The 57,671-nt window shown below is 51.1% G+C and carries 51 protein-coding genes and 1 pseudogene (2 of these 52 running past the window's edge); 34 read left to right on the top strand and 18 right to left on the bottom strand.

Features of this window, described 5'->3' with window-relative positions; all coding sequences use genetic code 11:
- Window positions 1-334 carry the beginning of a LysR family transcriptional regulator gene (locus GFB57_RS16370; protein WP_003032431.1) on the bottom strand. The gene continues 542 nt to the left of window position 1, outside the view, so only the first 334 of its 876 coding nucleotides appear in the window; it begins with the start codon at window positions 332-334; the stop codon falls past the left edge of the window.
- A gap of 103 nt (window positions 335-437) precedes the next feature.
- Between GFB57_RS16370 and sad the strand changes: the two genes are divergently transcribed.
- From sad to GFB57_RS16335, 7 genes are all read left to right on the top strand, one after another.
- Window positions 438-1,826 (top strand): succinate-semialdehyde dehydrogenase, encoded by a 1,389-nt coding sequence (gene sad, locus GFB57_RS16365; RefSeq protein WP_003032433.1) that lies wholly within the window; start codon window positions 438-440, stop codon window positions 1,824-1,826.
- 103 nt (window positions 1,827-1,929) lie between these two features.
- Window positions 1,930-3,507 (top strand): methyl-accepting chemotaxis protein, encoded by a 1,578-nt coding sequence (locus tag GFB57_RS16360; protein ID WP_003032435.1) that lies wholly within the window; start codon window positions 1,930-1,932, stop codon window positions 3,505-3,507.
- 62 nt (window positions 3,508-3,569) lie between these two features.
- Window positions 3,570-4,496 carry a glutaminase B gene (gene glsB, locus GFB57_RS16355; protein ID WP_003032436.1) on the top strand — a complete coding sequence of 309 codons (927 nt, stop codon included), beginning with the start codon at window positions 3,570-3,572 and terminating at the stop codon, window positions 4,494-4,496.
- Window positions 4,496-4,855, top strand: coding sequence for a DUF4186 domain-containing protein (locus tag GFB57_RS16350; RefSeq protein ID WP_003032437.1), 360 nt, complete (start codon window positions 4,496-4,498; stop codon window positions 4,853-4,855). The genes glsB and GFB57_RS16350 overlap by 1 nt, the downstream gene beginning before the upstream one ends.
- A gap of 80 nt (window positions 4,856-4,935) precedes the next feature.
- A complete protein-coding gene (locus GFB57_RS16345) occupies window positions 4,936-5,463 on the top strand; it encodes a GNAT family N-acetyltransferase (RefSeq protein ID WP_003032438.1) in 528 nt (175 codons plus the stop codon).
- 106 nt (window positions 5,464-5,569) lie between these two features.
- The gene (locus GFB57_RS16340; RefSeq protein ID WP_003032439.1) at window positions 5,570-7,021 is read left to right on the top strand and encodes a tagaturonate reductase; all 1,452 of its coding nucleotides are present in this window, start codon (window positions 5,570-5,572) and stop codon (window positions 7,019-7,021) included.
- A gap of 215 nt (window positions 7,022-7,236) precedes the next feature.
- The gene (locus tag GFB57_RS16335) at window positions 7,237-8,151 is read left to right on the top strand and encodes a bestrophin family protein (RefSeq protein ID WP_003032440.1); all 915 of its coding nucleotides are present in this window, start codon (window positions 7,237-7,239) and stop codon (window positions 8,149-8,151) included.
- Here the strand turns inward: GFB57_RS16335 and GFB57_RS16330 are convergent.
- Together GFB57_RS16330 and tam are read right to left on the bottom strand one after the other, a co-directional pair.
- On the bottom strand, window positions 8,148-8,525 hold the full coding sequence (locus GFB57_RS16330; protein ID WP_003032441.1) for a GFA family protein: 378 nt from the start codon (window positions 8,523-8,525) through the stop codon (window positions 8,148-8,150). The two genes, GFB57_RS16335 and GFB57_RS16330, sit on opposite strands and share 4 nt — an antisense overlap.
- Window positions 8,526-8,657: 132 nt before the next feature.
- Complete coding sequence (gene tam / locus GFB57_RS16325; protein WP_003032442.1) at window positions 8,658-9,416, bottom strand: trans-aconitate 2-methyltransferase; 759 nt, start codon at window positions 9,414-9,416, stop codon at window positions 8,658-8,660.
- Window positions 9,417-9,526: 110 nt separating this feature from the next.
- Here tam and GFB57_RS16320 point away from each other — a divergent pair, with 110 nt between their 5' ends.
- Window positions 9,527-10,048 carry a GNAT family N-acetyltransferase gene (locus tag GFB57_RS16320; protein ID WP_003032443.1) on the top strand — a complete coding sequence of 174 codons (522 nt, stop codon included), beginning with the start codon at window positions 9,527-9,529 and terminating at the stop codon, window positions 10,046-10,048.
- 35 nt (window positions 10,049-10,083) lie between these two features.
- On the opposite strand, the gene GFB57_RS16315 is transcribed toward GFB57_RS16320, so the two are convergent.
- Complete coding sequence (locus tag GFB57_RS16315; protein ID WP_003032444.1) at window positions 10,084-10,383, bottom strand: hypothetical protein; 300 nt, start codon at window positions 10,381-10,383, stop codon at window positions 10,084-10,086.
- A gap of 280 nt (window positions 10,384-10,663) precedes the next feature.
- Between GFB57_RS16315 and GFB57_RS16310 the strand changes: the two are divergent.
- Window positions 10,664-12,290, top strand: a pseudogene (locus tag GFB57_RS16310) (mechanosensitive ion channel domain-containing protein).
- 299 nt (window positions 12,291-12,589) lie between these two features.
- On the opposite strand, the gene GFB57_RS16305 reads toward GFB57_RS16310, so the two are convergent.
- Genes GFB57_RS16305 through GFB57_RS16275 form a run of 7 tightly spaced genes read right to left on the bottom strand, consistent with a single transcriptional unit; the run spans window position 12,590 to window position 19,617 of the window.
- Window positions 12,590-13,060 (bottom strand): hypothetical protein, encoded by a 471-nt coding sequence (locus GFB57_RS16305; RefSeq protein WP_016150237.1) that lies wholly within the window; start codon window positions 13,058-13,060, stop codon window positions 12,590-12,592.
- A complete protein-coding gene (locus GFB57_RS16300; protein ID WP_003019930.1) occupies window positions 13,047-13,811 on the bottom strand; it encodes a winged helix-turn-helix domain-containing protein in 765 nt (254 codons plus the stop codon). Before GFB57_RS16300 ends, GFB57_RS16305 begins: the two co-directional genes overlap by 14 nt.
- Window positions 13,812-13,866: 55 nt before the next feature.
- Window positions 13,867-14,523 (bottom strand): molecular chaperone, encoded by a 657-nt coding sequence (locus GFB57_RS16295; RefSeq protein ID WP_003019933.1) that lies wholly within the window; start codon window positions 14,521-14,523, stop codon window positions 13,867-13,869.
- 7 nt (window positions 14,524-14,530) lie between these two features.
- Window positions 14,531-15,874 (bottom strand): fimbrial protein, encoded by a 1,344-nt coding sequence (locus GFB57_RS16290; protein ID WP_003019937.1) that lies wholly within the window; start codon window positions 15,872-15,874, stop codon window positions 14,531-14,533.
- A complete protein-coding gene (locus GFB57_RS16285; RefSeq protein WP_003019940.1) occupies window positions 15,871-18,348 on the bottom strand; it encodes a fimbria/pilus outer membrane usher protein in 2,478 nt (825 codons plus the stop codon). The genes GFB57_RS16290 and GFB57_RS16285 overlap by 4 nt, the downstream gene beginning before the upstream one ends.
- The gene (locus GFB57_RS16280; RefSeq protein WP_230472374.1) at window positions 18,335-19,048 is read right to left on the bottom strand and encodes a molecular chaperone; all 714 of its coding nucleotides are present in this window, start codon (window positions 19,046-19,048) and stop codon (window positions 18,335-18,337) included. The genes GFB57_RS16285 and GFB57_RS16280 overlap by 14 nt, the downstream gene beginning before the upstream one ends.
- A gap of 14 nt (window positions 19,049-19,062) precedes the next feature.
- Window positions 19,063-19,617: a fimbrial protein gene (locus tag GFB57_RS16275; protein WP_003019947.1), complete on the bottom strand. Its 555-nt coding sequence runs from the start codon at window positions 19,615-19,617 to the stop codon at window positions 19,063-19,065.
- 462 nt (window positions 19,618-20,079) lie between these two features.
- Here GFB57_RS16275 and GFB57_RS16270 point away from each other — a divergent pair, with 462 nt between their 5' ends.
- The 9 genes from GFB57_RS16270 (at window position 20,080) to GFB57_RS16230 (ending at window position 35,118) form a co-directional block, all read left to right on the top strand.
- The gene (locus GFB57_RS16270) at window positions 20,080-20,466 is read left to right on the top strand and encodes a hypothetical protein (RefSeq protein ID WP_003019950.1); all 387 of its coding nucleotides are present in this window, start codon (window positions 20,080-20,082) and stop codon (window positions 20,464-20,466) included.
- A 9-nt stretch (window positions 20,467-20,475) separates the two neighbouring features.
- Complete coding sequence (locus GFB57_RS16265; protein ID WP_003019952.1) at window positions 20,476-21,309, top strand: helix-turn-helix transcriptional regulator; 834 nt, start codon at window positions 20,476-20,478, stop codon at window positions 21,307-21,309.
- A gap of 157 nt (window positions 21,310-21,466) precedes the next feature.
- A complete protein-coding gene (locus GFB57_RS16260) occupies window positions 21,467-22,933 on the top strand; it encodes an amidohydrolase family protein (RefSeq protein ID WP_003019956.1) in 1,467 nt (488 codons plus the stop codon).
- 86 nt (window positions 22,934-23,019) lie between these two features.
- Window positions 23,020-24,282 (top strand): MFS transporter, encoded by a 1,263-nt coding sequence (locus tag GFB57_RS16255; RefSeq protein WP_230472372.1) that lies wholly within the window; start codon window positions 23,020-23,022, stop codon window positions 24,280-24,282.
- A 625-nt stretch (window positions 24,283-24,907) separates the two neighbouring features.
- Window positions 24,908-30,238, top strand: coding sequence for a peroxidase family protein (locus tag GFB57_RS16250; RefSeq protein ID WP_290366834.1), 5,331 nt, complete (start codon window positions 24,908-24,910; stop codon window positions 30,236-30,238).
- A gap of 10 nt (window positions 30,239-30,248) precedes the next feature.
- A complete protein-coding gene (locus GFB57_RS16245; protein WP_003019965.1) occupies window positions 30,249-31,988 on the top strand; it encodes a type I secretion system permease/ATPase in 1,740 nt (579 codons plus the stop codon).
- Window positions 31,988-33,316, top strand: coding sequence for an HlyD family type I secretion periplasmic adaptor subunit (locus tag GFB57_RS16240; RefSeq protein ID WP_003019968.1), 1,329 nt, complete (start codon window positions 31,988-31,990; stop codon window positions 33,314-33,316). Before GFB57_RS16245 ends, GFB57_RS16240 begins: the two co-directional genes overlap by 1 nt.
- Before the next feature lie 134 nt (window positions 33,317-33,450).
- On the top strand, window positions 33,451-33,738 hold the full coding sequence (locus tag GFB57_RS16235) for a VF530 family protein (RefSeq protein ID WP_003019974.1): 288 nt from the start codon (window positions 33,451-33,453) through the stop codon (window positions 33,736-33,738).
- Between the two features lie 12 nt (window positions 33,739-33,750).
- Complete coding sequence (locus tag GFB57_RS16230; RefSeq protein WP_003019978.1) at window positions 33,751-35,118, top strand: glycoside hydrolase family 10 protein; 1,368 nt, start codon at window positions 33,751-33,753, stop codon at window positions 35,116-35,118.
- Here GFB57_RS16230 and GFB57_RS16225 read toward each other — a convergent pair.
- From GFB57_RS16225 to hdeB, 5 genes are all read right to left on the bottom strand, one after another.
- The gene (locus GFB57_RS16225) at window positions 35,115-35,633 is read right to left on the bottom strand and encodes a hypothetical protein (protein ID WP_003019982.1); all 519 of its coding nucleotides are present in this window, start codon (window positions 35,631-35,633) and stop codon (window positions 35,115-35,117) included. The two genes, GFB57_RS16230 and GFB57_RS16225, sit on opposite strands and share 4 nt — an antisense overlap.
- Before the next feature lie 54 nt (window positions 35,634-35,687).
- The gene (locus GFB57_RS16220) at window positions 35,688-36,959 is read right to left on the bottom strand and encodes a type II toxin-antitoxin system HipA family toxin (protein ID WP_003019985.1); all 1,272 of its coding nucleotides are present in this window, start codon (window positions 36,957-36,959) and stop codon (window positions 35,688-35,690) included.
- Window positions 36,952-37,266 (bottom strand): helix-turn-helix transcriptional regulator, encoded by a 315-nt coding sequence (locus GFB57_RS16215; protein WP_003836258.1) that lies wholly within the window; start codon window positions 37,264-37,266, stop codon window positions 36,952-36,954. The genes GFB57_RS16220 and GFB57_RS16215 overlap by 8 nt, the downstream gene beginning before the upstream one ends.
- A gap of 179 nt (window positions 37,267-37,445) precedes the next feature.
- Window positions 37,446-39,389 carry a methyl-accepting chemotaxis protein gene (locus GFB57_RS16210; RefSeq protein WP_003019994.1) on the bottom strand — a complete coding sequence of 648 codons (1,944 nt, stop codon included), beginning with the start codon at window positions 39,387-39,389 and terminating at the stop codon, window positions 37,446-37,448.
- Window positions 39,390-39,544: 155 nt separating this feature from the next.
- Window positions 39,545-39,874, bottom strand: a complete 330-nt coding sequence (gene hdeB, locus GFB57_RS16205; protein ID WP_003019999.1) for an acid-activated periplasmic chaperone HdeB — start codon at window positions 39,872-39,874, stop codon at window positions 39,545-39,547.
- 400 nt (window positions 39,875-40,274) lie between these two features.
- On the opposite strand from hdeB, the gene GFB57_RS16200 reads away from it, so the two are divergent.
- From GFB57_RS16200 to GFB57_RS16170, 7 genes are read left to right on the top strand one after another with little or no spacing between them, the layout of a single operon-like run.
- Window positions 40,275-41,141 (top strand): MurR/RpiR family transcriptional regulator, encoded by an 867-nt coding sequence (locus GFB57_RS16200; RefSeq protein ID WP_003020002.1) that lies wholly within the window; start codon window positions 40,275-40,277, stop codon window positions 41,139-41,141.
- Between the two features lie 14 nt (window positions 41,142-41,155).
- Window positions 41,156-41,743, top strand: a complete 588-nt coding sequence (gene ddpX / locus GFB57_RS16195) for a D-alanyl-D-alanine dipeptidase (RefSeq protein WP_003020004.1) — start codon at window positions 41,156-41,158, stop codon at window positions 41,741-41,743.
- A 15-nt stretch (window positions 41,744-41,758) separates the two neighbouring features.
- Complete coding sequence (locus GFB57_RS16190; RefSeq protein ID WP_003020006.1) at window positions 41,759-43,321, top strand: ABC transporter substrate-binding protein; 1,563 nt, start codon at window positions 41,759-41,761, stop codon at window positions 43,319-43,321.
- Window positions 43,322-43,365: 44 nt separating this feature from the next.
- Window positions 43,366-44,388 (top strand): ABC transporter permease, encoded by a 1,023-nt coding sequence (locus GFB57_RS16185; protein ID WP_003020008.1) that lies wholly within the window; start codon window positions 43,366-43,368, stop codon window positions 44,386-44,388.
- Complete coding sequence (gene ddpC, locus GFB57_RS16180) at window positions 44,385-45,281, top strand: D,D-dipeptide ABC transporter permease (protein ID WP_003020010.1); 897 nt, start codon at window positions 44,385-44,387, stop codon at window positions 45,279-45,281. Before GFB57_RS16185 ends, ddpC begins: the two co-directional genes overlap by 4 nt.
- Window positions 45,278-46,264 (top strand): ABC transporter ATP-binding protein, encoded by a 987-nt coding sequence (locus GFB57_RS16175; protein WP_003020012.1) that lies wholly within the window; start codon window positions 45,278-45,280, stop codon window positions 46,262-46,264. The genes ddpC and GFB57_RS16175 overlap by 4 nt, the downstream gene beginning before the upstream one ends.
- A complete protein-coding gene (locus GFB57_RS16170) occupies window positions 46,257-47,192 on the top strand; it encodes an ABC transporter ATP-binding protein (RefSeq protein WP_008322292.1) in 936 nt (311 codons plus the stop codon). The genes GFB57_RS16175 and GFB57_RS16170 overlap by 8 nt, the downstream gene beginning before the upstream one ends.
- Before the next feature lie 19 nt (window positions 47,193-47,211).
- On the opposite strand, the gene GFB57_RS16165 is transcribed toward GFB57_RS16170, so the two are convergent.
- Window positions 47,212-48,102 (bottom strand): LysR family transcriptional regulator, encoded by an 891-nt coding sequence (locus GFB57_RS16165; RefSeq protein ID WP_003020016.1) that lies wholly within the window; start codon window positions 48,100-48,102, stop codon window positions 47,212-47,214.
- A gap of 142 nt (window positions 48,103-48,244) precedes the next feature.
- On the opposite strand from GFB57_RS16165, the gene GFB57_RS16160 reads away from it, so the two are divergent.
- From GFB57_RS16160 to GFB57_RS16135, 6 genes are read left to right on the top strand one after another with little or no spacing between them, the layout of a single operon-like run.
- Window positions 48,245-48,952, top strand: a complete 708-nt coding sequence (locus GFB57_RS16160) for a CoA transferase subunit A (RefSeq protein ID WP_003020020.1) — start codon at window positions 48,245-48,247, stop codon at window positions 48,950-48,952.
- A gap of 2 nt (window positions 48,953-48,954) precedes the next feature.
- A complete protein-coding gene (locus GFB57_RS16155; RefSeq protein ID WP_003020022.1) occupies window positions 48,955-49,611 on the top strand; it encodes a CoA transferase subunit B in 657 nt (218 codons plus the stop codon).
- 10 nt (window positions 49,612-49,621) lie between these two features.
- A complete protein-coding gene (locus tag GFB57_RS16150) occupies window positions 49,622-50,827 on the top strand; it encodes an acetyl-CoA C-acetyltransferase (protein ID WP_003020025.1) in 1,206 nt (401 codons plus the stop codon).
- Window positions 50,817-51,740, top strand: coding sequence for a 3-hydroxyacyl-CoA dehydrogenase family protein (locus tag GFB57_RS16145; RefSeq protein WP_003020028.1), 924 nt, complete (start codon window positions 50,817-50,819; stop codon window positions 51,738-51,740). Before GFB57_RS16150 ends, GFB57_RS16145 begins: the two co-directional genes overlap by 11 nt.
- Window positions 51,741-51,777: 37 nt before the next feature.
- On the top strand, window positions 51,778-53,172 hold the full coding sequence (locus tag GFB57_RS16140; protein ID WP_196491835.1) for a GntP family permease: 1,395 nt from the start codon (window positions 51,778-51,780) through the stop codon (window positions 53,170-53,172).
- Between the two features lie 11 nt (window positions 53,173-53,183).
- Window positions 53,184-53,954 carry a 3-hydroxybutyrate dehydrogenase gene (locus GFB57_RS16135; protein WP_003020034.1) on the top strand — a complete coding sequence of 257 codons (771 nt, stop codon included), beginning with the start codon at window positions 53,184-53,186 and terminating at the stop codon, window positions 53,952-53,954.
- A 47-nt stretch (window positions 53,955-54,001) separates the two neighbouring features.
- Here GFB57_RS16135 and osmC read toward each other — a convergent pair whose 3' ends face one another.
- Entirely contained in the window at window positions 54,002-54,433 is a 432-nt protein-coding gene (osmC, locus tag GFB57_RS16130) for a peroxiredoxin OsmC (protein WP_003020036.1), read from the bottom strand.
- A 227-nt stretch (window positions 54,434-54,660) separates the two neighbouring features.
- Between osmC and sra the strand changes: the two genes are divergently transcribed.
- From sra to GFB57_RS16115, 3 genes are all read left to right on the top strand, one after another.
- Window positions 54,661-54,801, top strand: a complete 141-nt coding sequence (gene sra / locus GFB57_RS16125) for a stationary-phase-induced ribosome-associated protein (protein ID WP_003020039.1) — start codon at window positions 54,661-54,663, stop codon at window positions 54,799-54,801.
- 179 nt (window positions 54,802-54,980) lie between these two features.
- Window positions 54,981-56,678, top strand: a complete 1,698-nt coding sequence (maeA, locus tag GFB57_RS16120; protein ID WP_003020042.1) for a malate dehydrogenase — start codon at window positions 54,981-54,983, stop codon at window positions 56,676-56,678.
- A 309-nt stretch (window positions 56,679-56,987) separates the two neighbouring features.
- Window positions 56,988-57,671, top strand: the beginning of a protein-coding gene (locus GFB57_RS16115) for an ABC-F family ATP-binding cassette domain-containing protein (protein ID WP_290366833.1). 1,032 nt of this gene lie beyond the right edge of the window; 684 of the gene's 1,716 nt are visible here — the first part of the coding sequence; the start codon lies at window positions 56,988-56,990; the stop codon falls past the right edge of the window.

The raw sequence follows: 57,671 nt of genomic DNA, 5'->3' as shown, positions 1-57,671 counted from the left end.
TATATTCAGCCAGCGTTGCGGGGATGCGTACTGCTGCTGTACTTTCAAGCGAGCCGAGAGAGAAGAGTCCTTGCGGCTCATCCCCGGCGACGACCATCCTGGCTTCCTCAACCAGCGCTAGGATCCGCTGGCTGTAGCGCAAAAAGTTGTGCCCGGATGGGGAAAGCCGCAGACGCTGGTTTTCACGAATAAACAGATCAACGCCCAGGTCGGCTTCAAGCTGACGTATACGGGTGGTGAGATTAGATGGCACGCGATGAACCTTCGCAGCGGCCTGCGTAATACTGCCAGTCTCCGCGACGGCATTAAACATTTCCAGCTGCGTCAGATCCATAATTTTCTCTATTCGTGAATGGTATGGTTAATATTATTCATTTTTCAGAAAGAGTAAATATGCTCATGATATAACCATACCCTGCGATAAAGAGAGGCACTTAATGACTATCACAGCAGCAACACATGCGATTTCCATTGACCCTACCAGCGGTGAAAGACTGACGGCGACGCCGTGGGCCAGCGTGGAAGAGATTGATCATGCGCTGAACCTTGCAGCGAATGGCTATAGCGAATGGAAACACACTTCCGTTGAGCACCGTGCGCAAATGCTGCGCCATATTGGGCAAGCTCTGCGCCATCGTGCGGAAGAGATGGCGCAGTGTATCTCACGTGAAATGGGTAAACCCATTAAGCAGGCGCGTGCTGAAGTCGCTAAGTCAGCTGCGTTGTGTGACTGGTACGCCGAGCATGGACCGGCGATGCTCAGTCCGGAACCCACGCTGGTGGAGAACAACCAGGCGGTGATTGAGTATCGTCCGGTAGGAACTATTCTGGCGATCATGCCGTGGAACTTCCCACTCTGGCAGGTAATGCGAGGTGCCGTCCCGATTCTGTTGGCCGGAAATGGTTACCTGTTAAAGCATGCGCCTAACGTAACCGGCTGTGCTGCAATTATTGCGCAGGTTTTCGCTGATGCGAGTGTACCCGCGGGGGTTTATGGTTGGGTGAATGCCGATAACGCAGGGGTCAGTCAGATGATCAATGACCCGCGTATCACGGCGGTAACGGTGACGGGTAGTGTTCGTGCTGGTGCGGCGATTGGCGCCCAGGCGGGGGCCGCGTTGAAAAAATGCGTTCTTGAACTGGGGGGCTCCGATCCGTTTATTGTCCTTAATGATGCAGACCTCGATCTGGCCGTTAAGGCGGCGGTCACCGGGCGTTATCAGAACACCGGGCAGGTTTGTGCGGCAGCCAAACGCTTTATTATCGAAGAAGGGATAGCGGCAGAATTTACTTCACGCTTTGTGGCCGCTGCGAGCGCGCTCAAAATGGGCGATCCGCTGAACGAAGAAAACGATCTGGGGCCGATGGCGCGATTTGATCTGCGTGAAGAGCTGCACCAGCAGGTTGAAGCCACCCTTGCCGAAGGGGCGCGGTTACTTCTCGGCGGGGAAAAAATTGCGGGACATGGTAATTACTATGCCGTGACGGTACTGGGCGATGTTACTCCAGAGATGACGGCGTTCCGCCAGGAGCTGTTTGGTCCGGTTGCGGCAATTACTGTGGCGAAGAATGCGGAACATGCCTTAGCGCTGGCGAATGACAGTGATTTCGGCTTATCTGCCACGGTGTTTACTGCGGATGAAGTGCTGGCGCAGAAGATGGCGTCGCGCCTGGAGTGTGGTGGCGTATTCATCAATGGTTACAGTGCCAGCGATGCCCGCGTTGCCTTTGGCGGTGTGAAGAAAAGTGGTTTTGGCCGAGAGCTTTCGCACTTTGGTCTGCATGAGTTTTGTAACGTGCAGACCGTCTGGAAAAACCGCCTTTGATGGTGTAGGTGTCTCCGCTGGAGGCACCTGTCTTATTTCTGCAATTTTTCTGTCATTTACTCTCCGTACACTCGCGTCTAACGCTTTGATACAGAAGAGTAATATGAACATAACGCAAATTTTCCGTCGTCTTATTCCCCGTCAGTTTGGTCTGTTAACCGGCATTTTTTGCATTATTGCGCTGTTCTCTGTTTTGCAGGTCGCGTCCTCCTTAATGCTTTCGGCCTCAGTCAGCGGCGCACAGCATAATGAAGGACGTAATCAACTCGCGCTTATACAGCAGGCGAAGGTTGATGAAGCGCGGGTGGCGTTATTATCTGCCAGCGATTTAATTAACCGTGCGGGAGTTTATTTTATGCAGGATGCCGCCACCGGTTCGGACGGGAGTTGGCATCCGTTAATGGAAGAGGCGTACCGGGCGCTGGCGCAGTCAAAAAGTGCATGGGATGCCTGGCGGGATATGAAACCGCAGCCGGATCCGGATCTAACGGAGAGCTATCAGCGTTTTTATAGCGGTATTCAGGAGCAGGCGGATGGGCTGATGCAGTCAGGTTCCATTGATGCTTTTTTTGCCGTACCCGTGCAGGCCTTTCAGACGGACTTTAACGCTAATTACGCGCGCTTTCAGCAGAACAGTGGGCGACATGCGGAAGCTGGGCGTCAGCAGCTGTTGACCAGTCTTGAGCGTTTACAGAATCTATTTTTGTTTATTCCTCTCGTGCTGGTGGTTATCGCCTTTCTGGTCTGGCGTAGTATGTCCCGTTGGGTGATTATGCCACTGCGACGGCTGATCGATCATATCGATATTTTAGCAGCGGGTGACCTGTCTCGCCCGGCCCCGCAGGTGAGTCAGTTTAATCGGGAAGTGACGCAATTAAGTTCGCGTATTGCTGCAATGCAGCAAGGTCTCTGCGCGCTGGTGCAGCAGGTAAACGACGCCACCACTGCAATGGTAGGAAATATCAACGAACTTGCGCAGAACAATAAACAGCTATATCAGCAGTCGGCGAAACAAAGTGAAGAGTTAAGCAGCGTGACATCGCATATTTCGTTGCTGGAAATGCATGTTGAGGATAACAGTGGCTTTGCTGAACTGGCGAATCAACGCGCTGTGCAGGCGCGAGATGTTGCGGCAGGCGGGGACCGAATGATGGCGACGGTAAATACGTCAATGCAGGCGATTGTGACACGTTCGTCTGAAATGCGAGGTATTACAACGCTTATCGATAATATTGCATTTCAGACAAATATCCTGGCTCTTAACGCGGCAATCGAGGCAGCACATGCCGGGGAGCAAGGGCGCGGGTTTGCCGTGGTTGCGAAAGAAGTTGGGCTGCTGGCGCGAAAAAGCGGTCAGTCTACGCAAAACATTCAGACACTGATTAAACACTCGTTACAGGGCATTGAAGTGGGCTTTCACGCGGTTAACGGGCTGGATAAGAATTTGCAGCAGGTTATCGCACTGGTTGAGAATCTTGGCGCGTTGCTGAACGACATTTCGACTGCAACCTTAAATCAAGGGAACAATATTCACCAGTTGACTCGAAAGCTGCATGTCCTGAACGGCGAAGCCCGGCAAACCAGCGAACTGGTGAATGCTGCATCTGACTCTTCCTTGCAGCTACACCATGAATCCCGCCAGCTTATGCAGGCCGTGGCCAGATTCCGCCTTCCGGCCTGACGCTGCGTATTCAGCTCTGTTATACTCGCAGGCCTTTCATACCTGCGAGCAAGGAGCATGTTGTGGCCAGGGCCATGGACAATTCAATTTTAGAGACCATTGTGCAGCAGGTTCGTCCGCTGATTGGTCAGGGTAAAGTCGCTGATTATATTCCGGCATTAGCCTCTGTCGACGGTTCAAAACTGGGTATTGCTATCTGTACCGTTGATGGACAGCACTATCAGGCGGGAGATGCGCAAGAACGTTTTTCTATTCAGTCGATTTCAAAGGTGCTCAGCCTGGTCGTGGCAATGCGTCACTATCAGGAAGAGGAGATTTGGCAGCGTGTCGGCAAAGATCCTTCTGGCCATCCTTTTAACTCCCTGGTGCAGCTGGAAATGGAGCAGGGTATCCCTCGCAATCCCTTTATTAACGCCGGGGCGCTGGTGGTTTGCGATATGTTGCAAGGGCGTCTAAGCGCACCGCGTCAACGGATGCTGGAAGTGGTACGTGCGTTAAGCGGTGTTTCGGATATCGCTTATGATGCGACGGTCGCGCGATCAGAGTTTGAACACTCGGCGCGTAATGCCGCAATTGCCTGGCTGATGAAATCCTTCGGCAATTTTCACCATGACGTGACCACCGTTTTGCAAAATTACTTTCACTACTGCGCGCTAAAAATGAGCTGTGTGGAGTTGGCGCGAACCTTTGTCTTTTTGGCAAATCAAGGGCATGCCTTTCATCTTGCGGAACCCGTGGTGACGCCGATGCAGGCCAGGCAGATCAATGCGCTAATGGCGACCAGCGGCATGTATCAGAACGCAGGGGAGTTTGCCTGGCGGGTCGGGCTTCCGGCGAAATCTGGTGTGGGTGGCGGCATCGTGGCGATCGTGCCTCACGAGATGGCGATTGCTGTCTGGAGTCCGGAACTGGACCCGGCGGGAAATTCACTGGCCGGTATCGCCGTGCTGGAGCAATTAACACAACAGCTGGGGCGTTCGGTTTACTGATGAATACGCTCGATCCTCTTTTTGCCCGGCTGGCGAAATCAACGTTTCGCTCGCGGTTTCGTCTTGGTCAGAAAGAAAGGCAGTATTGTCTGGATAAAGGGGCGCCGGTTATCGAACAACATGCTGCGGATTTTATTGCTAAACGACTGGCACCTGCGTTTCCCGCCAATGATGGTAAACAGACTCCCATGCGTGGTCACCCGGTATTTATCGCTCAACATGCTACGGCAACGTGCTGTCGAGGGTGTCTGGCGAAATGGCATGATATACCTAAGGGCGTAGCGCTAAACGATGAACAAAAACGTTACGTTGTCACGGTTATTTATCACTGGTTAGTACTTCAGATGAACAAGCCATAGATAACATTATCCTATGATATGACCCCTTGTGTTGTGTAATTGTTAAAAGCAGTATGAAGGGGTCAATCTAAGGAGAAACCATGGCTTCCGGTAAACCCTGCTTTGTGCTGAGCGCGGCACAGATTCTGTCGCGAATCGACGAGCTCAGCGATGTTCTTGAACGGTGCGTCAATGACGGTGCCTCCATCAGTTTTATGCTGCCCTTTAATCGCGAAAAATCAGAGCCTTTCTGGATGAACGTCGCGCAAAGTGTTTCTCGCGGAGAACGGATCGTTCTTGGTACGCAAAACGCGCAGGGGGCGCTTGTCGGTACCGTCCAACTCATTATCGATCAACCTGAAAATCAACCTCATCGTGCTGATGTTGCCAAACTGCTGGTTCACCCCTCAGCGCGACGCGGTGGCCTGGCTCGTGAATTGATGAACGAACTGGAAAGTTGCGCGCGTCAACAAGGTAAAACGCTGCTGGTGCTTGATACGGCGACGGGCAGTGGCGCGGAGTTGTTCTACCACAATTGCGGGTGGAAAAAGGTAGGGGTGATACCTGACTATGCCCAAATGCCCGATGGGACGCTGACCGGGACCACACTTTTCTATAAAACGCTCTAATTTGTCGCCGGGGATTGATCAAAACAGGGTTTCAATGTATTAAAGTTTGCTAACCTATTGGACCAATTCAATCAGGTTGTATGACTAATCATAAAGGGAACCCATTGTGCAAACACTAAATCGTCGCGATTTCCCCGGTGCTCAGTATCCTGAACGCATTATTCAGTTTGGTGAAGGAAACTTCCTGCGCGCCTTTGTAGACTGGCAGGTTGATCTGCTGAACGAACATACCGATCTGAACGCTGGTGTGGTCATTGTTCGTCCTATCGAAAGTACCTTCCCGCCATCGCTGAGTACGCAGGATGGCCTCTATACTACTATCATTCGTGGTTTGAATGAGAAGGGCGAGGCTGTCAGCGATGCTCGTCTAATTCGTTCAGTTAACCGTGAAATCAGCGTCTATAGCGAATACGATGAGTTCCTGAAGCTGGCACATAATCCTGATATGCGTTTTGTGTTCTCTAACACCACGGAAGCAGGTATCAGTTACCACGCGGGCGATAAGTTTGACGACGCGCCAGCGGTAAGTTATCCGGCTAAACTGACGCGTCTGCTGTTCGAACGCTTCGGCTATTTTAACGGCGCATTGGATAAAGGCTGGATTATCATCCCTTGCGAACTGATTGATTATAACGGTGATGCGCTGCGTGAACTGGTTCTGCGCTACGCTCAGGAATGGACGCTGCCGGAAGCGTTTATTCAGTGGCTGGATCAGGCCAATGCATTTTGCTCTACGCTGGTGGACCGTATTGTTACCGGCTATCCGCGTGATGAGGTAGCTAAGCTCGAAGCTGAACTGGGCTATCATGATGCGTTCCTCGACACGGCAGAACATTTCTATCTGTTTGTCATTCAGGGGCCGAAGTCATTAGCCGCAGAACTACGTCTGGATAAGTATCCGCTGAATGTCCTGATTGTGGATGACATCAAACCGTACAAAGAGCGCAAAGTGGCGATTCTCAACGGTGCTCACACTGCGCTGGTTCCTGTTGCCTGGCAGGCAGGGTTGGACACCGTAGGCGAGGCGATGAATGACGCAGAAATTTGCGCCTTCGTTGAAAAAGCTATTTATGAAGAGATCATTCCGGTACTGGATTTACCTCGTGATGAGCTGGCGTCTTTTGCCAGCGCGGTAACCGGTCGATTCTGCAACCCCTATATAAAACATCAGCTGTTGTCTATTGCCCTGAATGGCATGACCAAATTCCGCACCCGTATATTGCCGCAACTGCTGGCAGGGCAACAGGCCAGCGGTAAACTGCCAGCGCGTTTGACGTTTGCGCTTGCCGCATTGATTGCTTTCTATCGTGGAGAGCGTCACGGTGAGTCTTATCCGGTTCAGGATGATGCGCACTGGATAGAACGTTTTCAACAGCTGTGGTCCCAGCATCGCGATCGCCAGATAAGCACCGAAGCGTTGGTCAAATCTGTACTGGGTGTTAAAGAACACTGGGAGCAAGACCTGACACAAGTTTCTGGACTGGTGGAACAGGTTTCTACCGATCTGGATACCATTCTGGCAAAAGGTATGCGGGAAGCCGTTAAGCCACTGTGCTAAAACGACTACCGACAACCCGGCTCAGGCCGGGTTTTTTCTGGATATAAGTTAGTTACAACATACTGTGTTATTTATGTCATAAACCCAGTCTGTGACTTCCGTGCGGCTTCGTTTTAAGCAGGGCAAAAGTTGTTTGGATAATGTTGCGATTAACTTGCAACATTGATCGCTATCGCGTCTAATGTGACGGATTTCACATTTTCCCGAAGATAACCATGATCGTTCGTCCCCAACAACACTGGATGCGCCTGATATTCGTCTGGCACGGTTCCGTATTATCCAAGATTTTTTCACGTCTGCTGCTGAACTTCCTGCTTTCCATCGCCGTTATTATCATGTTGCCCTGGTATACGATGCTGGGCATTAAGTTTACCCTTGCGCCGTTCAGCATTCTCGGCGTGGCGATAGCGATCTTTTTAGGTTTTCGCAATAACGCCTGCTACTCACGTTACGTTGAAGCCCGACACCTGTGGGGGCAGTTGATGATTGCTTCCCGATCGCTTCTGCGTGAGGTAAAAACCACGTTACCTGACGATGCAGAACTGGGACAGTTTGTGCGTCTGCAAATTGCATTTGCTCACTGTTTACGCATGACGTTACGTCGAAACCCACAGGCGAAGCCGTTAGCGAAATATCTTAGCGAGAAAGATTTGCAAACGGTATTTGCCGCACAATCCCCGGCAAACCGTATTTTGTTGCTGATGGGGGAGTGGTTGGCCGTGCGCAGACGTGATGGGCAGCTGTCCGATATATTATTTCATAGTTTAAACAACAGATTAAATGATATGTCGGCAGTATTGGCAGGTTGCGAGCGGATTGCGAATACTCCGGTCCCGTTTGCTTATACTTTGATCCTTCATCGCACGGTGTACCTGTTCTGTATCATGCTGCCATTCGCCCTGGTGGTGGATCTGCACTACATGACACCGTTTATTTCAGTGCTTATTTCCTATACTTTTATCTCGCTCGATACGCTTGCGGAAGAACTTGAAGATCCGTTTGGTACTGAGAACAATGACCTGCCGCTGGATGCGATTTGCAATGCAATCGAAATCGATTTACTGCAAATGAATGATGAAACAAATGTGCCAGCAAAACATATGCCGGATAAGCACTATCAACTCACTTAGCGACGTTCGTTTTGCCACCACGCGGGCTGCATATCGGAAAACGAATGAAACTCCGGTGCAAGGTCTTCATCGTTAGGATCGTCAAAAGCACCGGCTAAAAGCGCAATGACCGGGGCGTCATCGATAGCGCCCACGGAACTGCCGCACTGAGGACAAAAGGCCCGACTGGTCGTTTCTGATGAGCGCCAGGTTGTCGGTTTTCCGGCTTTTCCCGTCCATTCTACATTTTCTGCATCAAACTCAATCCAGACGACGGTAGGGGCGCCCGTATGTTTCCGGCATATATCGCAGGAGCAGGTATGGGAATTATTAGGACTGCTGGCTGTGAAACGGATCGAGCCACACAGACACCCACCAATGTAGACTTTAGACATAACAACCCCCCGTCAGAAACATGTTGCAAGACACTAGCAGAAGCCAGACATAGCCACTAGATCCTAATGATAAAAAGGCGAGGGTACGCATGGCTGATAGTTTATTCCTGTGATCTGCCAGATGATAAACGCTTAACTATTGCGTCTGGCAACAATAAATAATCGTGGAAATGCCAGTAAAATTTTGCCGTTCTCCTGCAACGGATATTGTTCCTGGAGCAGTTCATGGTAGCGCGCCAGGTAATGACGTTGCTCGCTTTCGCTCAAATCCTGCAACCAGGGGCGCAAGCCCGTTGAGCTTACCCAGTCGATAATTGCCTGATGCGAATCCATAATGTGATAATACGTTGTACGCCAGATATCTACATCACAACCTGCTTCGGTCAAAATATCATAGTAGGCGTGAACGCCAGGAAGCGGAGCACGGCCACGGTCTGGGTAATCTTGTTCATAAGCTACTTCGCGCATCAATACATGCGTTGGCTCCAGCCAGTTATCTGGCATTTGCACGGCCAGAACGCCATTGTGACTCAGTTGTGAGACCAGGTGCGGGAATAATTCATAGTGATCGGGTACCCACTGTAACGACGCATTTGCATAAAGCAGATCCACGGGATGCTCGGGGTGAAACAGGCTAATATCCGCTTCGATAAAATGACAGTCAGGTAACGTGTTGCGCGCTTCATTCAGCATAGCAGGAGAGGAATCGACTCCTGTTGTCTTTGCCGTGGGCCAGCGCTGATGCAGCAATGCCGTACTGTTACCAGGGCCACAACCAAGATCAACAACTGAGCGGACATTTGCTAACGCCACACGGCTGAGTAATTCCGCTGCGGGTCTTGAACGTTCAGTTTCATATTGCAGATAAAGCGAAGGGTTCCAGTCGGCCATGTATAAATCTCCAGTATGAGAGGAAAAGTCGGAAAAGGACGATATAAACCCTTGCCGATGATCCACTTATTTTAGAAGATTATACGAAAATGAATGATAAGGGCAGGAATATGCTGGAAACACCAAGGTTGATATTACGACAGTGGGAAGCTAAAGACCGAGCCCCTTTTGCTGCACTCAATGCCGATTCTGACGTGATGCGCTTTTTCCCGGCACCGCTACAGAAGGCTGAAAGCGATAACCTGGTCGATAGGTTTAGTGAAGGTATTGCAGCGCGCGGCTGGGGATTTTGGGCCGTAGAGTTAAAAGAAACACACCAGTTTGTGGGCTGTGTGGGGTTGCATCCACAACCTGATAAATTTCATTTTTCACCCTGTACTGAAATAGGCTGGCGTCTTGCTAAAGCATACTGGCACCAGGGAGTGGCATTGGAAGCCGCCGAAGCATGCCTGACGTTTGCTTTCGAAGAGCTGGCGTTAAGTGAGGTGGTTTCATTCACTTCAGTGCTGAACACACCGTCAGAGAAACTGATGATACGACTTGGTATGAATAAAGCAGAAGAGTTTGTTCATCCCGCGCTGCCGTCAGATCATCGGTTAGCACAACATGTCCTGTATCGTCTTTGTCGATAATTAACCAGATTATTAGTGCAGATACCTGTTAGTCTTTAAAAGCATGTGTGTTGATCGATGTATTTACCCACCTCAATGACGGTATTCGTTTTAGGATCGATATTAAGCACCACAAAACGCATTTGCGGACAAAACATCTCTGCGCTCTTCTTGCTGCACTCAGTTTGCAGCCATCGATGTTCACCATCGTCAGTTACAACCGTATTCAGGTTGCTATATTCGCTGCATTCAAAACCTTTTTCGGTTGCTCTTTTTCTTGCGGCATCCAGACTCAGACCAACAACATTCAAACTGTCGACCTCTTTGGCATGTGCGCTGTCGGAAACGCGTGTCAATATGCAACCCGTTAGCGTACAGGTAAAGAGTAGTAAGCACACAAAGCGCAGGATGATCTTGTCGTTTTTGTTAGGCATTGTCTGATGATTTAAATTGTGCGTTCTGAAGCATAGCATCATTCAGCACAAGTTAGTGTTAATCAGGCCACTGCGACCACTATGTCATCGATATTCGTGCCTTTATTGCGTAAGTGAAAGGCTGGTCTATGCTAAAACGATGCTCCGTCTTGCTTTGGCTTTTTGAATAATAACGAGAATTCTCATATTTCCGGTGGTGAATATGAACAGGATTACGCTCGCTTTTTTAACGTGTTTTCTCTCATCTTTGGTTTTTAACGCAAATGCAGCGGAACCTCGTCAGGAGCCGAACGAGAAAGAACGTGCCCGCACGGTCTATATATTCCACCAACCGATTGTCATGTTACAGGCAAAATTTGGCCTTACTACACCGGAAGAGCGGGTGCTACGCATCCGCAATACATTACGCAATTTCACCGAAGCCGATGTGCGTGAGCCTCTACAAATCGAGTCAGTCACCCGCTATAACCAGTCGGGAAGGCTTATCGTAATGAATCACAAGCCGGTGCTGTTGCTGACTGCAGGCGATCTTGATGAGGGTGATGATCTGACACTCGATCAGGCAGCGCAGCGCGTGTTGGCACGCATGGAACAGCAGCGTTCGGCATTGAATGAGCAGTATAATAGTGCCTGGCTGGCGCTTTCGGTGGTGAAAACAGTAGCAGGACTGACGGGACTGATACTGTTTTGGTACGGTTCATACCGTTCCTGGCGCTGGGTAAAACGTGTTTATCGCCGGCGTATTTTGAGAATCGAAGCTGGATCTCTCCGCGGTGGCGTAGGCTTGTCGGTGCTATCGAAACACGCCTGTTTGCAGCATTGATGATCCTCTTGGGTATCGTCTCACTGTATGTCTGGCTCAGCTGGACCTTTAGTCTGTTTCCCTGGACGCGCGTTTGGGGAGAGTCATTGGGTGATTGGTTTGTTCGAGTGGTGCGCGATATAGCATTGTCGATTGTCTCGGCTCTTCCTGGGTTAATGATCGTGCTAATCATTTTCGTTATCACCGTAGTAATATTGAAACTACTTAAAGCTGTGCTCAACCAAGTAGAAGCGGGGCGTTTACAATTGCCGGGGATCCATCCAGATACAGTCGGCGCGACCCGTAAGCTGATTTCGGTGGTAGTTTGGCTCTTTGCGTTATCAGCTGCCTATCCGTTTTTACCTGGGGCCAATTCACTTGCGTTTAAAGGCATTAGTGTTTTCTTTGGTCTGATGCTCACGCTTGGTTCGGCCGGGGTGATGAATCATGCGATGAGCGGGTTGGTTTTGATCTACTCACGAGCGCTACGTAAAGGAGATATGATTCGGGTGGCCGATAACGAAGGTTTGGTCAGTGAAATTGGCATGCTTGCGACTAAAATCATCACCCGTGAAAACTATGTAGTCACGGTGCCAAATGCAGTTGTCGTCAGCGGGAAAATTACTAATCTAAGTGCGCAAAGCGCAAAGCGCAAAGCGCAAACGGCGGCGTCAACCTGACAATTGGCGTCACCATTGGCTATGACACACCGTGGCGGCAAGTGCACGCAATGTTGGAGTTAGCGGCCAAACGGGCGAAAGGAATCGATCTTTCTCAGCCGCCGTTGGTGCGTCAGTTGAGTCTGATGGACTGGTACATTGCATATGAACTGCAGGTATGTTTACTGCCGGAGGTGCCGCTGGCTGATGCGCGTAACGAACTGCACAGTAATATTCAGGACGTCTTCAATGAGTTCAATGTACAGATCATGTCTCCAAACTTTGTGCTGCAACCTGAGAGCAGCGTGATGGTGGCCAAAGAGGACTGGTACACAGCACCTGCAGCGCCGCCTGAAAGCGGGAAGTAATTAAAATTAATGATCCTGTTACTTCAACACCATATGTAACCAGCACAAGAAGGATGACCAAAGAATCTTAGATTCTTCCTCATTCCACGTCAGTGCGCATAATGTATATTATGTTAAATTGGATCTGAACTGTATTAGGCTTCTAACCCCATGGACCTGTTCAGTCTTCGCCCCTTCTGATTTCTCTGTCGAATAACCAATCATGAAGGTCTGAGCAACAAAGTTCGCTCCTGCAGTTGAGATGCTTTGAGCACAAGCACTCTGTATGCAAACGCTATACAGAGTGCAATCTCAACGGTTTAACGCTGACAAAACACCGACGGCGAACGGCTGGTATAGAACTGCCATGTACTGCTATTGAGTCGCAATATGCTGAAATAAAATGGTTCTTTGGGTTTAAGGAAAAAATCTGGCAACGTTCTCGCTAACAATGGATGAATGTTAGTGCCACCGGAACTTGAAGCGACATTTCCGGACTCCATAAAGTAATCATCATCCTTGCGAGTAAAGGTAAACCAGACATTTTGATTTACCGCCAGCTTTTCACCGTTATTATCAGTGATTTTTCCGCGTAAAATAGCCACCCCATTGCTGCCATTAAAAACGTACCTGACTGAAATATCACCACGAATATCTGGATACTCCATTACTAATTCTCCGGAGCAATCAAAATGTGACCGCTGCCAGTTTTGTAACGTCATCGTGACAGCAATTGTTAACGCTACTGCTAAGATGATGCCAACACACCATTTTATATTACGTCCCCACATGTCTGGACTCCGCGAAATAATAATGGGTCACACAATCATTATCCTGCCAGCGGCTAAATTGCTTTCGACAAGTTAATGCGGAGATCCGCGGGAAATTAGGATACAGCGTGAGATAAATCCAGGGATAGCTTTGACAATCCAGCGTACTTGTTTTGATAAACTGCTGGTGCTGATCAAATTTAAGCACATCCTGATTGGCGTACCAGTGGCATCCCTCCCCTACGCCTAAAGACACATAACGACTGAGTTTGGGATCAAACTGTGCCTCCCAGGTCACTATTGCGGCTATAACGCAGCACACAACACCCGCCAGAATCCAGCACAGTGAGCGCATACGCAGTGATTTTGTCACTGTATTTACCGACGTTACCGATGGCGTGACAGAGAGCTCGCTAAGCGGTTCTTCAATCTTCTGTTCCAGCACTTCCAGTTGTGGCTCCAGGCGGATCCCGACTTTCGGTACGGTTACGATAAGTTCTTCATTCAGGCTAAGTTCTTTAAACGCGCGACGAAGCAAGGAAATATTCTGATAGAACGTATTATTGGTGACCTGCGCACCGTTAATATACCAGACATGCTCAAAGAAATAATCACGTTCAATAACCTGCCCCTGTTGTTGAATTAATAATAGTAAACAACGGGTTGCCGGATTGCTTAATGTTATACGTTTGGTCTCATCCGATTTCGCGTAGAGTACGTTCCGCTCTGGCCAGAATACAACGGTACTGTTAAGCAAAAACACGTGTGCCATTATGTTCCCTGAATATGGATTTTTGTCAATTTAGCTGGAGCGAGTACTGCCAGCGTTAATTTACGACAGTTGAAAATCCCCAACGATTTCCTTCATCGTTAATCACAGTAAAGTTTATCTTATTATTCAGCATTTCAGGAGGTGCTGACTTAAAAATTACCTGCCGGGAACGCGGTGAAACCACTATTCCAGTTATGGAATAGTCTCCTGAAGCTACATTAGCCAGAGATATGTTCCAGGAACTCTGATTAACAGCGTAAATCCCCCCGTTTTCATGGTGAAAACTCAGAAGATTGATGCTTTTTTCAGTCAACACGCCTGTATTTTTCGGTCTCCATAGGACTTTTAGCTGATTTCTTAACGTTAAGCGCACTTTTTCACCAGCTGAGCTATTTTTCAACTCCGCTGGAACCTGGTACACGTTGAGCCAGAATAACGACTCGTAATCGTTGGCAAGCCCCGCCCCAGTCGTCATCACCTTTATCTCGCGTTGTTCACCGGGGAGAATTTTTAGTACCGGGGGAAGCACGATAAAAGGCGAACTGGCCTGTGATGGCCCCTTCTCTGGCGTGCCGTCATCTACCCAACTTTGAACCACCACGGGATAATTACCATCGTTGACTAACATCACCGAGCGTTGAGTCTCTCCGTGGTTGAAAATGACCCGAGTAGTACTGATGTTAACCGCCGCATGTAGGCCAAATGCCAGCATCCAGAGGCTACTGAATACGCAATAAAACTTGTACATGTGACTGGTAGCCCCCCGCCGTTAACGTATCTGCACCAAAACTTGCCAGACGAGCTTCGAAGCTTTCGCTGTAGTAATTGATGCCATCCTGGCTGCCATTTTGCTGCGTATTGCTGCCAATGACTGGCATCCAGCCGCCTTCGCTACCGCTGCCGACAGTTGATACCGCCATAAAATTCACCGGATTACCCGCACGGTAAACACGCACGCCAACGCCGCGAGCCCGCCCGGGAGCGCCATATTGCGTATCTAATAGCCAGGTTACGGTTTTACCAGTAATCAAATTAAAACCCCAGGCGCTGTTGACGCTGCTTTCCGGTGCAAGCAGCCCCATTGCGACATTGCTCTTCCCGGTCGCCACACCGGAAACCACCGTTGATTCGCAGGCAAATCCTATCTGGAAGGGCGCTGATGAATACTCCCCCTGCTTGAGCTGAGCCACGGAAATTGGCGGCAGATGCACAACGGGCGTAAAATCGGTAACCTGACACATTGCTGCACGTTTGACGAAGATCCCGTTATTGTACAGGCTAATCACTGACGGCCAGTCATTCGCCCAGCCAGCCCAATTTCCTCCACGGTGTGGCTGACCTATCTTGATACCCCACGAAGTTGTACCGGGCCCACGAAAAACCACGTAAGCATTGGGATTCACATAACTATTGTAAGTAGCAGACTGCGCCTGGTTGGCGTAGTAGCGTGTATCCAGCGTTTTAATCAACTCGGCGCTTATCGTCGAGAAGTTCTTGGCCTTAATCAGGAAGTTGCCATTGGTATCAAGATCCAGGTTTTCCAGTGGGCGTTGCTGCCAGCTGTCGGTAAAGACGCTGCCTGTCGCATCGTGCGTCAAGCGTAATGCGACATTTTTCATGATGGTCAGATACGCGCCTGGTACATCCGTTGCTTCATACCAGCCAGCCACGGTGTCATCGCCGTTAGTTGACCAGGCTTCATAGAGTTGTCCGGCGGTGTCCGGTGTACAACGGAAAAATACCTGCTCAGGATCGTAACCGCCGCTTTTATGGGCATAAGTGGTAAAAGGGATCCCGCCGCTGGAGGTCAGGATCGTCCCTGCCGGCTGAAAACTGCTATTACTGGTGATATCGACAGACTTACTCAATCCCGGCAATAGCCCGTTCCAGGCATCGTTGCCGCCGCCGGAGCGCCAGTCATTGGCAATGCCGTCCGTACTTGCACTAAGCCTGTGCGTACCTTGTGCGCCACTACTTCCTGATTTATATGGATAAATAATGTATTCACAGGCGGCCTGTATCTGACAAGAAAACAGCGCCAGAACCAGAAAAAATAGTCTCATGAGCGCCCTTTTGTTACGCAAGCTACCGTTAATGCAATTAACGGTTCTGTACGTTGTTGTTGGTTAAGTTTCCACGGCAACGAACAATCACTGCTTTCCAGCATCAATAGTCCCTCTTCTTCTTCAACGCGGGCATATACCTGGTTCGCCTGGGCAACCATCCCGACTACACGACCTCGACCGTCGGTCACAGCCGCTCCCATCGGTAACGTCACGTCACTCTTCACAGTGATGAGTAACGGATAGCCAGAGAGCGTTGCAAAACGCAGTTTTACTGCGGCCCCCGCCATTGGCGCAATGCGCCGTTGACTCTCCTGGAGCTCTGCGTTGGTGTTCATTCCGCTACCGTCGAGAGTCACATTGTTAAAGCGATAAGGTGTCAATGAGGGGACCAGCGCATAACCCCCACTGTTCACAGTTGCACCCTGGCCGCCCCCGACTCTGGCTCCCGCAGCGCCTGGCGCTTCCACCAGGGCAAATGTGTCGCCAACCCACGGGCCGGCAACAATGCCATGGCGATGTACAACAAGCGCCCCGCGTACCCCTGCAGACCATTGCTGATAGTTTTGTGACTGTGAAACGCTGCCGTTTAGCGTGCCGAAAGCCGTATTTTTTTGCAGTGAACCACCCCAGTCGGTCACGCTGTTTGACTCACCTTGCCCCTGTTGCCAGCCAGTAGACAGCGCGTAATTAAGGGTTTCATCCTGATCAAGCGCACCAGACAATGCCAACTGCGCATTGCGCCCAGCCTGTTGAGCCTGACTCGCCGACAGCGCCAGCGTATGCTCACGTTCGCCTATACCCAAAGGCATTGAGACGGTAAGCGTTGCCATGTTTTCTTTTTGCACTTGTGAACGGTCGCCGTTACGCCACCAGGTGTCCTGTCGGCTGAATGACATACCTAACGTCATTCGTCCAAAGGTGGTGTTATACCCAGCCTGCAACTGAGTGCTGCTGCCACGGTCACTGTAGTAATCCATCATTGATCCCGACAGCCATAGGTTTCCGTAGCTGCTCAACGTTTGGTTCACAGTAACGGTAAACTGGTTTTTTTGACGCAGCGTATCCGAGCGCCATTGCGTATTGCTTCCGCTGACGCTTCGCTCACCCAGAACGTCACCGTAGTCACGATACCCTTCTGTGGAATAGCGATAACCCGCCAGCGCGACGTGAGTTCCTGTCGGGGTGAACGTTTTGCTCCAGTTGGTTTGCAGCCGCCAGCCACTCATGGTTTGAGAAGCAATCCGGGCCCGCGAACCGGTAACATCGACACCAAAAGCGCCCATCGACGTTGCCAGAACGCCTCCCATCAGCAGTGCCTGATAGTCGTCGCCGATCCGCAAAGCGCCATTAGCGGTCAGGAGATTCGTCATCCCGCGCTCCAGCGTGAAATCGGTAAACAGACCATCGGCCGCGCTGTAATCCCGGGTCTTACCTGCCACCAGACCGTAGCGCCAGACGCCGGGACGCAGTGATAAAGGTACGCTGGCATATGGCACGGTATAGCTACTCTTTTTGTTATCGGCGCCGGTGATTTCAACTTGTAAATCACCGTCCCAGGCTGTATTCGGCAAATCATCGAGTACAAAAGGGCCTTGTGGTACGCTGGTTTCGTAAAGCGTTCGACCATTCTGCTTAACCACAACGCGTGAAGGTGTAGATGCCGTACCACGAATTTCTGGGGCGTAGCCGCGTCGCGACTGTGGCCACATTCGTTGATCGGTTTCCAGTTTGACACCTGTAAACGCCATGCTGCCAAGCAGATTTCCCGAGGTGTAGCTTTCGCCTACCGTCAGTAAACTTTCCAGAGATGCGACAGGGTGTTGAAGCCAGGTTTGCAGCGCATCCCAACGTTGGCTTTCACGATCGCCATCGCGCCGCCAGTTGGCAGACGACTGTTGGCGAAATTGCCAACTCCCCATGTTGAAGCCGCTGCTCAGTCCCAGCCAACCAAAATCACTTTGCTGACCGTTATTTTTATTGTGATAGGCGTGCAGATTGTAGTTACTGAACAACACGCTCTCGCCGCTTTGCCACTGCGACGGCGGTACATAATCCATGGGGGTACGTTTTAATGCCGCCTGAGGAACGCTGAGATTCAGACGCAATAAGCTCTGGTCAAAATCCCAGCGTCCACCGCTGATCCGAGCTTCAGGGGCGAAGCAATCCTGCGCTTGTTCCGACGCTGCTGTTACGCCCTGTTCATCCCAGAATTTCGCCGGAAGACAGGGTTCGGTACGCCCTGCTGTATTCTGGCGAAACAACACATCATCCCTCCCTACATACCGTCCATTGAGCCAGATATCCACGCTATAACGTCCCGCGACCACCGCATCCGGATCGTTGAGCATTGCCAGGCTTTTTTCGTAACCACTCCCAAGCAACAATGTTTCGTCAAAGGTGTAATTGCTGGCAAAAACAGGCATAGCTGCTGGCAAAAAAAACCACCACCAGCGTGGATTAGTTTCGGACATTGTCCTGTTTCTCCAATGCCACGCGCCCGCTTAATGAGGCTCCCTGATCGTTAATCCAGCGCATTTGCGCGTCATTCACTTGCGAAATTTTTGCAGGCCACGACATTGTCGCCCACGGTGCGATCGTTTCGCTCTGAATGCGCTGTTTTTTTCCCGCACCGCTGACGTCAAGTGACGAGAGCGCAAGATAGAAACCACTGTTATTGCGTAAATGCAGCTTGCCATTCTGCAGCCAAACCCGGCTGGTGTTCGCCATTTCCAGCGGCGAACCCACCAGCCCTTTGGGTCTGACCAATACTTTTACGCGACTACGTACCAGCACCAGAAGCTGGTTATCGTTTTGCGCATCCTTATTTATGGGCGGGATCTGAATGAAGTTAAACCACCATAGCGATTCCCTGTCCTGTGCAACGGGTTTGCCGATGTAACGCAGCCGCACAGTTTGCCCCGCGTGGGCCGCCATCCGAAAGACCGGTGGCGTGGTGACAAAAGGAGCGGCCGCAGTTTGTGGTACTGATTGTGCATCGCCATCATCAAGCCAAACCTGAACGACACCAGGAACGTCGCCGCGATTAGTTAATTGCACACTGACTTCCCGGCTGTCTGCCGGATAGATTATCCGGTTGCCGGTCATCACTATGCTTGCCTGCACGCAGAAGCACATCATCATTCCAGCTAAACCAATAACCAATCCTTTCATCACGCAGATCTCGCTTACAAATAGGAAATGGCGTATTGCACAGTGCCGACAACTGTCCCGGCGGTTGCCCCACCGTTCGGGCTAAAATACTGCACGGCAAAGTCGTGCTCACCGGACGTATTTCCGGCCGCAACGGTGATTCCTGCAACTGGAGTTCCAGTACGCAAATCAATCGGCGTAGTGCCCGCGCTATCGGTCAGCAGTTGTAATTCAACATTTTGCGCTGTACCCGTATTAGCCAGGTTTCCACGCTCGGTCATATTATTTGCAACGAAGACGGTTTTAATATCCAACGCATTAGAATCAACAGTACAACCAGTAACGCCGAGGGTGAATGTTGTCAGGCCTGCTGAAGATGCTGCTGCCGCGAGATCGCTTTTCGCAACAGAAGGCAGTAATACCACTGGTCGTGCATTTACACCGTTAACTGTGACTTCGCAAGTTTGTTCGGTCACTTCGCCTTTAAAGGTGATGGTATTTGCTGAATCAGCATACGCTATCTGCGCAAACAATAACGCAAGGCCACCAGCTGCAAATATGTAACTGGTATGAGGATTATTGATTTTCATATTGTCTGTCCTTAATTAATAAATACATCGGTATCGTAATAAATAATTCAATAGTCCCTCTCCGCTGAGAGCGGAGTATTTATTGAGGGATACAGCGACGCCAGTAATATCTTATGACTCCGTAGGATTAACCCTACGATGACTGCTAGTTTAAGAATAATCCCAGAGATTAAAACGTTTGTTTTCTCAAATCATATCAAGTCAATCTTAAGTAAGAAAAACAAACCATAAAATATTTATATCTTATTGTTTTGATTGAGTTAATGCGAGTGTGGTGTGATTAAGAAAATTTTTCTTAAATGCGTGAAAGCAGATGAATTCACAGATTTTCCTCTTCCCCTACGCACCTAAAGCAACATTTCTGGCTTGACTGAAGAATTTTTTGTCCCTTCTCTCTAATGATTTTGTCGTGGCAGGTATCTATGATTACATCATCACTAACGAAACATTTCAGGACCTAACATGAAAATTAACACCGATGATTTCCCGCGCGTCAGAATGGATTATTCAATAGAGTCAGATGCGTCTTCAAATGACATTCTGATTGCAATTTCAAAACTTTTACAAAAAAAACAGCCCTTTGTTTTTATCTGTAGCGGATTACCGACTGAAAGCAATAAAGAAAATGATGATGTTAATGAACGCCGCAAGATTACTACCTGGATGAAGGACAATAAAGCTGCTATTGGCCAACTGATTAAAGGCCATATTCATATCATTCCAGAGACTACTAAGCGCACAGAACTGGAAAGCTTTTCAGTAACCTTCGAAAGATTCTGGGGTTATCCTATGTTTATTGTTGCCACTGAAAACGAGGCCAGAGAGAAAGCTAACGCCCTTCTCTGCTAAGGAATACTGATGTTTATATTTAAGGTTGAGCCAACGTACGTGGAAGAGTTAGTGCAGCCAGTCGTGGTAATTGGTCTCGGTATGGTGACGGAACAATGGGAATTGCCGTTTCACAGTCATAACAAAGCTGAACTTTTATTTGCTGATACCGGGCTTATCACCTTAGAAACTGAACATGATTTGTGGATCGTCCCGCCTCAGGGGGCCGTATGGATACCTGGCGGACTCAGGCATCGGGCAAAATGTAGCGGAAACCCTCGTGGATTTGTGGTGTTCATAGAGCCTGGTACGGTGGAGAATTTACCTGAAACATGCTGCACAATGTCGGTGTCCCCCTTTCTGCGCGCCTTGCTTGAGCGAACTGCCGCGCTGCCGCAAAATTATTCGCATGAGAGCGCGGCATCGCGTCTGATAGCCGTTCTGTTAGATGAGATCATTGCAGCGCCGTTGGAATGGCTTCATCTTCCTATGCCAACTGACACACGCTTGCTGGCGCTGGCAAATACTATGCTGTCATTACCCTCTGAGCGGATAACGCTTGCGCAATGGGCTTGTCGGTTGAATATGAGCGAAAGGAACTTATCCCGGCTTTTTGCCAAAGAAACGGGATTTAGTATAAATCGCTGGCGCCGTCAGATGCACATTGTGAAAGCATTGCCATTACTGGCGCAAGGGCTATCGATACAGGTGATCGCGGATCAACTGGGTTATGAAAGCTCCGGAGCTTTTGTCACAATGTTTCGTAAAGCAACCGGCACACCTCCTCGTCGATTTATGGCTGAAAGGATGGCTGATATTCATTCACCTTTAAATATTCCTGCAGGTGGTTTTTACGAATACTAACGATGATTATCTGTATTTATACATGATAACCACCCCCTTCATTTTACATTGCTGAATATAAACCCAGCACACATATTATCTATTGCAATAAAAACTCCTCGTTTTAAGTAATGTGAGTTTTTATTGTTATGGTTATTTTTATAAGTCAGGAGGAAAAATGGAGTTGCACAAGAAAGTTATTCGTGGTGGTATTTATATTACAATGGATGCTGATATTGGTGATATTAAGAATGGAGCTGTATTGCTTGAGGGGAATATCATCAAAGATATTAGCCACTCTGAACATGCTTTTGATCATCATCAGGATGCTGAGTTTATAGACGCACATGGCGCTATCGTTATGCCGGGCATGGTTGATGCACATCGACATAACTGGATGTCGCTTTTCCGTGGTGTTTCTACAGAAGAGTCATTACCTGCCTTTTTAATCAATACATTCTACGCGTTTGGAGGGGTATTTACTGCCTCAAATATGTATGCGGCAGTATTATCAGGAAATATCAATGCTATTAACGCAGGTACCACAACAGTCTATGAAATTAACGATTGTGTGAATACGCCTGACCATGCTTTTAATGCTATTCAGGGGATGAAGGACAGCGGAATTCGTGGCATCTATGCCTATGGTATGCAGGTCTATAACTTTGAACCGTCCGGTTTTAAATCTCAGGAAGATCGTCTCGACATGGCCAGGCACCTATCCTGTACGCAATTCAACAGACAGGATCGTCTTGGCATGGGGATGTTGATTTCCGACCTCGGCACAGTCCCGTTTGCTCATTCGGCCCAGCAAATCAGGCTCACTGATGAGTTGGGAATCAAATGTGTTTCTCATACTGGCGCAGCCAAAACCTCAATTCTGTTACGCGGTTTGAGAGAGTTGGATGATCATGGTTTATTACGCCCCGGCCATCTGCACGCTCACAGTAATGGTTTAACAGGCGAGGACTGGAAACTGATTGCCCAAACCGGCGGATACGTGGTCAGTACGCCATCAAGCGAACTGCAAATGGGCATGGGTTTTTTACCATACCGGGCATGCGTTGAACATGATATCCCCTTCGGTCTTGGCACGGATCTCACGGGCGTTACAACTGATGATCTGTTTACACAAATGAATATTGCACTCCAAATTGAACGTGCTCTGGCGAATGACCAAATTCACCAGCGTGACAGTATGCCTTTTGAGATCACCCCGACCGTTCGCGATGCGCTTTACTGGGCAACGATGGGGGGCGCAAAAGTGATGGGGCTTGCTGATGAGATTGGCTCGCTGAGCGTCGGTAAGAAGGCAGATCTAATTATCATTCGCCATAGGGAAGGTTTTGTTCCGATGATGAATTATGCTGGCGGTGTCGTACAAATGACCCACAGCAACGATGTTGATACTGTCATTGCCGATGGCGTTATTCGTAAACGTCACGGAAAACTATGTGGTTACGACCTGGCAAAAGTTGAAACGCTTGCACAAAGCGCATTTGATAGCCTTGCCAAAAAATCGAAATCTTTTAATACGCTGGCGGCCAGTGATATTGAGAAATTTTTCCGACTGGCTGAGCGTAAAGCATCGTATCATTTCGCACAGGCTTACAGTAAAGAGTATTTTGATCTTACATTGAATTAATAATTCACCCTGCTTTCACGCCATTCGTGTATTCGGATGGCGTTATTTTATATCTATTGATGACTTTCTGAATAAATGTGAAAACAATGAAATTAAGAAGACCAGAAAAAGAAGTGCACTCACCAGTACTGATGTTGAGTACCCTGATGCTTGGCGTATTTACAGGATTATTCAGTGAAACAGCGCTAAACATGGCATTAACCCAATTGATGCATGAATTTTCCGTGGTTGCAGGCGTTGCGCAATGGTTGGTTACAGGGTATTTATTGACGCTAGCCGTATTCATGCCGGCGTCAATCATATTGATGAAGTGGTTCAGTACCCGGTCATTAATCATCATTGCGGTTTCACTCTCTTTTCTGGGGTGCCTGATTTCAGGTGTCTCAGAAAACATGATGATGTTAATGACCGGGCGTATTGTTCAGGCTATTGGCACCGCGATACTGCTACCCGTGCTGATGAGCGCGGCCTTACTTATTTTTCCGTTGCATCATTGTGGAAAAGTAATGGGAGTAGTCGGTGTTTCTATTACTCTGGCGCCCGCGTTAGGACCAACAATATCAGGATTAATTATTACCGTGCTGAACTGGCGGGCGATATTTTTTATATGTGCTTCAATGTATATCGCAGCATTACTACTGGCCATTGTTGCAGCAGAAAATGTTGGGGATATTACACATCCGCGCATTGATGTGATATCGCTATTATTATCATCCATCGGGTTTGGCGGCATCATCTGCGGGTTGGCTGCGTTGTCTGAAAATCCTGCGTCATCAGTCCACTTCTGGGGCGTTTTCCTGATGGGAATTCTGTGCCTTATCGCATTGTTCTGGCGACAAACCAGAATTCTTTATCCATTGATCAACACAAAAATATTCTCATGCCCGATATTTACAGTCGGCTCGCTTATCATGATGATGAGCATAATGAGCGTACTTGCCACCGCGATTATATTGCCCATCTATTTTATTGATGTCCTGGTAATGCAACCTGCTATGGCCGGTCTGATTTTACTGCCGGGTAACATCGTGAATGTTCTCTTTTCCCCGCTGATTGGTGCCCTCTATAACCGCTATGCGATGAGACCTTTTATTGTCCTTGGTTCTCTGTGCCTCGCATTGAGTGCAACGATATTCCTTATAATTACTCATGGATTCGCAGAAAAATGGGCGATTGCCTCCGCATTTATGCTGTTATGTTTTGGTGTAACGTGCATTATCATGCCGGTACAAACAGCGGCTTTGAGTTCTTTGCCTAAATCTTTATATTCTGATGGTACATCTGTCTGGAATACGTTGTATCAAATCTCCGGTGCTGCCGGAGCCTCGATCGCAATCAGCCTGATGTAATCTTTTACCGCAAGAGCGATGAATGGGAAAGCTGGTACACCTGAGATTTTCGCCTTATCATCAGGAATTCATTCGGTATTTTATTTTATTTTATTCCTGGGGCTCGCTTCATTAGTTGTATCATTCTGGTTACGAGAGCCACAACAAAGAACCTCATCCGATATATTAATCAACTGATATTGTTACTGTTTTTATTAAAACAAAATGACATTTTTTGAAATGTAAAGAAATGAAAATACAATCTTATTCATAGAAAAGTATGAGTGAAGTCGGCAAAGGAAAAACCATAGTTATGATCATAACAAAAATGTAATACGAGGTTAAAAAAACGACGCCTGTGACCTTGAGAAGACTCAGTCTTCTCAAAACCGCGTGCCCTTAATATGTACGCGGTCCCACCTCGGGTCGCAAAATCGAATAAATAAGGTCTGACTCTTATTTCACTAAGTAATACTCTGGAGAACAACGCTAACCCGGTTGTGGATATCTTCAATATTTTAAAACATGGAGTCAAAACATGTAATAACCATCAGGTATCTTATACGACTCATTCTTCTGTCAGCTTTTGTAAGCAGAAGAAAAGAGTGGTGATAGCCAATACAAGTAAAGATAGGGGTAATGACTTATGGCCTCACAATATGACTTTACTGTCACCCTCCACGATCTTGCTTTTATTCTTAAGCAGATCAAAATATCCGAAGCGGCAACTAACCCAGACGGGAGCGTTAATGCTGAAATGCTTCGGGAATTAGTCTCCAGCCCACTCTTGCCCTATGGACTTCGCACGGTAGATGGTTCATGGAATAACCTTTTACCAGGTCAGGAATTATACGGCTCTGCCGATCAGACAATGCCGAGATTAACCGCATTAAACTGGCAGGATGCGGATCAAATGACCAGCTATATCCAGATTGGCGGTACGGTCATTGATGCCGACCCACGAATAATTAGCAATTTAATTTCAGACCAGACGGCCTCAAACCCGGCCGCGCTGGAGGCTTTTAACGCATTAAAAGATGCGCCCGGCGGCGGGACTGTTACTGGGGATGGCAGCTTATCCATCCCCAATCAGTCTCCCGATATTGGGCTCTCCCCTGCGTTTAACGGCTGGATGACCTTCTTTGGCCAGTTTTTCGACCATGGTCTGGATCTGATTCCGAAAGGAGGAAACGGTATCGTTTTCATTCCGCTCCAGCCCGATGACCCTTTATATGTTGAAGGGTCGTCGACAAACTTTATGCTATTAACCCGGGCAACGGTGGATGAAAACCGAGAGACAGTAAACCTGACGACCCCCTTCATCGACCAAAACCAAACCTACACCTCCCATCCTTCACATCAAATTTTCATCCGCGAATACGTCATTATTGATGGGAAACCTGAGCCTACCGGGAATTTATTGGGTGGTGCAAACGGTGGACTGGCGACCTGGGCTGACGTTAAAAACCAGGCTGAAACCCTGCTTGGCATTAAACTCACCGATCAGGACGTGTTTAATGTTCCCCTGCTGGCAACGGATCGCTACGGTAATTTGATTTTAAGTGAAAACGGAAAGGTACAGATTGTTACCACCGGGGGGCTGGTTGAAGCCAACGGAGGCCTGTTACCCGCGGAGACGTTCCGCACCGGTCATGCGTTTCTGGATGACATCGCTCATACTGCCGTGCCAAAAGCTGGTCTGCTGGCAGATGATGACAGTGCCATCGGCGGAGAAGGACCGCAACCGGCAGGAACCTATGATAACGAACTGCTCGATCGCCACTTTATCACCGGTGACGGGCGCGGGAACGAAAATATAGGTTTAACCGCGGTGCACGCCGTTTTTCACAGCGAGCATAACCGCCTGGTTGAGCAGTATAAAACCACTCTGCTGGAAACCGGCGATATCGACCTCATTAACCAGTGGTTGATGCCCAACCACCAAATCACGGAATTACCTGCCGATACCAATACTCTGGTATGGAACGGTGAGTACTTATTCCAGGCAGGCCGCTTCTCCACGGAAATGCAATATCAACACCTCGTATTCGAGGAGTTTGCCCGTACCGTACAACCTGCCGTCGATCCGTTTGTCTTCTCCAACACGGCGGATATTAACCCGCTGATCTTTGCAGAGTTTGCGCATGTTGTTTACCGTTTTGGGCATTCAATGCTGACAGAAACCGTGGCGCGTACAGACATTGATATGCAAAGCGGTGATATTGACCTAATTTCAGCATTCCTGAATCCGGTAGCATTTAATCAAATCAACGGGGCCACCGTCACGGACGATCAGGCTATCGGCGCAATCGTGCGTGGTATGACACGTCAGGTGGGTAACGAAATTGATGAATTTATTACCGATGCTCTGCGTAATAATCTCATCGGCCTGCCCCTGGATTTAGGCGCGCTTAATATAGCCCGTGGCCGTGACACCGCAATGCCGACGCTGAACCAGGCCCGCGAGCAGTTTTTTGCTTTAAGCGGCGATAGCCAACTGAAGCCTTATACCAGTTGGGCTGACTTCACTACCTACCTGAAAAATCCCGCTTCAATCATTAACTTTATGGCCGCCTATGGCCAGCACGAACTGATCCTCAGCGCTACCAGCCTTGAAGGTAAGCGCGCAGCGGTTAATTTCCTGTTGTTTGGTGATGCAAACAATTCCCCGCCTGCGGATGCGATGGATTTCTTTAACAGTACCGGAGCGTGGGCAACCAAAGAGACCGGTCTGAATATGGTCGATTTCTGGATTGGCGGGCTGGCAGAGCGCAAAAATGAATTTGGCGGCATGCTCGGCTCAACCTTCAACTTCGTCTTTGAAACACAAATGGAAATGCTTCAGGACGGTGATCGTTTCTACTATCTGAGCCGCGTTCAGGGGCTGAACTTACTCAATGAACTGGAGGCCAACTCGTTTTCCGCGCTGGTAATGCGTAACAGCGATCTTGGTGATGAGGGTTCCTCCCACCTGCCCGCTAATCTGTTCCAGACACCGGACCATATTTTTGAAGTGAACCGCGTGCTGCAAACGGAAATCGACCCGAAATGGGGTAATCCGCTGAAGGATCTGCTCTCGCCGTTGTTGGTGCGTCGCGACCCAGGGGTGGATGTTGACGGCGATAGTTTTGCCGATGGTGGGTATCTGAAATATACCGGCGATGGGCATGTGGTGCTTGGTGGGACGGCAGGCAACGATACGTTAATCGGCGGTAAAGGGATCGACAGCCTGTGGGGTGATGGCGGAGATGACCGACTGGACGGCGGTGACGAAGCCGATGTGGTCCATGGCGGTGACGGTGATGACATTATTACCGATACCGGAACGCCTGTTGGTGATGCGGACTTCCTGCATGGCGATGCCGGACATGACGTTATCTTCTCCGGTAACGGAAACGATCTGGTCTTTGGTGGCAGCGGCAGCGACTTCGTGGTGGTCGGCGAAGATGCGCAGGAGGTCTTCTCGGGTCAGGATAACGACTTTGCGCTTGGCGGCTCGGGTGGTGATTTCCTGATGGGCAACGAAGGCAATGACTGGCTGGAAGGCGGCGACGGGTTTGACACGCTGGCGGGTGACAACTCTGAGTTGTTCTTCAACAGTACCATTATCGGTCACGATGTCCTCAACGGTCAGGGTAACGACACCGACTACGATGGCGAAGCCGGTGACGACATCATGGTTCAGGGCGCGGGGATCCAGCGCAATAATGGCATGGCCGGTTTCGACTGGGCTATCCATAAAGGCGACCCAAATGGCGCTAACTCTGACCTTGGGATCCCTATTTTCGTCAACCAGCAGGAGTTTATTCTACGCGACCGTTTTGATCTTGTTGAAGGGCTGTCGGGCTGGAAACACGACGATATCCTGACCGGAACAGAACAGCCGATAGGTACTGCGCCTGTTCAGGGCGTTCCCCTCTCTAACAACCTGACCCAGGAAGGTGCGGACCGGATCAACGGTCTACAGGCTATTCTCGGTGTAGAGCGTTCTACAAATCCGGACGCGGTGCTACTGAATCCTGATGATGGTAGCGATATTTTACTCGGCGGTGGTGGTAGCGACCGCATCATGGGTAAAGCTGGTAACGATATCATTGATGGTGATGCGTGGCTCAACGTCCGTATTGCCGTTACGGGTATGGCGGGACTCACCAGCGCCGAAGGTATGGCCGAACTGAAATCGTACATGCTGGCCGGCACGCTGAAACCGAATCAATTGTCGATTGTGCGCGAAATTCTGCATGAAGGTAACGGCACGGAAACTGACGTCGCGGTGTACCGTGATGTCAGCAGCAACTATGTCTTTACCCGTATGGCGGACGGTAGCCTGCGCGTCGATCACGCTACGCCGGATGCCGCGCTGAACCTGAATGATGGCATCGATCGTCTGTTGAACATCGAAAAACTGGAGTTTGGCGATGGGAAGCAGCTGTGGGTGACGGGGCAACAAGCGACGGGCGATCTGACCATCAGCAATCCTAATCCTTCGGTGGGTGACCTGCTGCGCGTCAACGTGGCGAACTTGCTGGATGGTAACGGGCTGGCGGCGGATGTGGTCATCACTATGACCTGGCAGGCATTCGTCAACGGCCAATGGCGAGATCAGGCAACAGGCGTTGAGTTCAGAGTGCCTGGCGCTATTCAGGGCGCACCGTTGCGTGTGGTCGCCAGTTTTAACGACCGCATGGGTGACGCTGAAACCCTGGTGTCGGCACAAACTCAGGCAATCCTCCCGCGCAATCAGGCCACGACCGGTGTGCCAGTAATTAACGACCTCACCCCAACTGAAAGCCTGACGCTGACCGCGGTGGTTTCAGGTATTGCTGACGCTGATGGTCTGAGCGGCGGTAATTTCACTTATCAATGGAGAATGAGTTCGCCAACCGGATTCGTCAACATTAACGGTGCGACATCCGCTACCTATACGCCGGGCCAGGCTATGGTCGGCAGAACGTTGCAGGTGGTCGTTACCGTCGTCGACGATGAAGGCAACCCCCCTGTTGTCCTGACGTCGACCACCACCCAGCCTGTAGGCGATCTGATTGTTGGTACCAACGGGGCTAACACCCTCGTCGGTACTGCCTGGAGCGATATCCTGCGCGGTGAAGGCGGTAATGACACCTTACTTGGCGGTGCAGGTGACGATCTGCTCATCGGCGGTGCTGGAAACGACAATCTCTCTGGTCAGGCGGGACAAGATATTCTGCAAGGTGATGCCGGTAACGACACGCTTGATGGCGGGCTTGGTGCCGACAGTATGACCGGCGGCGCAGGCGATGATACCTACATCGTTGATGATTTCGGTGATGTGGTTATCGAAGGTGTGAATGGCGGCACGGACGTTGTCCGAACCAGCCTCAGCAGCTACGACCTCACCGATAACGTGGAAGAACTGGTATTTACCGGCAACGGCAGTTTTATTGGTACCGGTAATGCCATTGCAAATACCATTACGGGCGGTTCTGGTAACGACTATTTGTTTGGTATGGGCGGTAACGACCAGTTGTTTGGTGGTATCGGGAATGACTTCCTCGATGGCGGAGATGGCGTTGATAACCTGCAAGGTGGTGTTGGCAACGATGTCATGATTGGCGGTGCGGGCGCGGATACCCTCTCCGGCGGTAGTGGGGACGATATTCTCAATGGTCAGGAAGGTAACGACATTCTGGACGGTGGTACCGGGAGCGACATCTTCGCCTTTGGGGCCAACTTTGGGCAGGACCGAATTACCGGTTTTGACAGTAACCCCAACGGCGGGCAGGACTTCCTTGATCTCGTCTTGTTAGGTATCAATGCGGGTAATTTTGCCAGCAACTTGTCTATCACCGGAAACAATGGCAACACCATTGTGACTATCGGTACAGACACCATCACATTGGTGGGCGTCAATTCGACCACCGTGAATATTGGTGACTTTTATCTGGAAATGCCCACTACCCTTGCCAGCAACAATGGCAATAGTTCATTGATCGTATAAGGAGAAGACTATGTCGTGCCAGCATACGCCAACAGAACTGAATGATGCATTAAAGGGAACGAAACCCACTTTTCTGATGCTGTTGTTTTTTAGTTGTGTGATTAATATGCTTATGCTGGCGCCGGCAATTTATATGCTACAGGTTTACGATCGTGTGCTGGTCAGTAAAAATACCACCACGCTGTTAATGTTAACCTTATTGATTGTCGGCTTGTACATCGTTATTGCCATGATTGAATCTGCCCGCGCGCAGGTTATGGTCAGGCTTGGCAACAGGCTGGATATAAAGCTAAGTCAGTTGGTCTTTAACGCGGCCTTTAAAAGAAAGATGGTTACCGGTGATAACAACCCGGCGCAATCTTTAGCCGAACTGGATCAGATCCGTCAGTTTCTTTCCGGGAATAGTCTGTTCGCCTTACTGGATATTCCCTGGACGCCGATATATCTGTTCATCGCCTTTTTGGTCCATCCCCTGCTGGGATATCTTTCTCTCGGCGGAATAACATTATTATTTATTCTGACGCTGGTATCTGAAATCTCTACCAAGCGCCCGATTCAGCAAGCGCACGCCTTAACCATTAACAATGCCAGCAAACTGAATAAACAGCTGCAAAACGCCGATGCCATTGAAGCGATGGGGATGCTTTCGACCCTGAAGTCCAACTGGCAGGAGCAACATAACAAAGTGCTGGCGCTACAAACACAGATTGCCGACAAAACGGCCGGGTTAAGCAGTCTCAGCCGCTTTGTGCGGGTATTGCTGCAGTCGATTGCGCTGGGCGCCGGGGCTTTACTGGTGATCGGCGGCCATATTACCCCGGGCTTGATGATTGCCGCCTCGATCATTCTTGGCCGCGTCCTCAACCCGGTAGAGCAAGTCATTGGCAGCTGGAAGCAGTTCGTGCAGTTTCGTAGCGCGTGGCATCAGCTCTCAACCTTGCTGAAGGAGTATCCGGCGCCGAAAGAGGTACTGACCCTGCCGCGTCCGAATGGCAACATCAGCGTCGAAAGCGTCTTCGCTGCAGCCCCCGGCCAGCCTTCCCCGCTACTGCGTAATATCTCATTCCAGCTGGAGCAAGGTGAAGTGCTGGGGATTATCGGCCCTTCAGCCTCAGGAAAAACCTCGCTGGCAAAGGTTCTGGTTGGTGTCTGGAAACCGTTATCAGGGAAAGTCAGATTAGATGGCGCAGATATATGCCAGTGGGATAAAGCGCTGCTGGGCCCGTCTATTGGCTATCTGCCGCAGGATGTGGAACTGTTTGACGGTACCATCGCACAAAACATTGCCCGCTTCGCGCAGAATGACAGTGAGCTTATCGTCGCCGCCGCATTACTGGCAGGCGTTCATGAGATGATCCTGCGCTTGCCGCAAGGTTATGACACTCTGCTGGGCGCAGGTGGATACCAGCTCTCCGGTGGGCAGCGGCAGCGCATCGGGCTGGCGCGCGCCGTGTATAACAATCCTGCGTTTATCGTTCTTGATGAACCGAATGCCAATCTTGACGACGCGGGCGAATTTGCACTCGTTAAAGCCATCAATGCCCTGCGTACCCAGGGACAAACCACAGTCATTATCTCACACCGCCCGACGCTGCTCGGCGTGGTCAATAAGGTTTTGTTGCTTAACGATGGCGTTATACAGGAGTTTGGTACCCGCGATCAGGTTTTTGCCCATTTGCGTCAGGCCAACGTACTGAAACCGGTGGCTACGCCTTCTCCATCCACGACTGAACAGCAACGTGAGGCTTGATGATGAAAAAGAATCCCCACAACACGGCCTCTGCTGGCGTAGATACCAATATCTGGTCGCCGATTATCCGGGGCGTGATCGTCATTGTGCTTGGTGTCGGTAGTTTTATCCTCTGGGCAGTGCAAGCTCCGTTAGATGCGGGCGTGGTCGCCGATGGTACGGTAACCGTATCGAGTAACCGCAAAACCATTCAGCATCTGAGCGGCGGTCGGGTAACCGATATCTTTATCAAAGAAGGCGACTTCGTGAAGAAAAATCAGGTCCTCGTCCGGTTGGATAAAATGCAGCTTGAAATGCGTTTCAGCGCGTTGAATGCCCAGTATATTTCTGCAAAAAGTATCGAAGATCGCCTGTTAGCAGAACGCGATGACCTGGATGTGATCCGCTTTAATACTACGCTGACGCAGCAATTCTCTGGCAATAAACGGCTATCAGAAGTCAGAAATCTGCAGGCTAAACTTTTCGATACCCGTCGCAAAACGATTCAGGATGAACTGTCGATGATTCAGGAGACGCTCGATGGTCTGGTTGGACAGGCGGATAATCTCAATAAAATAAAAGGCTATCGCGACCACCAGTTTTCTCTGATTAACCGGGAGTTAGGAGCTATTCGGGCGCTGAGTGAAAAAAACTATTACCCCAAAGCACAATTACTGGTGCTGGAGCGCGAGGCAGCAGAAATATCTGGCAGCGTTTCAGAAGATATTCTTAACATTGCCAAACTGAAATCGCAGCAGAACGAATTAAAAATTAAAGCCTACCAGGTGCGTCATCAATATTTACGTGAAGTTGAGTCTGAACTGACGGAAAACCAAAAAGAAGTGGCAATGCTGGAGGATGAATTGGTATCAACGCGTCATGAGCTGGATAACACCGAGATCCGCTCACCGATTAACGGTATTGTGCTGGATGTTAAAGTCAGTACCGTGGGCGGCGTCATTCAGCCTGGAGAACATTTGATGGATATCGTCGCCGCCGGACAACCGATGCAAATTGATGCCAAAATACCCGTACATGCCATTGATAAACTGGTCCCCGGTTTAACCGTTGATGTGCTGTTCCCTGCCCTTAACCATGCGCTGTTACCTTCGGTTCCGGCCCAGGTTCTGACTATCTCTGCGGACCGTTTAATTGATGAAGCCACTCAGCAGCCTTACTACCTTGCGGAAGTACAGGTTTCAGCAGAGGGCGCGCGTTTGCTGGGCGATTACAAAATTAAAGCGGGTATGCCCGCCAGCGTGACGATCAAGACCGGTGAACGAACCCTGATGAGTTATCTGTTTAAACCGTTGATTGCCCGTCTGGAACTGGCTTTTAAAGAGTATTGATCCATCCATTGCCGGTATGACGTACGGCTTGTCGCGCCATACCGCTTTCTGCCGTTGCTGGCAGCTTTGCTTTCTTGTAACCTTCTTCCCGTCTCACTACTGACAAAATCTGGAACCACTGAACTGGACTTCATATGAATGCTCATAATTCTAAAGACCCTTTACATGGCGTGACGCTAGAAATGCAGGTCAATGCCCTGGTTGAACGTTATGGTTGGGCTGAGCTGGCGCAACGCATTAATATCAACTGCTTTAAAAATGAACCGAGCGTTAAATCCAGTTTGAAGTTTCTGCGCCGTACGCCGTGGGCACGGGCAGAAGTAGAAGCACTGTACCTGGACTCTCTACATGACCAGGCCTCAAATAACACTCCCGAACCGGCCTTCGATCCCTGGGCTAACAGCCGCAATAAGAAGAAATAAGAGCAAAATCAGATGGCAGCATCCGGTTTCTTTTCAGGAAATTATCAGAAAAAACTGGCGAAGATTATCGCCCGTTCTCGTGCCAGACTACCGCTGACCAACATGAAATGGTTTGCTGTACTTGTGGGCAGTATGTTGTTACTTGGCAGCTGTTCTTCACAACCGCCCGGCCCCAAAACCACTCCGCAACCTCCGGTGAGCAAACCTCAGCAGAGTAAGGAGCCAGTGCGTGGGATCTGGCTGGCGACGGTTTCACGTCTTGACTGGCCGCCGATCTCATCTGTGAACATCAGTTCACCTGCTGTACGCATCAGCCTGCAGCAAAAAGCGCTGACGGATAAGCTGGACAACCTGAAACGACTTGGTATTAACACCGTTTTTTTCCAGGTGAAACCTGATGCCACCGCGTTGTGGCAGTCTAAAATCTTGCCATGGTCAGATACCCTGACCGGTAGGATTGGTCAGGATCCGGGTTACGATCCGCTGCAGTTTATGCTCGATGAAGCGCATAAGCGCGGCATGAAAGTTCATGCCTGGCTTAACCCCTATCGCGTGTCTGTAAACACCAAACCTTCGACGGTCACTGAATTAAACAGCACGCTGTCACAAACACCGTCCAGCGTATACGTCCTGCATCGGGACTGGATCCGCTCCGCGGGCGAGCGTTTTGTGTTAGACCCCGGCATTCCCGAAGTGCGTGACTGGATAACCAGCATCGTGGCGGAAGTGGTTGAGAATTACCCTGTTGACGGTGTGCAGTTTGATGATTACTTCTATACCGAGTCTCCCGGCTCTGCGCTCAATGACAGCCAGACGTTCAGAAGATACGGCCAGGGATTCGCTTCCAAAGCTGACTGGCGCCGCGATAACACGCAACGGCTGATTGCCCAGGTATCACGGACTATCAAGAAACTCAAGCCTGAGGTTGAATTCGGTGTCAGCCCTGCGGGCGTATGGCGCAACCGTTCGCACGATCCAGCGGGCTCCGACACGCGCGGTGCGGCAGCGTATGATGAATCTTATGCCGACACCCGCCGTTGGGTGCAACAAGGCTTGCTGGATTACATCGCACCGCAACTCTACTGGCCTTTTGCCCGCGACGCAGCGCGCTACGATGTACTGGCAAAATGGTGGGCAGATGTAGTGAAATCAACCAACACTCGCCTCTACATTGGTGTAGCGCTGTATAAAGTCGGTGAACCATCGAGAAAAGAGCCAGACTGGACGGTCAAAGGCGGTGTGCCGGAACTGAAAAAGCAGCTCGATTTAAACGAGACCGAACCGTACATTAACGGCACGATCCTGTTTCGCGAAGATTACCTTAATCAACCGCAAACGCAGGAAGCTGTGACCTATATTCGCAATCGTTGGGGACGTTAATGGTTGTTCTGAGCGGGAAGCCTGAGCCAGACGCTCACGTAGCGGGTAAATTTCCCCACAAAAATTCCGGCGAACATGCCGCCAGTAATGATAGCCAGGGCGCTCATTGCGGGTTGACGTAAAACGTCGGGGGAAATGGCGTTAAGTACGCCAAGTACGTACTTAACGCCGAATGCCATCAGCATAAATGGCAATGCGGAATAATCTGCCGGACGGTGAATACTCCGTGGTGCGCTACTGCGGCTCAAACGGCCGGGGTTAATTAATATGTAGCCAATGATTGCGCCGCTGATGATACCTATCGCCCACTGAATATAGGTAATGAGGGTCGGGTCGCGATAAGTGATTAAATCGTAGATATCCCAGACTAAAAAAATAGCGGGGATCAGCGCCAGCTTTTCCAGCGTGACAGTGGCGGGTGTTCTGGCTTTAATCCCTCGATACAGTAGAAAGGCAAACAGCAGATACACCCAAACTGGCGTGTTTTTCAGCATATTCACGACAAATTCAGCCATAACGTTGCCTCGCTCAGATTTAATTCTTCGCTAAGTGTAGCGGCTGTATCTGCGTTACCGGGACATTAAACGGCGGACATTATCATTAATCTGTTTCTGTATCGTATTCAGCGTAGTTTGTGTTATCTGATCGGCGTATTTGTCTTTGGCTGTAACGCTTAGCGCTGTTGCATGGTGGCAGATCTTGTCGATTATAGCGTTCACCTGCTCAGCTGATAGCTCAGCTTCCTGTACGCCAAGCTGCTGCAGGTGCTTTCTTTCGATATCCAGCGCTTCTCCCAGCACGTCCATTTGGTGATACCCGCCGGGTCCTTCGCACCAGGTCACGTCGTAAGCCGGAGCCAAAGTCCAGTTTCCTGCGGCTGACATTAAATAGGCAAAGTTTTTGGGATGGTCATCGCGGTTGTTAAATGCCACGTTGAAAACCACGCGTTCGAACGCTTTCGCTTTTTCTCTGACATCATTGGTACAAATCTGTGTGGCGCGCAGAAAATCCCGGTAATCTAAAGCACCGGGTATCTGGTAATTTGCACCGGTAAATGCCGCCAGGCTCTGCATAGGAATACGGACCGATTGGTCACGGTCGAAACGGCGGGTAGCAAATGCCGCCTGCCCGTCAGGCAGATTAAAATACGCGGTATCAGGCGTAGTGATCCCACATTGCCGCAAACATTCAGCATACACCGCTTCGATGGCACATACCTCAGCATGCTCATGCCTGGCAGGAAATTTAATCAACCAGCTTTCGCTCCCCGGGAGAGGCGCAGTGGTGAACTTTGACGTGACACTGTCACGATAAAGTAACGCTTTTGGCCTGGCCCCTTGCGGTGAACCACCCATCTGGAGCAGTTTTTGCAAGAATTCCCCGCCTTCGCCGCTCAGGACTTCCTGAACCTCAGATGCCAGTTGTTCGAGAGGAACATCCTCTTTTGAAAGCGTCTCGGCATCTGACTGAAAGGGCCGGAACGTCATGGCGCCCATTGCGTTATTGCCGACCCAGGTTAATCTCTCCAGAGGTCCTATGCGCGCTGCGTTGAGTCCACGGCGTTTAAATAAACGATCCATCAACAGCATACCCCAACCATCAGGTAGCGAATCGTACACGGGTCCTGGTAATCCCAACTGATGAGCCGGGAAATCCCTGCGTAAACGAGGACCGTTCAGTGGTAACCTTAGCCGGGACAGCTCCAGCCCCTTACGTATAGCGTCTTCACTGTATTCAAAGGCGATCAACGGGCGTCCGGTCAGGGCTGAGGAAGACACCAGTTTTCCCCACAACCATTTTTCACCCCAGCCTTCATAAAAGATATCGACTTGCTCAGGCATCAGTATTTTTCCTTTTCACCCGCTGACGTGCCGCGCTCTTCTCGTAACGCAAAATATCATCCAGACTGTCGATCCTGGGTTTGAATAAGCCCTCCAGCGCGTCACCATAGCCTAACACCATCGCGACTTTGACCAGATTCTCAAATCCTACATTTTTACCTGCTTCCAGATTCGAAACGGTATTCACACCGACACCTGAACGCGCGGCAACATCTGCCTGCGTCATTTGCTGCGCGAGCCGTTCCTTACGTAATCTGTCGCAAAGTAGTTTGACGATATCGGCTGCTGTATTGAGCGTTAAATCCATAATATTGGCTCTTATTGGAATAAAAACGACTTTACACCCAATATTATAGAGTTAAGCGGGGAATGATTCAAAGTTTTGTAAGGCACAATAAAGAGGAGTTAAATCGATAAATCGTGGTTAAGCGCCATTATACTGGAGTTATCCGGGCACAATGTTTGCACCCGGATATCGTGTCGTTATCAGGCCACTGAAGGCTCAGGCAATCTGAATGACGAGACCAGCAACGCCAACTGCTCCGCCTCCTCTTTCAATGCCTGTGTACGTGCGGCGGCATCATCAATTAATGATGCGTTTTGCTGAACGGTGCTGTCCATTTCGGTAACGGCGAGCGTAACTTCGGAAACACCTTTACGCTGTTCTTCACCAGCAACGCGTATTTCCCCCATCAACTGGCGTACCTGACGCACATTGCTGACCAGTTCTCCCAGACGTTCGCCGGCAGTGTGAATTTGCTGACTTCCGCTACCAACATGAGAAACGGATTCATCAATCAACGCTTTAATTTCCTGGGCAGCGGTGGCACTGCGCTGAGCCAGCGTGCGCACTTCGGAGGCCACGACGGCAAACCCTCTGCCAGCATCACCCGCTCTGGCGGCTTCAACCGCGGCATTCAGGGCGAGAATATTGGTCTGGAACGCAATGCTGTCGATGACAGCGACAATTTCCACCATTCTGCCGGATGAGGCGCTGACGTTATCCATCGTAGAGATAACGCCTTGCATCACATCACCGCAACGGTTGGCCGTTTGCGCTGTGTTATCGGATAGCTCATCCGCCAACTGTGTATTACTGGCGTTTTGATGAACGGTCGCATTTAACTGCTCCATAGCCGCTGAACTCTCTTCCAGCGCAGCGGCCTGCTGCGTTACGCGAGATGAAAGCTCCATATTACTATCAGCCAGGCTAACGGCGTTATTCGCCACCACTGTGCTACTGCTTCTGACGGTGATCAGGATGGCCGAGATTTTATCGACGAACAGGTTAAACGCCTCGGCGATAGCCGAAATCTCATCTTTGCCGCGAACATCCAGACGACGGGTAAGATCGCCTTCTCCCTGCGCGATGTCATCAAGTGCCTGACGGGTATCATCGAGACGTGAAATTAGTCGACGAACCACCAGCCATGATCCCACCAGCAACAGCGTCATGATAGGGATCAATACCTCCAGAACGTCCTGCATCATCACTTTGGCAAGACCGACAATACGTGATTCTGGTGTCACAAGCCCTACGACCCAGCCGGTATCTGGCATCGGGAACAGCATGACCTGTGACGCTGTATTCAGGACGAGATCATTTTCCAGCGTTATGGTCTTCACCCCATCTGTCGGGCGCAAAGATTTCAGACCGTTCTGCACCGGGATAAGCCACTGCGCGCTTTGCGCCAGATCGTTAATGGTTTTATGTTTGGCCAGGTCGGCCTGCGGGAAATAGAGAATTTGTCCCTGCTTGTCTACCACAAACGCGTAACCGCCAGTGCTGTTGCCCTGCTGCTGCATGAAAGTAGCGACGTTATCCAGACGGATATCGGTGGTAGCGACACCGGCAAACTTGCCCGCCTGCTGATAAGGCACGCTGCATGTCACCATGTTGACGCCTGAACTGGCATCCTGGTAAACATCAGACCATAGGCAGTTGTTTTGTGATTGCCCTTTGGCGTGCTGATACCAGCTTTCATTGTGGTATCCGCTTGATCCTTCGACGTTATAATCGTTGGAATAGACAAGCTTTCCTTCGGCATTACGCGCCCAGAAAAAGCTTCTTTTCTCCACACCTGCGGTGAAGGCGTCTGGTTCTGGCCAGATGCCGCCGCCGGTAATAATCGAGTCTTTACCTTCACCAATCAGATGCGGAACGACGCTTTGATACAGAGATTCATCGTTAGGCAACACTTCAGCCAGTCGCGACAGGCTGACTGTCTCACCTTCAATTCGGGACAATACAGTACTCAACTGACGGGTTAAACCTTGCCCTGTTTCTTCGATCAGGGCGGTGTTGATTTCAACGACGCGCGGCTGACCACGCCAGAGCATAATCACCACGATAACAATAGTCGTTACTGCAAGCAGCAGAATGCCGCCGATGGTTAAACGCGTTGAAATACGAGTAGGATACCAGGCCATACAAACTCCTTCTGCAAAAGGCTAACTTTTATCCAGTATCGGCACAGGCGTTTATATCTTTATAAAGTTTTCTTAAGTATTGCAAAACAAATAAGTGACAACGTCACAAATAACAAAACCCAGCAATTTGGCTGGGTTTTAATAACGGCTTAATTTTATTTAGATAATTCTTTTTTGATTTCGTCTTTTATTTTACTTAATTCGCTCTGCGGATGTTTCTTACAAAGTTCAACGGTCAGAGGAACTGCAGTCGTAACGGTTTCGTTATAGTCTACGTAATCGCCACCTTTGAAGTCTTCGTCTTCATTGAGCACCCAGAAGGCCACCGGAGCCATAGTTTGTGGGTTCAAATCGATAAACTCTTGACAGTTCATGCCTTTCGGAGTCACTTCAGTTTTAGCGTTATCTGTTGCTGCATTGACGCTGACACTGGTTAACAGCGCTGCGACCAGAATACCTGCTGTAGAAAGGGAGAATTTATTCATTGTAGTACTCCATGTATAATATAAATAATATCTACACTTGCGCTTAACACCGTTAATGTAGCTCGCGAAAATAATACCCCTATCGTCATAAGAATAAAGATTGGTGTTATTGATATGGCTGAAATTTATATTTTCAATTACTGATTCTTATGTCTTAGGGATAAATGTTGCCCACAATGTGATCGTTCCGACGAAATCAACAGATTCATACCCCGCTTCCTCTGCCGTTGCACCAAAACTGAACTACGCTGCACAAATGTTGATCATTGGTTAACAAATTTGAGCTGAGTTTTAACAAAAACAGCCGACATGCCGCTGTTACTGACATGGCACGCGTCGTGCATTGTTAATTCGCTAACAGAGATACGGAATCTGACAGACAACTAACAGCGAGAAGGTAATGACAGCCAAACCAGAGTTATTTACCCGCATAGAGCAAACCTTTAGCCAGCTGACGCCCAGCGAAAAGCGCGTGGCTGGGTGGCTGTTAGCCCATGCTGTGCAGATCCCATTTGAAACCGCGGATGGCATCGCGAAAGCAACCGGAACCAGCGGCATTACCGTCGGACGTTATCTGCGTAAACTGGGCTTTCGTAACCTGGAGGATGCAAAAGCCAGTCTGCGTGAGCTGCCTGTAGTTCCGTATCAGCCCTGGGGAATGAATGAACGACTGGATTCCTGGCACCAGCAACAAAGCCTGCCAGATCGGGCGCACCAGTCGCTGTTACTGGAAATCGACGCCATTACCCACGTCTACCAACTTGCTCAGGGTGAGACGTTTCTACGCATTGCACAGCAGTTGGCGCATGCGGAAGCCGTGTACATCCTCGGGATCCAGTCCACACGCGGGATCGCTAACGCCTTTTTTAGTCACCTGGAATATCTGCGACCTAAAGTCAGCTACTCCGAAGGCCTTTCCGGCAGTTGGGTAGAGTCGCTGAACTCGGGATTCAGCCAGCCTTACGTGGTTATTACCGATATGCGCGCCTACTCCGCTATTTCGCGACAATATTGCCGTGTCGCCACTGAACGCTGCATTCCGCTGGCGCTAATTACCGATGTGTGGTGTCCATGGGCCAGGGATTATTCCATTGATTTGCTTCAGGTAAAAACCGACACCGGACATTTCTGGGACTCACTGGCACCAGTGAGCTGTCTGTTCAACTTATTACTTTCTGCGGTGGTGGCGCAACTGGGTGACGCCCTCGCAGGACGCCTGCAAACTAATCGCCAGTTACAACAACAATTTGGTCAATTCGAACAATAAACAGGAAACGTGCTATGTCAGAACTCCCAGAACTGGTCGATCTGTCGGTGATATTTCCGTCGCTGCATATCGATCTTAAATACGCTACTGCCGACAACATTACCGGCGCACCTATCTACAGGGAAGCGCGTTGCCTGTTGCACACCGAGGCGGTAACCGCGCTGGCAAAAAGCATCAGCATTGCGCAACTGGCGGGCTTGTCGCTGGTGGTGTACGACGCGTATCGCCCCCAGCAGGCGCAGGCGATACTGTGGAATGCCTGTCCCGACCCGCAATATGTTGTCGATGTCGCGATTGGTTCCAATCACAGTCGGGGTACGGCCATTGACGTCACGTTGATGGACGATCGCGGCCATCTCCTTGATATGGGTGCCGGTTTTGATGAAATGCACGACCGTTCCCATGCCTGGCATCCATCTGTTCCTCCGGCAGCGCAGCGTAACCGCCTGCTGCTCAATGCCATTATGTTTGGTGGTGGTTTTGTCGGTATTAACAGCGAATGGTGGCATTTTGAATTACCTGATGCCGCCCGTTACCCGCTGCTTGACGATCAAATTGATTGTTACACTGTCACGTCTATAACAACACAACATCCCCTTTAATTCTGGAGCCTGGTTATGAAGACTACACCTGCGTTAAACGCTTTTTTCCGCCCCGCTCTGATAGCCGTTGCGTTAGCGGTTGCCCTGCCCGCCGCGCAGGCTGCCGTTCCCAAAGATATGTTAGTGATTGGTAAAGCCGCCGATCCGCAGACGCTCGATCCCGCTGTGACCATAGATAACAATGACTGGACGGTCACCTATCCCTCTTACCAGCGGTTGGTTCAGTACAAAACCGATGGTGGTAAAGGTTCCACGGAAGTTGAAGGCGATTTAGCCAGCGGCTGGAAAGCCTCGGACGACCAGAAAGAGTGGACGTTTACCCTGAAAAACGATGCCAAATTCGCCGACGGAACACCGGTGACGGCTGATGCGGTAAAGCAATCCTTCGAACGTTTGCTCAAGATTGGTCAGGGACCTGCGGAGGCTTTCCCGAAAGATCTGAAGGTTGAGGCTATTGATAACACCACGGTGAAGTTTACCCTCAGCCAGCCGTTTGCTCCGTTTCTGTATACGCTGGCAAATGACGGTGCCTCAATCATTAACCCGGCCATCTTAAAAGAGCATGCCGCAGACGACGCCCGCGGATTCCTGGCGCAGAACACGGCAGGATCTGGTCCCTTCATGCTGAAGAGTTGGCAAAAGGGACAACAACTGGTGCTGGTGCCAAACCCGCATTATGCCGGTACAAAACCGACGTTTAAGCGCGTCTCAGTCAAAATCATTGGTGAAAGCGCCTCCCGTCGCCTGCAACTGTCGCGTGGCGATATCGACATTGCCGATGCGCTTCCTGTTGACCAGCTTGCTGCTTTAAAACAGGAAGGCAAAGTGAACGTGGCGGATTATCCCTCATTGCGCGTGACTTACCTGTATCTCAACAACAGTAAGGCCCCGCTCAATCAGGTGGATTTACGCCGCGCTATCTCGTGGGCCACCGATTATAAAGGGATGGTCAACGGGATCCTGAGCGGCAATGGAAAGCAAATGCGTGGCCCAATCCCCGAAGGTATGTGGGGTTTTGACGATAAGGCCATGCAGTACAGCTACGATGAAGCCAAAGCCCAAGCAGCGTGGGACAAAGTTGCCACCAAACCTGAAAGCCTGAGCTTCCTGTACTCAGATAATGATCCTAACTGGGAACCTATCGCGCTCGCTACCCAGGCAAGCCTTGGCAAACTGGGCATTAAGGTGAAGCTGGAAAAACTGGCGAACGCCACCATGCGTGACCGCGTGGGCAAAGGCGATTACGACATTGCCATTGGCAACTGGAGTCCGGATTTTGCCGACCCGTACATGTTTATGAACTACTGGTTTGAGTCAGATAAGAAAGGCTTGCCGGGTAACCGTTCGTTCTACGAAAACAGTGAGGTCGATAAGCTGCTGCGTAGCGCGCTGGCCACGACCGATCAGGTGGCCAGAACCAATGACTACCAGCAGGCGCAAACCATCGTGATTGATGAAGCGGCCTACGTCTATTTATTCCAGAAAAACTATCAGTTGGCGATGAACAAAGACGTCAAAGGATTTGTATTCAACCCCATGCTGGAACAGGTCTTCAATATCTCCACCATGAGTAAATAAGCCACGTTTACGCGGAGCCGCTCTGGCTCCGCAAGGGGAAGCTAATGACGTTCTGGAGTATTTTGCGCCAGCGATGCTGGGGACTTATTCTGGTGGTTATCGGTGTTTGCGTAATCACCTTTATTATTTCACATCTGATACCTGGCGACCCCGCACGGCTGCTGGCGGGCGACCGCGCCAGCGATGAAATTGTCGAAAATATTCGCCAACAGCTGGGGCTGAATCAACCGCTGTATGTCCAGTTTTTTCGCTATGTCAGCGACATTTTTCACGGCGATTTAGGCACCTCCATTCGCACCGGGCGTCCGGTACTGGATGAACTGCGCATTTTCTTCCCCGCTACCCTTGAGCTGGCTTTCTGCTCTTTGTTGCTGGCGCTGGTGATAGGTATCCCGCTGGGTATTTTATCTGCGGTCTGGCGTAACCGCTGGCTTGATCACCTTGTTCGGCTAATGGCAATTACCGGTATCTCCACGCCAGCATTCTGGCTGGGGCTGGGGGTTATCGTGCTGTTTTACGGTCATCTGCAAATTTTACCCGGCGGTGGACGTTTAGACGACTGGCTGGATCCACCTGCTCACGTCACCGGGTTCTACCTGATTGATGCACTGCTGGAAGGCAACGGCGAAGTCTTTTTCAATGCGCTTCAGCACCTGATTTTACCGTCGTTGACACTGGCTTTTGTACATCTTGGGATCGTTGCCCGCCAGATTCGTTCCGCCATGCTGGAGCAACTGAGTGAAGATTACATTCGTACCGCCCGCGCCAGCGGGTTACCGGGCTGGTACATCGTGCTGTGCTATGCATTGCCTAACGCACTCATCCCATCAATCACCGTCCTCGGCCTGGCGCTGGGCGATCTGCTCTACGGTGCGGTATTGACCGAAACGGTCTTTGCCTGGCCAGGCATGGGCGCTTGGGTGGTGACCTCAATTCAGGCGCTCGATTTCCCGGCGGTAATGGGATTTGCCGTGGTGGTCTCGTTCGCCTATGTGCTGGTCAACCTGGTGGTGGATTTGCTCTATTTGTGGGTAGATCCTCGAATTGGACGTGGAGGTGCTGAATGATGCTCACACAAGAAACGCCGACCGCCCCTCAGACAGCACGCCGCCGCACGGACTGGGCCAAACTGTTCTGGATGATGAAAAGTAGCCCGCTGACGCTGGTTGGCGGGGTCATCATCGTATTGATACTGCTGCTGATGGTGCTGTCGCCGTGGATAACGCCACACGATCCTAATGCCATTAATTTGAGTGCACGCCTGCTGCCCCCGTCAGCCGCTCACTGGTTTGGTACCGATGAAGTCGGTCGCGATCTGTTCAGCCGCGTTCTGGTAGGAAGTCAGCAGTCGGTCGTTGCGGGTCTGGTGGTGGTGGGTATCGCCGGGGGATTGGGATCACTGCTGGGCTGCTTGTCGGGTGTTATGGGCGGGCGCGCCGACGCGATAATTATGCGGATGATGGACATTATGCTGTCCATTCCTTCGCTGGTGCTGACGATGGCGTTGGCCGCCGCGCTGGGCCCCAGCCTGTTTAACGCCATGCTGGCGATTGCCATCGTCCGTATCCCTTTCTATGTACGCCTCGCCCGCGGTCAGACGTTAGTGGTGCGCCAGTTTAGCTATGTACAGGCTGCCCGGACCTACGGCGCTTCACGCTGGCATCTGATTAGCTGGCACATTTTACGCAATTCTCTGCCGCCACTCATTGTGCAGGCATCGCTGGATATCGGCAGTGCGATCCTGATGGCTGCCACGCTCGGGTTTATCGGTCTGGGCGCGCAGCAACCCAGCGCTGAGTGGGGCGCGATGGTCGCAATTGGCCGCAATTACGTGCTTGATCAGTGGTGGTATTGTGCTTTTCCCGGCGCCGCCATTCTGATTACCGCCGTGGGCTTTAATCTCTTTGGCGATGGTATTCGCGATCTGCTTGATCCGAAAGCCGGAGGAAAACAGTCATGACACAACCCGTACTGGAAATCGAAGATTTACATCTGAGTTTCCCCGGCTATAAAGCTGATGTGCATGCGCTGAACCATGTATCACTGCACATCAACCGTGGAGAAATCGTTGGTGTGGTGGGTGAATCCGGTTCCGGTAAGTCCGTGACCGCAATGCTCACCATGCGCCTGCTTCCGGAGGGAAGCTATCGTATTCACCAGGGACGCGTTTCACTGCTGGGTGAAGATGTGCTCAACGCCAGTGAGAAACAAATGCGCCAATGGCGCGGCGCACGCGTCGCGATGATCTTTCAGGAGCCCATGACGGCACTGAATCCGACCCGGCGTATCGGCCAGCAAATGGTGGAGGTAATCCGCCATCACCAGGCGTTAAGCCGCACGGATGCCCGTCATAAAGCCGTCGCTCTACTCGAAGAGATGCAAATCCCGGACGCGCCGGAGGTCATGAAACGATTTCCGTTTGAGCTTTCCGGCGGGATGCGCCAACGCGTGATGATTGCGCTGGCCTTTTCGTGCGAGCCAGAGCTTATTATTGCCGATGAACCGACCACCGCGCTGGACGTCACGGTGCAACTGCAGGTGCTGCGTTTGCTGAAGTTAAAAGCACGGGCCAGCGGAACAGCCGTGTTATTTATCAGTCATGATATGGCGGTGGTTTCACAGTTATGCGACCGGTTGTACGTCATGTATGCCGGGAGCGTGATTGAGAGTGGCCCGACGCAAACCGTTATTCAACGTCCGACGCATCCCTATTCCATCGGCTTGCTGAAATGCGCGCCGGAACACGGCGAGCCGCGCGCATTGTTACCTGCGATCCCCGGCACCGTGCCGAACCTAACCTGCTTACCTGCCGGATGCGCATTTCGTGAGCGCTGCTTTGCCGCTGGTCCTCGTTGTGAAGAAACGCCTGCGTTAAGTAGTCAGGGAGGCGTAGATCAACAATCTGCCTGCTGGTATCCACAACTGGAGACAACACATGTCTGATTTTTTACTGGCGCTGCAGGATGTTCATGTCAACTTTCCTGCGCGTAAAAACTGGCTTGGCAAGGTTACGGAACGGGTGCATGCGCTCAACGGTCTGGATTTACAGATTCGCCAGGGTGAAACGCTGGGGATTGTTGGCGAATCCGGTTGTGGAAAAAGTACGCTGGCGCAACTGCTGATGGGCATGCTGAAACCCAGCCAGGGAAGCTATTCTCTCCGTGATAATAAACAGCATAACGGTATGCAAATGGTCTTTCAGGACCCTCTTTCATCGCTGGATCCTCGCTTACCGGTGTGGCGCACGATCACTGAGCCGGTATGGATCCAAAAACGAAGTCCGGAACGTGAGCGCCGCATGCTTGCTGAAGATTTGGCCCAACAGGTAGGCATCCGCCCGGAATATCTCGACCGTCTGCCGCATGCGTTTTCCGGTGGACAACGCCAGCGTATCGCCATCGCCCGGGCACTATCGTCAGAACCGGATGTTATCGTCCTCGATGAGCCCACTTCAGCACTGGATATCTCTGTGCAGGCGCAAATTCTCAATCTTCTGGTGTCACTACAGGCGCGCAGAAATCTGACCTACGTATTGATATCGCATAATGTGTCGGTGGTCCGCCATATGAGCGACCGTGTGGCGGTGATGTACCTCGGGCAAATTGTTGAGCTGGGCGATGCTCAACACGTTCTCACTCACCCCGCCCATCCGTACACACGGTTATTGCTGGACTCTGTCCCTAAAACGGGCGCGCCACTGACGGAAGATTTGGTGTTACGTAAAACCGAGCTACCGGGAAACCGAACGTTGCCCCAGGGATGCTTTTTCCGTGACAGATGTCCATTGGCAACCCACGGTTGTGAGAAAAAACAGGCATTACTGAAAAGTGATGCCGGATGTGATGTTCGATGCTGGCGGGCGGTTACATGACTTGAGCCGTTGAGAAAAGTCAGGTGCGATACGCCTTTTTCAGTGAATCCACCAGCACCTCGGAAGCAGTAGATAATTTATGATGTGCTGAACGCAAAACCCCGATCCGACGCTGGATCACCGGCGTATCCAGATCGATACAGGTTGCGCCTAACTCTGTCATTTGCGTGCGGCATAGTGCAGGTACGGCGCTACCGCCCAGACCGTTAGCCACCAGACGGCCAACGGTTACTAATTGATGGCTCTCCAGCGCCACTTCCAGCGTATGTCCGCTTTGCACAAGTTGTTCTTCCAGCATCAGCCGCACGGCTGACGGACGTTGCAAGGTGATGAAATCCAGCGTCAGTAGTTCGCGCCATGCAATACGATCCCTGTCTGCCAGCCGACAGGTTGGCGGCACAATCGCGATAAAACGATCCACACCGAGCGGCGTGAAATGCAGATGTCCCGAATAGTCCGGCTCGAAGGCTATACCCATCTCGACCCGCCCTTCACTGACCATTTCAATCACGTGTTCATTGATCACATCATGAACCGTTACGTTGATACCGGAATAAGAATCACGAAACGTTTTCAGTACCGATGGCAGGACGTTAGCGGCAAATGAGGGCATGGCGGCGATCGAGATTTTACCACGCTGCAGCGTAAAGCGTTGGCGCATGGCTTCTTCCGTATTCTCCCAGTCCGCCAGCAACTGTCTCCCCATATTCAGCAGCGTTTCTCCCTCCTGCGTCAGAGTCACTTTGCGGGTGGTTCTCAACAGTAACGCCCCGCCCAGCGAATCTTCCAGTCCTTTAATCGCCAGGCTTAATGCGGGTTGCGACATGTTCAGTCTTTCACTGGCATGAGCAAAATTCAGAGTGTGAGCTACCGCTAAAAACGCGCGTAACTGTTTGATGCTCATTCCCATTTCGCATCCCTTTAACTTGTTGAATACCTTTAATTAACATTAAATTGATAAAAAAACCCAATGAGTGAGTCACAAATTTAAAATTAACAAATCATTTTTCACCCCCAATGATGTCGGCAAGGACAACTGGGGAGGCAAGTGTATGGCTGGACTGGATAAACGTGTTGCCACTTATCAAGAGGCGCTGGAAGGACTGACCGACAACATGACGCTGCTGGCGGGCGGTTTTGGTTTATGTGGGATCCCTGAAAACCTGATTACCGAAGTACGCCGTCGAGAAGTACAGGGACTTACCGTTGTATCAAACAACTGTGGCGTGGATGGCTTTGGCCTTGGCGTACTGCTGGAAACGCGCCAGGTGCGCAAAGTGGTCGCGTCCTATGTAGGGGAAAACGCCCTGTTTGAGAAGCAGGTGCTTAGCGGCGAACTGGAAGCCATCCTGACGCCACAGGGTACGCTGGCAGAGCAGTTGCGCGCGGGCGGCGCGGGGATCCCGGCATTTTTTACCGCGACCGGATATGGAACCCCCGTAGCGGAAGGGAAAGAGGTTCGCGAGTTTGCCGGACGCCCTTACATCCTTGAACAGGCGATAACCGGTGATTTTGCATTGGTTAAAGGCTGGAAAGCCGACTGGTACGGCAACGTCATCTATCGCCACACCGCACAGAACTTTAATCCGCTGATGGCTGCCGCCGGGCGCATTACCGTCGTGGAAGTCGAAGAGATTGTCCCTCCCGGAGAACTGGACCCTGCAGCGATTCACACTCCCGGAATTTTCGTTAACCGCATTATTCAGGGGCAGTTTGAAAAACGTATTGAACAACGCACCCTGCGCCAGAAAGGAGCCTGACCATGTTAACGCGTGAACAAATGGCGATGCGCGTCGCCCGAGAGCTGCGCGACGGTTATTACGTCAACCTTGGGATCGGCATTCCCACTCTGGTGGCAAATTATATCCCTGATGGCATGGACGTGATGCTGCAATCAGAGAACGGTTTGCTGGGTATGGGGCCGTTTCCCACAGAAGACGAAATTGATGCCGACATGATTAACGCCGGGAAACAGACCGTGACAGCGCGCAAAGGCGCGGCGATTTTCGACTCTGCGCAATCCTTCGCTATGATCCGCGGCGGCCACGTTGATCTGACGGTGCTCGGTGCGTTTGAAGTCGATGTTAACGGCAATATCGCCTCATGGATGATCCCCGGAAAAATGGTGAAAGGCATGGGCGGCGCGATGGACCTGGTTGCCGGAGCCGACAACATCATCGTGGTAATGACCCATGCTTCCAAAAGCGGTGAGTCCAAACTGCTTCCCGCCTGCACCCTGCCGTTGACCGGCGTGGCCTGCATCAAACGCGTGCTTACCGACCTGGCTCTGCTGGAAATTGCCGACGGGGCGTTCATTCTGCGTGAACGCGCCCCGGGTATCAGTGTGGATGAAATCGTCGCCAGAACCGCCGGCAAGCTGATCGTGCCCGAAACTGTCCCCGAAATGCAATTTAACTGAGGAGCTGACCATGCAGGATGTTGTAATTGTCGCGGCAACGCGCACCCCGATTGGCAGTTTTCATGGTGCGCTGGCACCACTTTCCGCCGTGGAGTTAGGTACAGCGGTTGTCCGTTCGCTGCTGGAAAAAACGGCTGTGGCGCCTGAACAAATTGATGAAGTGATTTTAGGTCAGGTTCTGACGGCAGGCTGCGGCCAGAATCCGGCCAGACAAACGGCGTTACGCGCAGGACTGCCGTCAACCACACCGGCGTTAACTATTAATCTTGTGTGCGGTTCTGGCCTGAAGGCGGTGCATCAGGCGGTACAGGCAATTCGCTGTGGCGATGCGCAAATCGTGATTGCCGGAGGCCAGGAGAGCATGAGCAATGCGCCCTATTTTCTCGACGGCGCGCGGGCTGGTCTGCGGTTAGGTCATGCCAGTATGAAAGACAGCGTGGTGCATGACGGCCTGTGGGATGCGTTCAACGACTATCACATGGGTATTACTGCCGAAAATCTGGCGGATAAGTTCGTAATCAGTCGTGAGCAGCAGGACGCTTTTGCCCTGCGCTCCCAGCAAAAAGCCGCCGCTGCCATTGAAGCGGGTCGTTTTAGCGCGGAAATCACGCCGGTTAGCGTCCCACAAGGCAAAAAGCCGCCACGTGTGGTGGACCGTGACGAACAGCCTCGCCCGGATACTCAGGCCGACAAGCTGGCGCAACTTAAACCAGCATTTCTGCCAGGAAACGGCACGGTGACCGCCGGAAATGCATCACCCATCAATGATGGTGCCGCCGCGGTGATGTTGATGAGCGCCGGCAAAGCCGCAGAACTCAATTTGCCAGTGCTTGCCCGGGTAGCAGGCTACGCGGTTTCTGGTGTCGATCCCGCCATTATGGGCCTTGGGCCCGTAGAAGCGTCACTCCAGTGCCTGAAGCGAGCGGGCTGGACGTTGAATGATGTCGATCTCATTGAGGCCAACGAAGCCTTTGCCGCACAAGCGCTGGCGGTTGGCGAATCCCTGAACTGGGACAACGACCGGGTGAACGTAAATGGCGGCGCGATTGCGCTGGGCCATCCCATCGGTGCATCTGGTTGCCGAATCCTGGTGACACTGTTGCACGAAATGGCCCGCAGTAACGCGACCAAAGGGCTGGCTACGCTGTGCGTAGGCGGCGGTCAGGGCGTAGCGCTGGCGGTAGAGCGTTTGCAGGAGGTCTCTCATGCAAAGTAAGCCTGTCTGCGTTCTGGGGGCGGGGTTAATGGGGGTCGGTATTGCCACCCACTTCGCCCGTTATGGTCACGATGTCTGGCTGTATGACACCGATAGCAGCCGAATTGCAGAAATTAGCGCCGTTGCCAGCGGTATTCTGGATGAGCTGATTACCGCCGAACAGTTTGCCGCAGACGAAAAAGAACAGGTTGTGAGTCGTCTGCACGGTACGACTTCGCTACCGGAGATTGCTGCGTGCGGGTTACTGATTGAAGCGATCCCGGAGCGGCTCGAGCTCAAGCACGCGTTGTATGCGCAACTGGAAGATCTGATCGCGCCTGAGGCCGTCATTGCCAGTAATACCAGCGGCCTGCCGCCGGATGCGCTGGCAGAAAAGCTCGTCCATCCTGAGCGGCTGCTCATCGCCCATTTCTGGCACCCGCCACATTTTATTCCGCTGGTCGAAATTGTCCCCGGCACCGCCACCAAAGCGGAATACCTGCGTGAGCTGCAACAGTTGCTGCTCTCGATGCAACTGGAAGCCGTCGTGCTCGATCGCGCCGCACCAGGGTTTGTCGGCAATCGACTGCAGTTTGCGCTGCTGCGTGAAGCGCTTCATATCGTTAAAAGCGGCATCGCCAGCGCAGAGGTGGTGGATCAGGTCATGCGCGCCTCGCTCGGACGTCGCTATGCGATGGTTGGTCCGCTGGAAGCGGCAGATATGACCGGGCTGTCTACGGTACAGGATATTTGTCGGCATCTGCTCCCGGAACTGGCAACCGGCAGCGAGATGATGTCGTTGGTCGCTGACAAGGTAGCCAACGGTGATACCGGTTTACGCAGCGGTCAGGGATTTTATCGCTGGGATGATTCGCGCAAGGAGTACATCCAGCAACGCAGAGAGCATCAACTACGTTTTGCCCTGAAACCATAACGTCTCTTTCTGTACCCCAATATAATAATAAGGAGTCATGATGAGTGTATTAATCGCCCTGGCAGCGCTGGGCCTGCTGATGCTTGCAGCCTATCGCGGATACAGCGTCATCCTGTTTGCCCCCATCGCGGCATTAGGTGCTGTATTACTCACTGAACCCAGCGCCGTCGGCCCTGCTTTCACCGGCCTGTTTATGGAAAAAATGGTCGGTTTTGTGAAGCTTTACTTCCCGGTGTTCTTGCTGGGTGCAGTGTTTGGCAAGTTAATCGAGTTATCTGGATTTTCACGTTCCATTGTTGCCGCCGCTATCAACATCCTCGGTCGTCGTCACGCCATCCCGGTGATCGTGCTGGTGTGTGCGCTGTTAACCTACGGCGGGGTTTCGCTGTTCGTCGTGGCGTTTGCGGTGTATCCATTTGCGGCGGAGTTGTTCCGCCAGAGTAATATTCCTAAGCGCCTGATCCCGGCCACCGTTGCGCTGGGCGCGTTCTCCTTCACGATGGACGCTCTGCCAGGCACGCCGCAGATCCAGAACATTATTCCGACCAGCTTCTTTGGGACTAACGCCTGGGCCGCGCCGTGGCTGGGGCTGATAGGCTCGCTGTTTATTATTTTCGTCGGTCTGGTTTATCTCGAACGTCAGCGTCGTAAAGCGCAGGCAAAGAATGAAGGCTATGGCACTGAACTGTTAAACGAGCCGGAAACGCCGGATAATATTAATCTGCCGAACCCGATCATCGCGATCTCTCCGCTGATCCTGGTTGGGGTATTTAACCTGCTGTTTACCCGCTGGATCCCACAGTGGTACGGCGCCACGCATCAACTTGAACTTCCGGGGCTTGCCAAACCGATTACCACCGAAGTCGGTAAAATCACCGCTATCTGGGCAGTGGAAGCGGCGCTGATTTCTGGGATCCTGCTGGTGGTGCTCTTCGGCTACCGCAACATTAAAGGTCGCCTGGCGGAAGGCAGCAGAACGGCGGTAGGCGGCGCGATCCTTGCGGCGATGAACACCGCGTCAGAGTACGGTTTTGGCGCAGTGATCGCCGCCCTGCCGGGCTTCCTTGTGCTGTCAAAAGCGCTGGCGGCTATTCCTGACCCGCTGCTCAATGAGGCTATCAGCATTACCACGCTTGCCGGGATCACCGGTTCGGCGTCTGGCGGGATGAGTATTGCGCTTGCCGCCATGTCTGACACTTTCATCGCTGCCGCACATGCCGCCAATATCCCACTTGAAGTCTTCCACCGCGTGGCATCTATGGCCAGCGGCGGTATGGACACCCTACCGCATAACGGCGCGGTCATTACCTTATTGGCTATCACCGGCCTTAGCCATCGTCAGGCGTATGGCGGAATTTTCGCTATTACCATCATTAAAAGTCTGGCCGTACTGTTTGTCATCGGCGTCTTCTACACCACCGGAATTGTTTAAGGAGAATCATCATGAACTTAACGGGAAAAACCGCCCTGGTTACCGGCTCGACCAGCGGTATCGGATTAGGTATCGCACAGGTGCTGGCGCAAGCTGGCGCCACCCTGATCCTCAACGGGTTTGGTGATGTTGATGCCGCCAAAGACGCTGTTGCGCAGTATGGCAAAACGCCAGGCTATCATGGCGCGGATCTGAGCGATGAAGCGCAAATTGCCGACATGATGCGCTATGCAGAGAGCGAATTCGGCGGTGTGGATATTCTTATCAATAACGCTGGGATCCAGCATGTTTCACCGATAGAAACCTTCCCGGTTGATAAATGGAACGCGATTATCGCGATTAACCTCTCCTCCGTTTTTCACACCACGCGTCTGGCGCTTCCCGGTATGCGCGCGCGAAACTGGGGGCGCATCATTAATATCGCTTCTGTTCACGGCCTGGTGGCTTCAAAAGAGAAATCTGCGTACGTAGCAGCGAAGCACGGTGTGGTGGGATTAACCAAGACCATCGCGCTGGAAACCGCGCAGACAGAAATCACCTGCAATGCGCTGTGTCCCGGCTGGGTGCTAACGCCGCTGGTCCAGCAGCAGATCGATAAGCGTATTGCCGAAGGCGCAGATCCTGAGGCAGCCCGTGACGCCCTGCTGGCTGAAAAGCAGCCGTCGCGCGAATTCGTTACTCCAGAGCAGTTAGGGAATCTCGCGTTATTCTTATGTTCAGACGGTGCGGCGCAAGTGCGTGGCGTAGCGTGGAATATGGATGGCGGTTGGGTAGCGCAATAACATCATCAGGTGCCGGATAAGAACTGGTCACATCCGGCACGACTTTATTAAGACTTCAGTTTGTAATCCAGCGTTATTTCCGCTTTCAGAACCTGAGATACCGGGCATCCGGCTTTTGCTTTCTGGATGATGCCGTCAAACGTGGCGGCGTCTATCCCCGGCACGCTCACCTGGCTATGCAACGCGACTTTAGTGATCGCAAACCCGGCATCTACCTTATCCAGAGAAACATCGGCAGTGGTATCAATGGCATCTGGGGTAAACCCTGCTTCACCCAGCATCAGTGAAAGCGCCATCGAGAAGCAGGCTGCATGGGCCGCGCCAATCAACTCTTCAGGATTGGTACCTTTCTCACCTTCAAATCGTGTATTAAACCCATACGGTTGCTGATTCAACACGCCACTTTCGGTCGACACAGTGCCTTTGCCGCGCTTAATGTCGCCTTCCCAGTGTGCCTGACCTTTCTTATGGATAGTCATTACCGCTCTCCTGTGTTGTCGTCGGAGTTACTAGTATAGGACGCCCGGGAAAAAGCATGTTACATACGGGATAGTTCTCATTTGCCGCTTAAGCATTGACCTTTCAGATAAAATGACCGACCATCCAGAAAGCCGTTATGTTGAACATCGGCTTTATATCAGGTTGTATTTCGTCCGTTCTCATACGGGCTCGCCCTTGAAACCAGTAACAGGATTAAGGAGTTAGAATGAAATCGAACCGTCAGGCCCGTCATATTCTCGGACTGGACCACAAAATCTCAAATCAACGTAAAATCGTGACCGAAGGTGACAAAACCAACGTGGTCAACAATCCTACTGGAAGAAAGCGCCGCGCTGACGGCAAGTAGCCTTTCGCACGTCTGACTGAGTAACGAGATAAACACCATTGCAACCGCAGTGGTGTTTTTGCTTATAAAACCCCTTAACCCATTCACAATGCTTTATACTTCGCCCGTTTCCCTGGCGGACAGGCCACATACGATCATAAAGAGCGCCAGGGACGGTTATTCAAAAAAGAGTGAGTGACATGGAAAACGAAACTAAAAAACTGCGTTCCCTTTACATCCCTTACGCTGGCCCGGTACTGCTGGAATTCCCTTTACTGAATAAAGGGAGCGCCTTCAGTGTGGAAGAACGCCGTAACTTCAACCTGCTGGGGTTACTGCCAGAAGTCGTCGAAACGATTGAAGAACAGGCTGAACGCGCCTGGATCCAATATCAGGGCTTCAAAACCGAAATCGACAAGCATATTTACCTGCGCAACATCCAGGACACCAACGAAACCCTGTTTTACCGATTGGTGCATAATCACCTGGATGAGATGATGCCAGTTATCTATACCCCAACGGTCGGCGCAGCCTGTGAGCGTTTCTCTGAGATTTATCGTCGTGCGCGCGGCGTGTTTATCTCTTATCAGAACCGCCACAATATGGACGATATCCTGCAAAACGTCCCTAACCACAATATCAAGGTCATCGTTGTCACCGATGGCGAACGTATTTTAGGTCTTGGCGATCAGGGGATCGGCGGGATGGGCATTCCAATCGGTAAACTGTCGCTGTATACCGCATGTGGCGGAATTAGCCCGGCCTATACACTTCCGGTGGTACTGGACGTGGGGACCAACAACCAGCAATTGCTGAACGATCCGCTGTATATGGGCTGGCGCAATCCGCGTATCACTGATGATGAATACTACGAATTCGTTGATGAATTCATCCAGGCCGTGAAGCATCGCTGGCCGGACGTGCTGTTGCAGTTTGAAGATTTCGCCCAGAAAAACGCTATGCCACTGCTGACCCGTTATCGCGATGAAATTTGCTCATTTAACGACGATATTCAGGGCACCGCGGCGGTTACCGTCGGTACGCTGATTGCGGCTAGCCGCGCGGCCGGAAGCCAGCTGAGCGAACAAAACATCGTCTTCCTCGGCGCGGGTTCCGCAGGATGCGGGATCGCCGAGCAGATCATTGCGCAAATCCAGCGAGAAGGTTTAAGCGAAGAAGCGGCGCGTCAACGCGTATTCATGGTCGATCGCTTTGGCCTGTTAACCGACAAAATGCCGAACCTGCTCTCCTTCCAGACCAAACTGGTGCAAAAACGCGAAAATCTGCAGCACTGGGATACACAAGAAGATGTCCTGTCGTTGCTCGATGTGGTTCGCAACGTTAAACCTGACATCCTGATCGGGGTTTCCGGACAGGTTGGTCTGTTTACCGAAGAGATCATCCGCGAAATGCATAAGCATTGTCCGCGTCCGATCGTCATGCCGCTGTCTAACCCGACTTCTCGCGTAGAAGCCACGCCGCAGGATATTATCGCCTGGACCGAAGGTAACGCGCTGGTTGCGACCGGTAGCCCGTTTGCACCGGTACTGTGGAAAGAGAAAACTTACCCGATCGCGCAGTGTAATAATGCGTACATCTTCCCGGGTATTGGCCTTGGCGTGATTGCTTCTGGCGCGTCGCGCATCACTGATGAAATGCTGATGTCGGCTAGTGAAACGCTGGCACAGTATTCACCGCTGGTGCTCAACGGTGAAGGACTGGTGCTACCGGAACTGAAAGATATTCAGACGGTTTCTCGTGCCATTGCCTTTGCCGTCGGTAAAATGGCCCAGCAGCAAGGTGTGGCGGTGAAAACCTCCGCCGAAGCGTTGCAACAGGCTATTGACGATAATTTCTGGCAGGCGGAATATCGCGACTACCGTCGTACTTCTATCTGACGGTTTGCCCGGCGGCACACTGCTGCCGGGCGTGCAAAGTTTGCGCGAAAGTATAACTTGCGATTACACTTTCACTACCGATCAACACTCTGAAAAATAAAAGGAGGATACTTATGCTGTACTGTGAACGTTTTATCGTTTCACATGCTTTTGGCGATCGCCAGTGCTCAAGCGTTATCGGTATCGTGCTGCGATAACTTCTGCTTGAGCGAAGCTAACTTCTAAATCCCCTTCTCTCGGGCTTACCGGGTTATCGTCAGCGATGTTTGACGAGGCGTTTTCACGCCTGTAACTCTTGAGTAAGCAACAATGAGCACATTACTAACCGCACAATCCTTACACGTTGATACGGCATTCGGCACGCTATTCGACGATCTTTCCTTTACCCTGAAAAAAGGCGACCACATCGGGCTTATCGGTTACAACGGCTGCGGCAAAAGCACGCTGTTAAAACTGCTCGATGGCACGATGTCGCCCACCAGTGGAGCAATCGCGCAAGCGAATCACTGCCATCTCGCGCGTGTAGAACAACATCTACCTGACGATATACTGCCTCTTACGCTGCAGGAAGCCGTTCTCGCTCAACTTCCTGAGCATGAGCGTGCGGCTCAACAATGGCGGGTTGAAGCGCTGCTTGCCGAAATGGGTTTCACGCCAGAGAACTTATCTCTGACAGCGCAAACGTTGAGCGGTGGCCAGCACACACGCTTGCTATTAGCGCGGGCGCTGATGCGTAATCCTGACCTGCTGCTGCTGGATGAACCGGGTAACCATCTGGATTTGCCAACATTACTGTGGCTGGAGCAGTTCTTACAGAACTGGTCTGGCAGTTTTGTGGTGGTTTCCCACGACCCGCAGTTGCTGGACGCGGTGACTCACGGAACGTGGATCCTGCTCGATCGCACTCTCCATGCCTTTGATCTGCCCTGTAGCGCGGCACGTCAGGCGCTGGCAGAAAGAGACGTCAGCGATGCTCTGCGCCACAAGGCTGAG

It is taken from the genome of Citrobacter sp. S39 (assembly GCF_009495675.1).
Lineage (GTDB): Bacteria > Pseudomonadota > Gammaproteobacteria > Enterobacterales > Enterobacteriaceae > Citrobacter > Citrobacter freundii.
This window is presented reverse-complemented; position numbering and strand designations above follow the sequence as displayed.

Bases quoted from the DNA above. Each gene is read 5' to 3' on its own strand.
- GFB57_RS16330 (WP_003032441.1), bottom strand. From the start codon at position 8,525: ATGTCTAAAGTCTACATTGGTGGGTGTCTGTGTGGCTCGATCCGTTTC.
- tam (WP_003032442.1), bottom strand. From the start codon at position 9,416: ATGGCCGACTGGAACCCTTCGCTTTATCTGCAATATGAAACTGAACGT.
- GFB57_RS16275 (WP_003019947.1), bottom strand. From the start codon at position 19,617: ATGAAAATCAATAATCCTCATACCAGTTACATATTTGCAGCTGGTGGC.
- GFB57_RS16155 (WP_003020022.1), top strand. From the start codon at position 48,955: ATGTTAACGCGTGAACAAATGGCGATGCGCGTCGCCCGAGAGCTGCGC.
- GFB57_RS16210 (WP_003019994.1), bottom strand. From the start codon at position 39,389: ATGGCCTGGTATCCTACTCGTATTTCAACGCGTTTAACCATCGGCGGC.
- GFB57_RS16300 (WP_003019930.1), bottom strand. From the start codon at position 13,811: ATGGCACACGTGTTTTTGCTTAACAGTACCGTTGTATTCTGGCCAGAG.
- GFB57_RS16335 (WP_003032440.1), top strand. From the start codon at position 7,237: ATGATCGTTCGTCCCCAACAACACTGGATGCGCCTGATATTCGTCTGG.
- GFB57_RS16350 (WP_003032437.1), top strand. From the start codon at position 4,496: ATGAATACGCTCGATCCTCTTTTTGCCCGGCTGGCGAAATCAACGTTT.
- GFB57_RS16220 (WP_003019985.1), bottom strand. From the start codon at position 36,959: ATGCCTGAGCAAGTCGATATCTTTTATGAAGGCTGGGGTGAAAAATGG.
- GFB57_RS16260 (WP_003019956.1), top strand. From the start codon at position 21,467: ATGGAGTTGCACAAGAAAGTTATTCGTGGTGGTATTTATATTACAATG.
- GFB57_RS16135 (WP_003020034.1), top strand. From the start codon at position 53,184: ATGAACTTAACGGGAAAAACCGCCCTGGTTACCGGCTCGACCAGCGGT.
- GFB57_RS16280 (WP_230472374.1), bottom strand. From the start codon at position 19,048: ATGAAAGGATTGGTTATTGGTTTAGCTGGAATGATGATGTGCTTCTGC.
- GFB57_RS16145 (WP_003020028.1), top strand. From the start codon at position 50,817: ATGCAAAGTAAGCCTGTCTGCGTTCTGGGGGCGGGGTTAATGGGGGTC.
- GFB57_RS16175 (WP_003020012.1), top strand. From the start codon at position 45,278: ATGACACAACCCGTACTGGAAATCGAAGATTTACATCTGAGTTTCCCC.
- GFB57_RS16185 (WP_003020008.1), top strand. From the start codon at position 43,366: ATGACGTTCTGGAGTATTTTGCGCCAGCGATGCTGGGGACTTATTCTG.
- GFB57_RS16360 (WP_003032435.1), top strand. From the start codon at position 1,930: ATGAACATAACGCAAATTTTCCGTCGTCTTATTCCCCGTCAGTTTGGT.
- GFB57_RS16215 (WP_003836258.1), bottom strand. From the start codon at position 37,266: ATGGATTTAACGCTCAATACAGCAGCCGATATCGTCAAACTACTTTGC.
- GFB57_RS16290 (WP_003019937.1), bottom strand. From the start codon at position 15,874: ATGAGACTATTTTTTCTGGTTCTGGCGCTGTTTTCTTGTCAGATACAG.
- GFB57_RS16235 (WP_003019974.1), top strand. From the start codon at position 33,451: ATGAATGCTCATAATTCTAAAGACCCTTTACATGGCGTGACGCTAGAA.
- GFB57_RS16190 (WP_003020006.1), top strand. From the start codon at position 41,759: ATGAAGACTACACCTGCGTTAAACGCTTTTTTCCGCCCCGCTCTGATA.
- sad (WP_003032433.1), top strand. From the start codon at position 438: ATGACTATCACAGCAGCAACACATGCGATTTCCATTGACCCTACCAGC.
- ddpX (WP_003020004.1), top strand. From the start codon at position 41,156: ATGTCAGAACTCCCAGAACTGGTCGATCTGTCGGTGATATTTCCGTCG.
- GFB57_RS16150 (WP_003020025.1), top strand. From the start codon at position 49,622: ATGCAGGATGTTGTAATTGTCGCGGCAACGCGCACCCCGATTGGCAGT.
- osmC (WP_003020036.1), bottom strand. From the start codon at position 54,433: ATGACTATCCATAAGAAAGGTCAGGCACACTGGGAAGGCGACATTAAG.
- GFB57_RS16295 (WP_003019933.1), bottom strand. From the start codon at position 14,523: ATGCTGGCATTTGGCCTACATGCGGCGGTTAACATCAGTACTACTCGG.
- GFB57_RS16200 (WP_003020002.1), top strand. From the start codon at position 40,275: ATGACAGCCAAACCAGAGTTATTTACCCGCATAGAGCAAACCTTTAGC.
- GFB57_RS16285 (WP_003019940.1), bottom strand. From the start codon at position 18,348: ATGTCCGAAACTAATCCACGCTGGTGGTGGTTTTTTTTGCCAGCAGCT.
- GFB57_RS16345 (WP_003032438.1), top strand. From the start codon at position 4,936: ATGGCTTCCGGTAAACCCTGCTTTGTGCTGAGCGCGGCACAGATTCTG.
- sra (WP_003020039.1), top strand. From the start codon at position 54,661: ATGAAATCGAACCGTCAGGCCCGTCATATTCTCGGACTGGACCACAAA.
- GFB57_RS16250 (WP_290366834.1), top strand. From the start codon at position 24,908: ATGGCCTCACAATATGACTTTACTGTCACCCTCCACGATCTTGCTTTT.
- GFB57_RS16160 (WP_003020020.1), top strand. From the start codon at position 48,245: ATGGCTGGACTGGATAAACGTGTTGCCACTTATCAAGAGGCGCTGGAA.
- GFB57_RS16255 (WP_230472372.1), top strand. From the start codon at position 23,020: ATGAAATTAAGAAGACCAGAAAAAGAAGTGCACTCACCAGTACTGATG.
- GFB57_RS16170 (WP_008322292.1), top strand. From the start codon at position 46,257: ATGTCTGATTTTTTACTGGCGCTGCAGGATGTTCATGTCAACTTTCCT.
- ddpC (WP_003020010.1), top strand. From the start codon at position 44,385: ATGATGCTCACACAAGAAACGCCGACCGCCCCTCAGACAGCACGCCGC.
- GFB57_RS16165 (WP_003020016.1), bottom strand. From the start codon at position 48,102: ATGGGAATGAGCATCAAACAGTTACGCGCGTTTTTAGCGGTAGCTCAC.
- hdeB (WP_003019999.1), bottom strand. From the start codon at position 39,874: ATGAATAAATTCTCCCTTTCTACAGCAGGTATTCTGGTCGCAGCGCTG.
- GFB57_RS16270 (WP_003019950.1), top strand. From the start codon at position 20,080: ATGAAAATTAACACCGATGATTTCCCGCGCGTCAGAATGGATTATTCA.
- GFB57_RS16245 (WP_003019965.1), top strand. From the start codon at position 30,249: ATGTCGTGCCAGCATACGCCAACAGAACTGAATGATGCATTAAAGGGA.
- maeA (WP_003020042.1), top strand. From the start codon at position 54,981: ATGGAAAACGAAACTAAAAAACTGCGTTCCCTTTACATCCCTTACGCT.
- GFB57_RS16320 (WP_003032443.1), top strand. From the start codon at position 9,527: ATGCTGGAAACACCAAGGTTGATATTACGACAGTGGGAAGCTAAAGAC.
- GFB57_RS16225 (WP_003019982.1), bottom strand. From the start codon at position 35,633: ATGGCTGAATTTGTCGTGAATATGCTGAAAAACACGCCAGTTTGGGTG.
- GFB57_RS16140 (WP_196491835.1), top strand. From the start codon at position 51,778: ATGATGAGTGTATTAATCGCCCTGGCAGCGCTGGGCCTGCTGATGCTT.
- GFB57_RS16305 (WP_016150237.1), bottom strand. From the start codon at position 13,060: ATGTGGGGACGTAATATAAAATGGTGTGTTGGCATCATCTTAGCAGTA.
- GFB57_RS16265 (WP_003019952.1), top strand. From the start codon at position 20,476: ATGTTTATATTTAAGGTTGAGCCAACGTACGTGGAAGAGTTAGTGCAG.
- GFB57_RS16240 (WP_003019968.1), top strand. From the start codon at position 31,988: ATGATGAAAAAGAATCCCCACAACACGGCCTCTGCTGGCGTAGATACC.
- GFB57_RS16230 (WP_003019978.1), top strand. From the start codon at position 33,751: ATGGCAGCATCCGGTTTCTTTTCAGGAAATTATCAGAAAAAACTGGCG.